Origin of the sequence: Halomonas sp. NPDC076908, from assembly GCF_050269715.1 — a bacterium.
Taxonomy (GTDB): Bacteria; Pseudomonadota; Gammaproteobacteria; order Pseudomonadales; family Halomonadaceae; genus Vreelandella.
Window position 1 is genome coordinate 170,813 of the sequence record NZ_JBNNIW010000002.1, and the last position, 41,182, is coordinate 211,994.

45 protein-coding genes and 1 pseudogene (1 of these 46 only partly in view) are annotated in these 41,182 nt (G+C 53.4%); 19 read left to right on the top strand and 27 right to left on the bottom strand.

All coding sequences use genetic code 11. From position 1 onward, the window contains the following. The 5 genes from ACQKE4_RS01950 to ACQKE4_RS01970 form a co-directional block, all read left to right on the top strand. Positions 1-677: the 3' portion of a CysB family HTH-type transcriptional regulator gene (locus tag ACQKE4_RS01950; RefSeq protein ID WP_427386645.1), read on the top strand. 256 nt of this gene lie to the left of the window's left edge; only the last 677 of its 933 coding nucleotides appear in the window; the start codon falls outside the window, past its left edge; it ends in the stop codon at positions 675-677. Positions 678-926: 249 nt separating this feature from the next. Beyond that, positions 927-1,994 carry a sulfate ABC transporter substrate-binding protein gene (locus tag ACQKE4_RS01955; protein WP_427386646.1) on the top strand — a complete coding sequence of 356 codons (1,068 nt, stop codon included), beginning with the start codon at positions 927-929 and terminating at the stop codon, positions 1,992-1,994. A 60-nt stretch (positions 1,995-2,054) separates the two neighbouring features. Continuing rightward, the gene (gene cysT / locus ACQKE4_RS01960; protein WP_427386647.1) at positions 2,055-2,885 is read left to right on the top strand and encodes a sulfate ABC transporter permease subunit CysT; all 831 of its coding nucleotides are present in this window, start codon (positions 2,055-2,057) and stop codon (positions 2,883-2,885) included. A 12-nt stretch (positions 2,886-2,897) separates the two neighbouring features. Next, positions 2,898-3,785, top strand: coding sequence for a sulfate ABC transporter permease subunit CysW (gene cysW / locus ACQKE4_RS01965; protein WP_427386648.1), 888 nt, complete (start codon positions 2,898-2,900; stop codon positions 3,783-3,785). Between the two features lie 34 nt (positions 3,786-3,819). Further along, positions 3,820-4,899, top strand: a complete 1,080-nt coding sequence (locus ACQKE4_RS01970; RefSeq protein ID WP_427386649.1) for a sulfate/molybdate ABC transporter ATP-binding protein — start codon at positions 3,820-3,822, stop codon at positions 4,897-4,899. A gap of 166 nt (positions 4,900-5,065) precedes the next feature. On the opposite strand, the gene ACQKE4_RS01975 is transcribed toward ACQKE4_RS01970, so the two are convergent. From ACQKE4_RS01975 to ACQKE4_RS01995, 5 genes are read right to left on the bottom strand one after another with little or no spacing between them, the layout of a single operon-like run. Then, positions 5,066-5,896 carry a hypothetical protein gene (locus tag ACQKE4_RS01975; RefSeq protein ID WP_427386650.1) on the bottom strand — a complete coding sequence of 277 codons (831 nt, stop codon included), beginning with the start codon at positions 5,894-5,896 and terminating at the stop codon, positions 5,066-5,068. A gap of 22 nt (positions 5,897-5,918) precedes the next feature. Beyond that, the gene (locus tag ACQKE4_RS01980) at positions 5,919-6,800 is read right to left on the bottom strand and encodes an ABC transporter permease (protein WP_427386651.1); all 882 of its coding nucleotides are present in this window, start codon (positions 6,798-6,800) and stop codon (positions 5,919-5,921) included. Further along, positions 6,787-8,094, bottom strand: a complete 1,308-nt coding sequence (locus ACQKE4_RS01985) for a threonine synthase (RefSeq protein ID WP_427386652.1) — start codon at positions 8,092-8,094, stop codon at positions 6,787-6,789. The genes ACQKE4_RS01980 and ACQKE4_RS01985 overlap by 14 nt, the downstream gene beginning before the upstream one ends. Next, positions 8,091-8,948, bottom strand: coding sequence for an ABC transporter ATP-binding protein (locus tag ACQKE4_RS01990; RefSeq protein WP_427386653.1), 858 nt, complete (start codon positions 8,946-8,948; stop codon positions 8,091-8,093). The genes ACQKE4_RS01985 and ACQKE4_RS01990 overlap by 4 nt, the downstream gene beginning before the upstream one ends. Further along, positions 8,948-9,982 (bottom strand): ABC transporter substrate-binding protein, encoded by a 1,035-nt coding sequence (locus ACQKE4_RS01995; RefSeq protein WP_427386655.1) that lies wholly within the window; start codon positions 9,980-9,982, stop codon positions 8,948-8,950. Before ACQKE4_RS01995 ends, ACQKE4_RS01990 begins: the two co-directional genes overlap by 1 nt. A gap of 218 nt (positions 9,983-10,200) precedes the next feature. Here ACQKE4_RS01995 and ACQKE4_RS02000 point away from each other — a divergent pair, with 218 nt between their 5' ends. Next, positions 10,201-11,136, top strand: a complete 936-nt coding sequence (locus tag ACQKE4_RS02000; protein WP_427386656.1) for a TauD/TfdA dioxygenase family protein — start codon at positions 10,201-10,203, stop codon at positions 11,134-11,136. Positions 11,137-11,250: 114 nt separating this feature from the next. On the opposite strand, the gene ACQKE4_RS02005 is transcribed toward ACQKE4_RS02000, so the two are convergent. The 3 genes from ACQKE4_RS02005 to ACQKE4_RS02015 are packed head-to-tail and all read right to left on the bottom strand — an operon-like array spanning position 11,251 to position 13,196. Beyond that, positions 11,251-12,024 carry a hypothetical protein gene (locus ACQKE4_RS02005; protein WP_427386657.1) on the bottom strand — a complete coding sequence of 258 codons (774 nt, stop codon included), beginning with the start codon at positions 12,022-12,024 and terminating at the stop codon, positions 11,251-11,253. A gap of 16 nt (positions 12,025-12,040) precedes the next feature. Beyond that, positions 12,041-12,775, bottom strand: coding sequence for a HupE/UreJ family protein (locus ACQKE4_RS02010; RefSeq protein ID WP_290840243.1), 735 nt, complete (start codon positions 12,773-12,775; stop codon positions 12,041-12,043). A gap of 52 nt (positions 12,776-12,827) precedes the next feature. Further along, the gene (locus ACQKE4_RS02015; RefSeq protein WP_139790094.1) at positions 12,828-13,196 is read right to left on the bottom strand and encodes a hypothetical protein; all 369 of its coding nucleotides are present in this window, start codon (positions 13,194-13,196) and stop codon (positions 12,828-12,830) included. Positions 13,197-13,326: 130 nt separating this feature from the next. Here ACQKE4_RS02015 and ACQKE4_RS02020 point away from each other — a divergent pair, with 130 nt between their 5' ends. Continuing rightward, entirely contained in the window at positions 13,327-13,602 is a 276-nt protein-coding gene (locus ACQKE4_RS02020) for a metal-sensing transcriptional repressor (RefSeq protein WP_427386658.1), read from the top strand. Positions 13,603-13,635: 33 nt separating this feature from the next. Continuing rightward, positions 13,636-15,006: an MFS transporter gene (locus ACQKE4_RS02025; protein WP_427386659.1), complete on the top strand. Its 1,371-nt coding sequence runs from the start codon at positions 13,636-13,638 to the stop codon at positions 15,004-15,006. 67 nt (positions 15,007-15,073) lie between these two features. Here the strand turns inward: ACQKE4_RS02025 and chrA are convergent, their stop codons facing one another. Continuing rightward, positions 15,074-16,450, bottom strand: a complete 1,377-nt coding sequence (gene chrA / locus ACQKE4_RS02030; protein WP_081195074.1) for a chromate efflux transporter — start codon at positions 16,448-16,450, stop codon at positions 15,074-15,076. Positions 16,451-16,531: 81 nt separating this feature from the next. Between chrA and ACQKE4_RS02035 the strand changes: the two genes are divergently transcribed. Next, positions 16,532-17,500, top strand: a complete 969-nt coding sequence (locus ACQKE4_RS02035) for a chromate resistance protein ChrB domain-containing protein (RefSeq protein WP_427386660.1) — start codon at positions 16,532-16,534, stop codon at positions 17,498-17,500. A gap of 101 nt (positions 17,501-17,601) precedes the next feature. Here ACQKE4_RS02035 and ACQKE4_RS02040 read toward each other — a convergent pair whose 3' ends face one another. Then, positions 17,602-18,582, bottom strand: coding sequence for a LysR family transcriptional regulator (locus ACQKE4_RS02040; RefSeq protein ID WP_427386662.1), 981 nt, complete (start codon positions 18,580-18,582; stop codon positions 17,602-17,604). 145 nt (positions 18,583-18,727) lie between these two features. On the opposite strand from ACQKE4_RS02040, the gene ACQKE4_RS02045 reads away from it, so the two are divergent. Next, the gene (locus ACQKE4_RS02045) at positions 18,728-19,687 is read left to right on the top strand and encodes a sodium-dependent bicarbonate transport family permease (protein WP_427386663.1); all 960 of its coding nucleotides are present in this window, start codon (positions 18,728-18,730) and stop codon (positions 19,685-19,687) included. Here ACQKE4_RS02045 and ACQKE4_RS02050 read toward each other — a convergent pair. Both ACQKE4_RS02050 and ACQKE4_RS02055 read right to left on the bottom strand, forming a co-directional pair. Then, positions 19,660-22,842: an efflux RND transporter permease subunit gene (locus ACQKE4_RS02050; protein WP_427386664.1), complete on the bottom strand. Its 3,183-nt coding sequence runs from the start codon at positions 22,840-22,842 to the stop codon at positions 19,660-19,662. The two genes, ACQKE4_RS02045 and ACQKE4_RS02050, sit on opposite strands and share 28 nt — an antisense overlap. A 6-nt stretch (positions 22,843-22,848) precedes the next feature. Beyond that, positions 22,849-24,051 carry an efflux RND transporter periplasmic adaptor subunit gene (locus tag ACQKE4_RS02055; RefSeq protein ID WP_427386665.1) on the bottom strand — a complete coding sequence of 401 codons (1,203 nt, stop codon included), beginning with the start codon at positions 24,049-24,051 and terminating at the stop codon, positions 22,849-22,851. 397 nt (positions 24,052-24,448) lie between these two features. Here ACQKE4_RS02055 and ACQKE4_RS02060 point away from each other — a divergent pair, with 397 nt between their 5' ends. After that, positions 24,449-25,408: an AraC family transcriptional regulator gene (locus tag ACQKE4_RS02060; protein WP_427386666.1), complete on the top strand. Its 960-nt coding sequence runs from the start codon at positions 24,449-24,451 to the stop codon at positions 25,406-25,408. Between the two features lie 64 nt (positions 25,409-25,472). On the opposite strand, the gene ACQKE4_RS02065 is transcribed toward ACQKE4_RS02060, so the two are convergent. Beyond that, entirely contained in the window at positions 25,473-26,819 is a 1,347-nt protein-coding gene (locus tag ACQKE4_RS02065) for a diguanylate cyclase domain-containing protein (protein ID WP_427386667.1), read from the bottom strand. A gap of 595 nt (positions 26,820-27,414) precedes the next feature. Here ACQKE4_RS02065 and ACQKE4_RS02070 point away from each other — a divergent pair. Further along, positions 27,415-27,975, top strand: a complete 561-nt coding sequence (locus ACQKE4_RS02070; protein WP_427386668.1) for a manganese efflux pump MntP family protein — start codon at positions 27,415-27,417, stop codon at positions 27,973-27,975. Between the two features lie 22 nt (positions 27,976-27,997). Here ACQKE4_RS02070 and ACQKE4_RS02075 read toward each other — a convergent pair whose 3' ends face one another. Then, positions 27,998-28,597 carry an SIS domain-containing protein gene (locus ACQKE4_RS02075; protein WP_427386669.1) on the bottom strand — a complete coding sequence of 200 codons (600 nt, stop codon included), beginning with the start codon at positions 28,595-28,597 and terminating at the stop codon, positions 27,998-28,000. Positions 28,598-28,649: 52 nt separating this feature from the next. Then, positions 28,650-29,498, bottom strand: a complete 849-nt coding sequence (locus tag ACQKE4_RS02080) for a LysR family transcriptional regulator (protein ID WP_427386670.1) — start codon at positions 29,496-29,498, stop codon at positions 28,650-28,652. Positions 29,499-29,640: 142 nt separating this feature from the next. Between ACQKE4_RS02080 and ACQKE4_RS02085 the strand changes: the two genes are divergently transcribed. Then, positions 29,641-30,339, top strand: coding sequence for an FMN-dependent NADH-azoreductase (locus ACQKE4_RS02085; protein WP_427386671.1), 699 nt, complete (start codon positions 29,641-29,643; stop codon positions 30,337-30,339). A 190-nt stretch (positions 30,340-30,529) separates the two neighbouring features. Here ACQKE4_RS02085 and ACQKE4_RS02090 read toward each other — a convergent pair whose 3' ends face one another. From ACQKE4_RS02090 to ACQKE4_RS02110, 5 genes are all read right to left on the bottom strand, one after another. Beyond that, on the bottom strand, positions 30,530-30,853 hold the full coding sequence (locus ACQKE4_RS02090) for a DUF899 family protein (RefSeq protein WP_427386672.1): 324 nt from the start codon (positions 30,851-30,853) through the stop codon (positions 30,530-30,532). A gap of 387 nt (positions 30,854-31,240) precedes the next feature. Beyond that, positions 31,241-32,017 (bottom strand): aminoglycoside adenylyltransferase family protein, encoded by a 777-nt coding sequence (locus ACQKE4_RS02095; RefSeq protein ID WP_427386673.1) that lies wholly within the window; start codon positions 32,015-32,017, stop codon positions 31,241-31,243. A 97-nt stretch (positions 32,018-32,114) separates the two neighbouring features. After that, positions 32,115-32,519, bottom strand: a complete 405-nt coding sequence (locus ACQKE4_RS02100) for a VOC family protein (protein WP_427386674.1) — start codon at positions 32,517-32,519, stop codon at positions 32,115-32,117. A gap of 258 nt (positions 32,520-32,777) precedes the next feature. After that, the gene (locus tag ACQKE4_RS02105; protein ID WP_427386675.1) at positions 32,778-33,410 is read right to left on the bottom strand and encodes a hypothetical protein; all 633 of its coding nucleotides are present in this window, start codon (positions 33,408-33,410) and stop codon (positions 32,778-32,780) included. Between the two features lie 226 nt (positions 33,411-33,636). Then, complete coding sequence (locus ACQKE4_RS02110; protein ID WP_427386676.1) at positions 33,637-34,074, bottom strand: GFA family protein; 438 nt, start codon at positions 34,072-34,074, stop codon at positions 33,637-33,639. A 169-nt stretch (positions 34,075-34,243) separates the two neighbouring features. Here ACQKE4_RS02110 and ACQKE4_RS02115 point away from each other — a divergent pair, with 169 nt between their 5' ends. From ACQKE4_RS02115 to ACQKE4_RS02130, 4 genes are read left to right on the top strand one after another with little or no spacing between them, the layout of a single operon-like run. Next, complete coding sequence (locus ACQKE4_RS02115; RefSeq protein ID WP_427386677.1) at positions 34,244-35,065, top strand: aldo/keto reductase; 822 nt, start codon at positions 34,244-34,246, stop codon at positions 35,063-35,065. Between the two features lie 37 nt (positions 35,066-35,102). Then, the gene (locus tag ACQKE4_RS02120; protein ID WP_427386678.1) at positions 35,103-35,516 is read left to right on the top strand and encodes a hypothetical protein; all 414 of its coding nucleotides are present in this window, start codon (positions 35,103-35,105) and stop codon (positions 35,514-35,516) included. Beyond that, positions 35,513-36,472 (top strand): aldo/keto reductase, encoded by a 960-nt coding sequence (locus ACQKE4_RS02125; protein WP_427386679.1) that lies wholly within the window; start codon positions 35,513-35,515, stop codon positions 36,470-36,472. Before ACQKE4_RS02120 ends, ACQKE4_RS02125 begins: the two co-directional genes overlap by 4 nt. Continuing rightward, on the top strand, positions 36,469-37,140 hold the full coding sequence (locus tag ACQKE4_RS02130) for an MFS transporter permease (protein WP_427386680.1): 672 nt from the start codon (positions 36,469-36,471) through the stop codon (positions 37,138-37,140). The genes ACQKE4_RS02125 and ACQKE4_RS02130 overlap by 4 nt, the downstream gene beginning before the upstream one ends. Before the next feature lie 27 nt (positions 37,141-37,167). Here the strand turns inward: ACQKE4_RS02130 and ACQKE4_RS02135 are convergent, their stop codons facing one another. From ACQKE4_RS02135 to ACQKE4_RS02145, 3 genes and pseudogenes are all read right to left on the bottom strand, one after another. After that, positions 37,168-37,482: a CcdB family protein gene (locus ACQKE4_RS02135; RefSeq protein WP_427386681.1), complete on the bottom strand. Its 315-nt coding sequence runs from the start codon at positions 37,480-37,482 to the stop codon at positions 37,168-37,170. Then, positions 37,482-37,727, bottom strand: a complete 246-nt coding sequence (locus tag ACQKE4_RS02140) for a type II toxin-antitoxin system CcdA family antitoxin (protein ID WP_427386682.1) — start codon at positions 37,725-37,727, stop codon at positions 37,482-37,484. Before ACQKE4_RS02140 ends, ACQKE4_RS02135 begins: the two co-directional genes overlap by 1 nt. 78 nt (positions 37,728-37,805) lie before the next feature. Then, positions 37,806-38,174, bottom strand: a pseudogene (locus ACQKE4_RS02145) (transposase); the annotation flags it as partial. Between the two features lie 204 nt (positions 38,175-38,378). Here ACQKE4_RS02145 and ACQKE4_RS02150 point away from each other — a divergent pair. Then, a complete protein-coding gene (locus ACQKE4_RS02150; RefSeq protein WP_427386683.1) occupies positions 38,379-38,663 on the top strand; it encodes a type II toxin-antitoxin system RelB/DinJ family antitoxin in 285 nt (94 codons plus the stop codon). Positions 38,664-38,696: 33 nt separating this feature from the next. After that, positions 38,697-38,918: a type II toxin-antitoxin system YafQ family toxin gene (locus ACQKE4_RS02155; RefSeq protein WP_427386691.1), complete on the top strand. Its 222-nt coding sequence runs from the start codon at positions 38,697-38,699 to the stop codon at positions 38,916-38,918. 333 nt (positions 38,919-39,251) lie between these two features. Here the strand turns inward: ACQKE4_RS02155 and ACQKE4_RS02160 are convergent, their stop codons facing one another. The 4 genes from ACQKE4_RS02160 to ACQKE4_RS02175 all read right to left on the bottom strand — a co-directional run. Next, positions 39,252-40,166 (bottom strand): nucleotide disphospho-sugar-binding domain-containing protein, encoded by a 915-nt coding sequence (locus ACQKE4_RS02160; RefSeq protein WP_427386684.1) that lies wholly within the window; start codon positions 40,164-40,166, stop codon positions 39,252-39,254. After that, complete coding sequence (locus ACQKE4_RS02165) at positions 40,076-40,495, bottom strand: hypothetical protein (protein ID WP_427386685.1); 420 nt, start codon at positions 40,493-40,495, stop codon at positions 40,076-40,078. Before ACQKE4_RS02165 ends, ACQKE4_RS02160 begins: the two co-directional genes overlap by 91 nt. Next, a complete protein-coding gene (locus ACQKE4_RS02170) occupies positions 40,443-40,814 on the bottom strand; it encodes an addiction module antidote protein (protein ID WP_427386686.1) in 372 nt (123 codons plus the stop codon). Before ACQKE4_RS02170 ends, ACQKE4_RS02165 begins: the two co-directional genes overlap by 53 nt. Before the next feature lie 3 nt (positions 40,815-40,817). Next, the coding region (locus ACQKE4_RS02175) for a type II toxin-antitoxin system RelE/ParE family toxin (RefSeq protein WP_427386687.1) at positions 40,818-41,182 on the bottom strand (365 nt) is incomplete at its 5' end.

Sequence of the window (41,182 nt, forward strand, 5' to 3'; positions counted from 1 at the left end):
AGTTGACCCATGAAGATCAAGGCAGTTTAGCGATTGCCACTACCCATACCCAGGCACGCTATGCCCTACCGCCGATTATTGCGAGCTTTAAGCAGGCTTTTCCCAAGGTTCATTTAGAGCTTCATCAGTGCAGCCCTGAAGAAATTGTCTCAATGCTGAAAGCAGGCAAAGTGGATATCGGCATTGCCACCGAAGCGCTGAATGAAGAGGGGCAGCTATTTGCCTGCTTCCCTTTTTACCACTGGTACCACGGCGTGGTGGTTCCAGAGGAGCATCCACTGAATGATGGTTCACCACTGTCGCTGGAGCGCATCACTCAGCACCCTATCGTGACTTATCACGAAGGGTTCACCGGCCGTGCTCGCATCGACACAGCGTTTTCTGCTGCCGATGTCTACCCCGATATAGTGCTTACCGCCCTTGATGCGGATGTCATCAAAACCTATGTCGAGCTGGGCATGGGCGTTGGCTTGATCGCCTCAATGGCTTATCACGAGCAGCGTGACCAAGGGCTTAAGCTACTAGATGCCAGCAGCCTATTTCCCCGCAACACCACTTATCTTGCGCTACGACGCGGTCACTTTCTGCGTGGCTATGCCTACCAGTTTTTAAAACTTTGCCGTGAAAACCTGGATGAAGACACCGTTCAGCGTGTGTTAGCAGGTCGCCCAGACTAGCGTCTTACCAAGTCCCCTTCTTGCTAACCTCTTTTTGCTAATTTCTTTTTCTCAGTTTTTTTCGATTTATCCAATACATAGCTGACGGGCAGGTGGCCTTCACCTGTCCGTTATTGTTCTGTTTGGCAGGAAAACACTAATCATAAAAAGATATAAGCAATCCGTTTTTTATTCGTTAATTAGAATAAAAACAGTCATTAGGCTGTGTCCATCTACCCAACAAGCGATTATTTGACTGGAGCAGCCCCTATGCAAACTATTCACTCTTCCAATACTTGGCAGCTTTCCAAACTCACCGCCGCCATTCTTCTCGGCGGTGCCTTACTCACTGGTGCGCTTACACTTAGCACACCCGCGCAAGCTCAAAGCGATCGCGTTGAGTTACTCAACGTCTCTTACGACCCCACCCGTGAGTTCTATCGCGAGTACAACGATTTATTCAATACGTATTGGCAAGCCGAGCACGACCAGACTGTCACGGTTCGCCAATCCCACGGCGGCTCAGGCTCACAAGGCCGTGCCATTATTGATGGTATTGATGCAGATGTTGCCACGCTTGCGCTAGCTTACGATATAGACGCCCTTCATGACCGCGCAGACCTGATTCCTCAGGATTGGCAATCCCGTCTACCTAACAACAGTTCTCCCTACACCTCTACCATTGTGTTGCTAGTACGTGATGGCAATCCAAAGAACATTCAAGATTGGGATGATTTAGCGCGTGAAGACGTTGAAGTCATTACCCCTAATCCGAAAACCTCAGGCGGTGCACGCTGGAACTTCCTGGCGCTATGGGGTTATGGATTAGAGCAGTTCGATGGTGATGAAGAACAGACTTATGAGTTCGTTCGCCAAGTTTACGAAAACGTTCCCGTACTGGATCCAGGTGCCCGTGGCGCGACTAACACCTTCGTACAACGTCGTTTGGGTGACGTTTTCATCGCATGGGAAAACGAGGCCATTCTATCTGTAGAGCAGTTGGGCGCAGGTGATTACGAAATTATCGTGCCATCGTTAAGTATTTTGGCAGAACCACCTGTCACCATCATTGATACCAATGTGGACCGAAAGGGCACGCGAGAAGTCGCTGAGGCCTATTTGGAACATCTCTATTCTGATGAAGCGCAGCACTTAGCGGCTAAACATTATTATCGCCCTAGCAATCAGGAAATTTTGGCCGAGTACAGCGAAGAATTCCCAGGGTTAGACCTTTTCACGATTGATGACGTCTTTGGTGGCTGGCAAGAAGCCCAACCACGCTTCTTTAACGATGGCGGTGTCTTCGACGACATTCTTGAAGCGATCAACACCCAGTAATCGAGTTTGACCAACCTGCCAGGGGGTTTACGCCTCCTGGCATTTTAGTGGGAAGCCTATATGTCGATCACCTTAGTCAAACGCCGGGTCATTCCCGGGTTCGGTCTTACCATGGGGTTCACCCTGCTTTACATGGGCCTGGTGTTTCTGATCCCCGTGGGTGCCTTTTTGCTTTACACCACCACCATGAGCTGGGAGACGTTTTGGAATGCAATTAGCCAGCGGCAGGTGGTGGCCTCCTACAAGCTATCGTTTGGTGGTTCGTTAATTGCAGCAACGATCAATCTGGTCTTTGGCGCATTGGTTGCCTGGGTACTGGTTCGCTACCGGTTTCCAGGTAAGCGCTTTGTGGATGCGCTGGTGGATCTACCCTTTGCCCTCCCCACCGCAGTAGCCGGTATCGCACTAGTGACGCTATACGCCAGCACCGGTTGGGTGGGCCAGTACCTAGATATTTTTGGTATACGCGTTGCCTATACACAACTGGGTGCCGTCATTGCCCTAACCTATATCGGGCTACCCTTCGTTGTGCGCACCGTGCAGCCAGTATTGGAAGACTTAGAAGCGGAGCTGGAAGAAGCATCGGCAAGCCTTGGGGCGGATCGGCTTACCACTATTCGCCGCGTTATCTTTCCAGCCCTTTTCCCAGCGCTGCTAACCGGTTACGCACTGGCGTTTGCCCGTGCACTAGGTGAATACGGTTCGGTGGTGTTTATCTCCGGCAACATGCCGTTTCGTACCGAAATTACGCCGCTGTTGATCGTCTCTAAAGCAGAACAGTACGACTACCACGGGGCAGCTGCGATTGGCACCGTAATGCTGGTGGCAGCATTTTTAATGCTGTTAATCATTAACGGACTGCAGTGGTGGGCCAGCCGCCGCCATGGATAACAGGAGAGTACCGTGACAACGCCATTAACGGTTATTGATACCAATGACACCATTGCCAAGCGCTGGCGACGCGCCACCGAAGAGCCCGCTTGGATTCGCATCACTTTAATCACCATTGCCTTAACGTTTTTAACGCTCTTTTTAGTGCTTCCCCTGACGGTGGTGCTTTACGGCGCTTTTGAACGCGGCATCGGGGTTTGGTATGCGGCAGTAAGTGATCCTGATGCGCTATCTGCCATTCGCTTAACGTTACTTATCGTGGCGATTGTAGTGCCGCTTAATACGCTCTTTGGGGTGGCGGCAGCGTGGTCTATCGCCAAATTTGAGTTCCGCGGCAAATCAATTTTGATCTCACTGATCGATATGCCGTTTGCTATCTCACCTGTGGTGGTGGGCTTAATTTTCGTGATTTTGTTCGGTTCACAAGGGTGGCTGGGGCCATGGCTATCTTCCCATGACATGCGAATTATCTTTGCCGTGCCTGGCATCGTCATCGTCATTGCCTTTGGAACGCTACCATTTATTGCCCGAGAGCTGATCCCTCTTATGCAGCAGCAGGGTAAAGAGGAAGAGGAAGCCTCGTTAACGCTCGGTGCCAATGGCTGGAAAACCTTCTGGTACGTCACCCTTCCCAATATTAAGTGGGGACTCATTTACGGCATCATTCTGTGTAATGCCCGTGCCATGGGTGAATTCGGCGCGGTAGCGGTGGTGTCAGGTCGCATTCGCGGTGAAACCAACACCATGCCCCTACACATTGAAGTGCTCTACAACGAATACATGTTTACCGCCGCTTTTGCCGTCTCTTCGCTTTTGACAGGCCTTGCACTAGTCACCATTGCGATTAAGAGCGCCGTTGAGTGGAACGATGAACGCCGCCAACGTATAGCCGCCGCCTGATCCCTCAGCGCATCATAGAGATAAGAGACTATTTATGAGCATCGAAATCGATCACGTTAATAAACACTTTCGCGACTTTGTCGCGGTCGACAATGTCAGCCTAACGTTCCGTGATGGCGAACTCACTGCCCTGCTCGGCCCTTCTGGTTCCGGCAAGACCACGCTTTTACGCATCATAGCCGGACTAGAGCAGCCAGACACCGGCAGAATCCGCTTTCACGGCGAAGACACCACTGACCTGCACGTCAGCGAGCGCGGTGTTGGCTTTGTGTTTCAGCACTATGCCCTGTTCAAGCATATGACCGTGTTTCAAAACGTCGCTTACGGGTTAACCGTCCGGCCACGCAAAACCCGTCCCAGCAAAGATGAAATTAAGCAGAAAGTCATGCGTTTGCTGGAACTCGTACAACTGGACTGGACCGCCCACCGCTACCCACATCAGCTCTCTGGCGGCCAGCGCCAACGAATTGCGCTGGCCCGTGCCCTGGCGGTGGAGCCTAAAGTGCTGTTGCTGGATGAGCCTTTCGGCGCACTGGATGCCAAAGTGCGTGCCGAACTACGCCGCTGGCTGCGCCGATTACACGACGATATTCACGTGACCAGCGTGTTCGTTACCCATGACCAGGAGGAGGCGCTGGAAGTCTCAGACCGGGTTGTGGTGATGAACAAAGGCCGCGTTGAGCAGGATGGTTCACCGGAGGATGTTTATGACCACCCGGCCAACCCTTTTGTGTACCAATTCCTCGGCAATGTGAACCTCTTTCATGCGCGTGTTCATGATGGGATCGCCCGCATTGGCGATGTGCAACTGCCAGCGCCTGAATTTCAAGGCTACAAAAATGAGCAAGGTCAGGCGTATGTAAGGCCACATGAGATTGAGGTATTCGCCGGGCGTGAACACTCAGATGCACTGCATGCCAAAATTGAGGTGGTATCGGTAGTAGGCCCTACCGTTCGTCTTGAACTGCGCACCGACAATAGCGAAGAGCTTGTTCACGCAGAGCTTACCAAGCACCGCTTCCGCGCCTTAGGCTTAGCACAGGGTGGTGATGCCTGGATTCGCCCCACTTACAGCCGCGTGTTCTTGCCGGATGAACGTGTTTCAAACGGCTAAGGGCCTAATGAGAAAGTGGCGTCGCTGGTGCAAGCAGCACCAGCGGCCAGCTTCCCCTCCTGACAAAACCCAACCAGCCTCATGGTATGGGCCGCGTGACATTATTGATTGGGTGGATGGGCCTTGAGTGATATTGAAAGTTAACAAAGGTAAACAAGAGTGGCGTTTATGCCTGCGATAACTCGATACTATTCTCCATTAATAAACCACTCACCAACGTCGGCTCCAACTGGGTCATAATTCCCAAGTCTCCAGGTCGATCAAGCTTTGGCCACCACACATTTAAGCCTGCGCGTCTCGCATCCTTGCTCCACTCCGTTAAGCGGGGGAAGTGTTCGCGACTTTTGCGCGCCAGCGGCAATGCATCCGGCGGTGGCGTTACCCAGCGTATACCGTTCTGCTTCAACCGCTGCCACTCGTTAGCAGTAGTACCCAACGGCACGGCTTGTGCCAACAGTGGATAGCCACGCTGGTGAAAGCTATGGGCTGCGGCCTGAGCATGCTCCTCTTCCAGTACCACTGAGCCATCTAGCCGCAAGACCACTTGGCTAGGATGCAGCCCCAACTGGGTTAACAGGCTTTCAAAAACACTACCATGAGAAACCTCGACGGCCTGGATATGGCGCCAGTGCACATCGACAATCAGCGGCTTTGCATTGGCCCCATTCAGGGCCAAATGATTCAAGGCATGAAGAACCCGTAAAAAACGGTCTAAAAAAACCACATCTTCCTGGTTCCACGAGAGAAAATAGAGCCAGTCTGATGGGTGAGGTACATCGTGTTGGTCACGAATTTCCACCCCGGCTTCCCAGGCAGCAATATCTAACCGATCTAATGAGAAAATAGGCTGTTGCGATGGATACAGTGTCAGATTGGAGAGTTTCGCCCATATCCGCTCACTCTCCCAATAAAACGCCGCATGGTGTCGCAGGCTGGCGTTTGGATTAAAAACGTCGAGGTGCTCATTTAAGTAGTGGGTGACTTGTGTTAACGGCATTAGAAAGTCTCCTTTTTCGGCATCAGCGCACCATCCCCCAGCGCTTCACCGTTAGGCGCTCGACGTTATCGAAGAAGATGTTTTCCACCAGCAGGCCAATCACAATGACGACGACCAAGCCTGCAAAAACGTTATCGGTGTAAAGCTCGTTACGGTTCTGGAAGATGTACCAGCCAAGCCCGCCTTTGCCTGAAGAAGCACCAAACACCAGCTCGGCGGCGATCAGGGTGCGCCAGGCAAACGCCCAGCCAATTTTCAACCCCGCCAGCAGCGCCGGAAGCGCTGCGGGAATCAGAATGAAGGCCACATAGCGCAGCCCCTTGAGCCCGTAGTTACGCCCGGCCATGCGTAGCGTTTCTGAAACGCCTTGAAAGCCTGCGTGAATATTGATCGCCATGGCCCACAGCACCGAGTGCACCAATACAAAGATCAAGCTGGCCTCGCCCAGGCCGAACCACAGCAGCGCCAGCGGCAACAGGGCAATGGCGGGCAGCGGGCTAAACATGGACGTTAACGTGGTGAGCAAATCTCGCCCAATGCGGGTTGAGACCGCCAAGGTCGTTAACGCCAGGGCGAGAAACGCACCCAAGGCAAAGCCTTTTAGCAGCACGCTCAGCGATGCACTTACCCGTGCCAGTAGAACGCCTGACGCCAGCCCATGCCAAAGGGCACTCGCGGTTTCCATGGCACTGGGCAGCATCAGCGGATTGTTCTGTACCCTGGCAACTACCTCCCAGGCGACCACCAACAGCAACAGAATGACGGCTTTACGCATCACGCTTTGTTCCCACAGCCGCTGGCCAACACTGCGAGCGACTTTTAGCTCGCGCACATCAACGGGCGGAAGATCAAAGAAGCGATCAACGCGTGGATCAACGGGGCCACGCAGGTCATGTACGCTCATGGGAATCTCCTAATGCCGTGGTGAAACCTGCAATGGGAATAGCGCTCTGTTTATCCAGCACATCAACATGAAACGATTGGCTATCCGGGTATTTGATGCCTGCGCCGGTATTCAGCGCCACTACACGCTCATGAGTGCCGATTTCGCCGAGTGTGCTTAACTCCCTTGCGGCAGCGAGAACAGCGGCGCCCTCAGGGCATACAAAGGTACCCTCTAGCTGTGCCGCCCGGGTTTGCTCCCAACGAATCGCCGTTTCACTCACTGCAATGGCGCGGCCGCTGGTGGCATATAGGGCGTCTAACACCAGAAAATCCCCCAGTGCTTTGGGTACGTTGATCCCAAACGCATGGGTATGACTGCGCTCCCAGAATTCGGATACTCGAGCGCCCTCTTGCCACGCCTTCACAATGGGCGCGCAACCATTGGCTTGCACGGCAATTAGCCGCGGCAGCTTGCCGGTTACCCATCCCAGCGTCTGAAGCTCCTGCAAGGCTTTGTAAATACCGATCAGCCCCACGCCACCGCCCGTGGGGTACAGAATCACATCCGGCAACTGCCAGCCGAGCTGCTCGGCTAACTCCAGCCCCATGGTCTTTTTGCCCTCAATGCGATACGGCTCTTTGAGGGTGGAAGCATCGTAGTGACCGGTGGCTTTTACCCACTCGCCAATCTGCTTACCTGAATCGCTAATCACCCCATTGACTAGGGTTAGGCTGGCACCTGCAGCGGCACACTCTTGGCGAGTAATAAAGGGGGCATCTACCGGCATACTGATCGTGGCTTTAATGCCTGCCCGGGCGGCATATAACGACCATGCGGCACCGGCATTGCCATTGGTTGGCATGGCTAAATGGGTAACACCCAACTCTTTCGCACGGGATATGCCCACCGCCGCGCCGCGCGCCTTGAATGAACCCGTGGGCAGTAGCCCCTCGTCTTTCATGACTAGGTTATCCAAGCGCATATCGGCACCCAGCGCAGGCAACTCGATCAGCGGTGTGACCACTTCACCTAGGCTGACGATGGCGTCTGGCGAGGTTACCGGTAGCAGTTCGTGGTAACGCCACAGGCTCCAGGGGCGCGAGGCAAGATCCGCCTTCGACCATGACGCTTTAAGCGCCTCCAAGTCATAACGCACCAAGAGTGGCGAGCCACATTGGCAAAGCCGTTGAACGTGCTGGTGGGCATACTTGGTAGCGCAGCGTGGGCAGTAAAGCCCTTCAACATAGCTATAACGCTGACCTGCTAACGGAGTGATTTTTTCATCTACACGCGGGCTGACTAACGCACTCATGGGGCCACCTCATTTTCAAACAGCAGCCGATGAATGGTTTGGGTGCGGGCTTTGGTGGCTTCGCTTCCCAAGCTGTGCAGGCTATCGTCAGCGCAGCCTAGCTCGGCGCGTACCCGGCCTGGGTGGGGTGACAGCAGCAGCACCCGGTTGCCAACCACCTGCGCTTCTTCAATAGAGTGGGTAACAAACAGCAGCGTAAAGCCCTCTTGCTCCCACAACGCCAGCAACTCTTCCTGCATTTTGCGCCGGGTGAGCGCATCGAGTGCAGCAAAGGGTTCATCCATCAGCAATACCCGTGGCCGCATGGCCAGCGCACGGGCGATGGCCACACGCTGTTTCATGCCACCGGAAAGCGTATGCGGATAGGCATCCGCAAAACGCCCCAGACCAACCTTTTCTAGCGTTTCTAACGCCCGCTGCTCCGCCGCTTTGCGCCCCAAGGTGCGCGAAGCCACCAGCGGGAACATGACGTTCTGCTTGACGGTTTTCCAGGGAGGCAGTTGATCAAACTCCTGAAACACCACGATACGGTCAGGCCCTGGGCCATGAATGGTGTTGCCATCCAGGCGAATGCTGCCTTCTGCAGGGGTTAGAAAACCGGCGATGGCTTTGAGCAGCGTGGACTTGCCGCAACCGGATGGGCCCAGCAGGACAAACCGATCCCCCTCCTGCACGTTAAAGCTCACCTGTTGCGTTGCTTTAACGACATGCTGACGGGTTCGGTACTCAAGGGTGACGTTGTTCACTGCCAGCCTGGGAGTTACTGCTGCGGATGATGTATTCGTCGGTGAGTAAGCCTCGCGATCCAGCGAGGCCTCACCCGGCACATGGCGCTTACGTAATGCAATCGACATTAGCTCCCCTCCCAGGCATGAATATCGTCAAAGAAGTAGTCCTGCCATGAGGTAGGCTCATTACGTATTGCGCCGACATCAAACAGAAACTCTGCCAAGGGGAAGGTGTTGTGGGGCACCAGCGAAAAACTCACCTGCTCATCGGTAATGATCGACTCAAGAAAATCGACATCCAGCTGCGTACCACTCAGGCGCTGATAGATATTTGCCGCTTCGCGTGGGTCTTCTTCAATGAAGGTTTTTGCTTCCTCAAGAGCATCTAAGAACGCTGCGTAGACCTCAGGGTTATCAGCACGAAATGCCTCTGTGGCGTAAAGCACGGTGGGAGAGATAGGACCACCCATGATCTCGTAAGAATCGATGATTTTATGCACACCTTCGTGCTGAAGCGCCTGATACTGGAAGGGTATCGCCGAAAAATGGGTATTGATTTCAGTGCCGCCACTGATGAGTGCCGCCGTAGCATCCGGGTTTGGTAGCGCAACAGTGTTACCTTCTAGGCGGTCAAACTGATCTTGCCCAAAGGTATCCGCCACCGCCTTTTGCAGAAAGCGCGACTGAACAGATACACCGACTGCTGGCACGGCAATGCGGTCATTGTCATCAATATCTTCAAGTGTCTGAATATCGGGGTTATTGGTGATCAAAAAGTTAGGAAACTCCCCGAGCGACGCTACCCCTTTTACATTTTGGCTGCCATGAGTCCGGTCCCACACCGTTAACAGCGGCCCCACCCCTGCCCCGGCAATATCGATACTGTTAGAGAGCAGCGCATCATTAACGGCCGCCCCACCTGAAAGCTGCAGCCACTCCACGTCAATATCCACACCACGCTCGGCACCGTGCTTTTCAATCAGTTCCTGGTCACGAGCAACATGGAGCAGTAAATAGGTGATGCCAAACTGTTCGGCGATACGCAATTGTTCTGCGGCTTGAGCGGGGCTTGCACTTGCCAGCGACACCGCCAACAGCGTAGCTAAACCAGAGGTGCTAATAAAAGTACGAATAGAATTATTAATGAGCGTTCGAGTCATGGCGGTGCTCCTGAATATTAAATGTCAGGCCACCTTATGAAGTTCAGATATTACTCAGAAGTGAGTTTTCGAGAAGTCCTTATCAGCGAAGAACTGAACTACTTATTCACTGCCTGCTGATATCTAAATCATAAAAAGCACGGTTATTTAAGTTATTTGGGTTCATGAAGAAGCTCTTCGATAGTGAGTTCACACTCCCTTTTAAGAGAGCATTACACATGCCATCGCTACCACTCACACAAAGTACGCTTCGTGTACGCCCCCTAAGCGGTCATATCGGTGCCGAGATTGAAGGTTTAGATCTCGCCCACCTTGATAACGAAGGTTTTGCCACGCTTAAGTCGTTATTTCTGCAGTACCAAGTGGTGATTTTGCGTAACCAAGCACTCACGCGGGATCAGCATATTGCACTGGGCAAACGCTTTGGCGATCTGCACGTTCACCCTATGGCGAAAGGCCCTGAGGGCTACCCGGAAATTTTCCCCATTGAGGCCGATGCCAACTCCTCTAACGACCCGAAAGCCATTCGCAGCGGCAAGCGGGCGGTTAACGGTGGCCATTGGCACTCGGATGTTTCTTGCGATATAGAGCCACCGCTGGGAAGTTTACTTTACCTACGCGATGTGCCTGAATACGGCGGTGATACCCTGTTCAGTAGTGGTTATGCGGCGTATGAAGCACTTTCCCCCGCCTTGCAATCGCTGCTTGAAGGCTTAACCGCCGTTCACTCAGGCGAAGCTACTTATCGCCTCCATTACGGTCATCAAGCGGCTAAAGATCGCAGTCAATTTGGCTTCAAGAACGGCGCGGATTACCCTGAGGCGGTGCATCCCGTGGTGCGCACTCACCCAGAAACCGGGCGCAAAAGCCTGTTTGTTAACCGCGGCTTTACACGAGAAATTGTTGAGCTTTCCCACACAGAGAGCCAGGCGCTGCTGGAGTTTCTCTATCGCCACCAGGAAACGCCAGAGTTTACCGTGCGCCTAAACTGGACACCCAACAGCCTGGCTATTTGGGATAACCGCTGCACCCAGCACCGGGCTATTTTTGATTACTCTGGGCAGGCACGCAGAGGTGAACGTGTCACGGTGAAAGGCGATCGACCTTACTTCAATGAAACGGCAGATGTCGTTGAATGGGGGTTGGTGGGGTAGCTATCTATGGTTTGTCCCTTTAGCTCGCAATACTATGGCATCAACACCCAGCCTTGTAACAACGCTGGGAGGATAAAGCCCCTAACGCTCAGTAAAGCGTTAGGGGCAACTGCTTTAGAGAGCCTTAATCAACTCTCCGTAGTCTCCCCCAACGCGTAATACAACGGTTACGTCGTTGTCATTGCGATTACGGAAGAACCAACCATGGTTGCCGGTGAAGGCGGCTTCTAATTCGCCTCCATCTTCAGGCACGCCGCGACCCCTTTCGTAGCTGATTGAGTTGCCATTTCCATCGCCGTGGGTGTCGAAATTAAGTGGCCCACCATCAGATACCCAGGCGTATGTTGCGACAGCACCTGCTTCCATTGTCAGCTTGTACTCAGTGCCCTCACCCGGCGTAAGGGTGAAGCTCACTTCATCGCTCCACATGGTCACTTCTTCATTCGCTTGGGAGGATGCCTCTTCAGCGGCCAACGTGTTAACAAGTACTAGGCTAGCCTCGGGCTGCACAACCTCTTGTTCAGCTATATCACCTATAGAGGAGGCTGCTTGATCCGACTCTACGCCGGAAGTCTGCGGAGCAGTAGCGACCGTAGGCTGGTTATCACCTGCTGACTCTTGAGGAGCAGTGGGTTGTGATGCCTGCATGGCGGCGGCTTCGTCGTTGGCCTGGTCAAGCTCGGCCTCTTCGGCCAGTTGGTTCTTGATTTCACCCATTTCGGTCAGCCCCAACAAGCGGCCCGCGCCGGTAGGGTCGATGGCATACTCTGCGGGCAACACCACGGTGACCAATAGGGCAATGGCTATTACCGCAGCCAGCAATGTAGATCGAAGTAATTTACCCGTCGAAGGTAGCTCGGCACGGGTGGGAAGATCGGTATTGTACATTTAGGTCTCTCCTGAATTAGGCGATGAAGTAGCCGGTGAGCTGATAACCGACCAGCATAAAGCCAGCACACATCATGGCGACGTTGGCGGTATAGGCGTGGCGTAAGAAACCGGCAGTGCGTCGCCAAAACCCCATGCCAATGAGGATCGCACCCAAGGCCAATAGCTGGCCTATTTCCACCCCGACATTGAACGCCAGCAGATTGGGAACCAGCCCATCCGAGGAGATATCGTATTCAATGATTTTGCTCGACAATCCAAAGCCATGAAACAGGCCAAAGACCAGCGTTGCCACTTTGGTATTGGGCTGAAAGCCGAACCAGCGCTGATACGCACCAATGTTATCGAGTGCTTTGTAGACAACGGAGAGCCCGATGATGGCATCGATCAGGTAGCTATTGATGCCGATATTAAAGTACACCCCTAGCAGCATGGTCGTCGAGTGACCAATCGCAAAGAGGCTGACGTAGATAGCGATGTGCTGCATTCGATAGAGGAAAAAGATAACCCCTAGCAAAAACAGGATGTGGTCATACCCCGTCACCATGTGCTTGGCACCGAGATAGACGAACGAGATCAGGTGAACGCCATAGATCTCCTGGATGTACCCTTTGTCGCCTTCAGCAACAGCGTGGGCAAGGGCTTCACCGCTGGCTCCCAGGAGCAACACCAGCAATGTGAGAAGGGTCAGTGCGTGGCGCCGGTTCATAGCAGACAAGCCGAACGCACCCCCTATTTGGGATGGAAACATAAAACCTCCACGGGTCTGTCATTAGGAATGGCCGTCAGGCAGACGGCCTCAGTCATCCAGCAATGACAGGCCGTGGAGGACGCTCAAAGCGGTAGACGCGACGCAGCGGTAGACCGCTTCGTTCACCTAGCCGCAGGGCGTTGCGGAAGTTTGGCTCAATGGTAATGCCCGACCCGAGCCGATCCGCTTTTTCGTGAAAGTGGCCGCCACTCTCATTATGGAGGTGGCGGCCGTCCTCATGCTCGTGACCATGGGTATGCCCATGGCCTTTCTGTACATTCTCGTGGAGAGACGGCTCAACGCCCATCATGCTCGCCGCCCCATGCGCACGCGCCTCGCCCACACTGGTGATTACCAGACTAGGCAGGAACACCAACAGCAGGGTCAGATAGCCAAGGCGGTGGCGCAGCCGATTGAGCATGTAAAGCAACCAAGATGAATGTAAAAAAAGAAATCGATAGCCGTCTGCTTTGAACTATAACGTTGGCAGAAAACCAGCAATAGATTAACATCCCCTCCAGGGGGATAGGAATATAATAAGGGAAAAGAAAATGACCATACACACTCACCAGTCACATCCCGATATCATCAAGCGCTTAAACCGCGCTCGGGGACACCTTTCGAGCGTGACGCAGATGATAGAGGACGGTCGCCACTGCCTGGACATTGCACAGCAGCTCCATGCGGTTGAGAAAGCCATTCAACAGGCCAAACGTACCTTGGTTTTAGATCATATCGACCACTGCCTAGACGAAGCCCTGGATACTCACAATCAAAATCATCGGGCGCGGGCTGAAGAATTCAAGGCCATCGCCCGCTACCTGTAAACGCATCTAAGCCCCTCACTTGAGGAACGCTCAATGCTTGATGTACTTGCCCATCGCGTCTATCGCCATCTCTTTTTCGCTCAAGTCATTGCACTGATTGGTACCGGTCTAACCACGGTTGCTCTGGCATTACTGGCTCATGATCTTGCTGGGGGGCAGGCGGGTGTCGTATTAGGCACAGCGCTGGCGATCAAGATGTTCGCCTACGTGGGTATTGCCCCACTGGTGGGTGCCTACGCCTCACGCCTACCTCGACGCACGTTGTTGGTTAGCCTCGACTTGCTGCGTGCAGCCGTGGTTTGCACGCTGCCGTTTGTTACCGAGGTGTGGCAAATCTATGTACTGATCTTTCTGCTCAATGCTGGTTCAGCAGGCTTTACGCCCGTTTTCCAGGCGACCATCCCCGACATTCTCGAAAACGAAGAGCAGTACACGCGAGCATTATCCCTGTCGCGCCTCGCCTATGACTTAGAAAACCTTCTTAGCCCGATGGCGGCGGCGGCATTGCTGATGGTGATGGGTTTTGATGTCCTGTTCGTACTCAACGCATTGGCCTTCTTTATTTCTGCCGCCCTGGTGATATCGGTGACCCTGCCTGCGCCTCTTGCCCTAGAGGATGTTCCCGGCGTTTGGCGTCGCGTTACCCATGGCACGCGAATTTACCTAAAGACGCCCCGGCTGCGCGGGCTGCTGGCGTTGAGCCTGGCGGTATCAGCCGCCGGGGCCATGCAGATCGTCAACACGGTAGTGCTCGTGCGCTCGGTGTTGGGTTTGGGCGAGAAAGAGGTAGCCCTGGCCTTTGCCGCCGCAGGCGGGGGCTCCATGCTAGTGGCCTTACTGTTGCCCAAGGTGCTGGATCGGGTGTCCGAACGGCCGGTCATGCTGCTGGGTGGCGTTATGATGGCTCTCAGCCTCTACCTGGGCTGGCTAGGCCCATCGTTTGCGGGGCTTGTCGGGCTATGGTTACTGCTGGGCGCAGGGGCCTCATTGGTCATGACCCCCACCGGGCGCCTGCTCAAGCGCTCATGCCAGCCCGAGGATCGTCCAGCGCTGTTTGCTGCCCAGTTTTCGTTGTCACACAGCTGTTGGCTGGTCACCTATCCGCTGGCAGGCTGGCTGGGGGTGAACCTTGGGCTGAAGGGGACGTTTGCTTTGCTGGGAGCGGTGGCCCTGGCGGCAACGGCGCTCACAGCTCTTATCTGGCATAGACGTGACCCGATGATTGTTGAGCACGAGCACATCCCCATAAGCCATACCCACCGGCACTACCACGATGAACATCATCAGCACGAGCATGAAGGGTGGGAGGGGCCGGAACCTCATCGCCATTTCCACCATCATTCCCCAGGCTCGCATCGACATGTATTTGTCATTGATAACCACCATACGCGATGGCCATCATGATCTGATAAAGCTGGCGGAGGGATATTGCCCTCAAGTGGGCTCTAGCAAGCTTGACAGTGTGAGGTAATTAGAAGCTAACCAGGGAGGCTAGAACGCCGAGTAACGCACAGCCAAACAGCACCTTGAGCATGCCAACCTTGAAATGAAAAATCGCGATCATGGCGCCTGCCGCCAGTAACAACGCCAGTAAATCGAGGGACGCTAAGTTCGGCGCTAAAAGTCGCGCTCCCATCACGTGCCTTTCGCCTACGTCAGCGAAGATAACGTGAAGTCCAAACCAAATGGCTAAGTTGAGGATAACCCCGACGACCGCAGCGGTAATGGCGGACAGCGCCGCGCTGAGGGCGCGGTTGTCACGTAAACGCTCCACATAGGGAGCCCCTAAAAATATCCAAAGAAAACAAGGTACGAACGTTACCCACGTGGTCAGCAATGCGGCGAGCGTTGCGGCCAACATAGGATCAAGGCCTGTGGCCTCACGATAAGCGCCCATAAACCCAACAAACTGCACGACTTGAATTAACGGGCCCGGTGTCGTCTCCGCCATGCCCAGGCCATCCAGCATCTCGCCCGGTGCCAACCATCCATAATTTTGCACCGCCTCTTGAGTGACGTAACCCAGCACCGCATAGGCACCGCCAAAGGTCACCACCGCCATCTTACTGAAGAAGAAAGCAATCTGACTGAACACATTCTCGCTGCCGAATAGGGCCAATAGCAGCACTACCGGTGTTAGCCACAATAGGAGTAACGTGCCTGACATACGTAGCGACCACTGGCGATTGGGGCGTGCATGGGCAGGCAGCCCTTCGCCCAGTAGGGAGTCTCGGTCGCTAAGCACTGACTCGTCGGCATTTCCATGGCCACCTCCTACCTGAAAGGCCGTCATGCCACGTTTCCCTCCCCAATACCCCAGAAGGGCCGCGCCTAGAATAATCAGCGGAAACGCTACCTCAAAAAAGAAGATGGCGACAAACGCGGCAGCGGCGATGCCAAGCATTATCTGATTTTTCAGTGCCCTTTTACCTATACGGACGACAGCGTTAAGCACCACGGCTAGAACCGCCGCTTTTAGGCCAAAGAAGAGCCCTTCAACGGCTCCCACATTGCCCAAGGCGGCATACAGGTAGCTCAGGGCCAGAATGGCGATGAAACCAGGTAGCACAAAGAGGCTGCCCGCGACCAAGCCACCTTTGGTACGATGCATCAGCCAACCGATATAGATAGCCAACTGTTGCGCTTCTGGCCCCGGCAGCATCATGCAGTAGTTAAGCGCGTGCAGAAAACGGCGCTCGCCAATCCATTTTTTTTCTTCAACGAGTATGCGATGCATCACGGCGATCTGACCGGCGGGGCCGCCGAAGCTTAATAGTGCGATTCGTAACCAGACCCTAACGGCCTCACGGAACGGTACTTGATGGGGCGACTCAATGATGGGCGGCATGGCACACTCTCCAAAGACGTTTGAGAAATTATTTTGTAGAATGTACAACATGAATGTTACGCATACAACGGAAAAAATATCATGACAGATAGCTCACAACACTGGCTGATACTGGTCATGAGCCTCAGCGGACGAGCGGGCACACCCCGCATGAGGATCTGGCGGGCACTGCGCAGCTTGGGCGCAGCGGTAATGCGTGATGGGGTCTACCTATTACCGGCAAACTCATTACGTAAAGAAGCGCTGCAGCAACAGGCTGATGCCGTTCGGGAACTGGGAGGCAAAGCCCTTCTGCTGGAAGTGGACGAATCCACTATGGACACCACCGAACTGCTGCTGCCGCTATTTGACCGAACCTCAGATTTTCAGGATTTAGTGGGGGACGTTAGCGAATGGCAAGAGGCATGCCCTGGACTCGAGGAGCGTGAAGCACAGCGCCGATTAATTCAGCTACAGCGGCGTTTTCAGGCCATCGTAGAGGTTGATTTTTTCCCAGGGTTAGGAAGAGAGCGCGCCATCGCGGCGTTGGCGGAGGCTGAAGCAGTCTACAACCGCTGCTTCGTACCTGATGAACCTCAAGCAATCCAAGCCGACATCCCTGAGCGAGATCGAAGTGCATTTCGCGGAAGAGTGTGGGCCACCCGCCGCCGACTTTGGGTGGATCGCGTGGCATCGGCTTGGTTAATCCAGCGCTTTATCGACTCTGAGGCGCGCTTCCTGTGGCTAGAAAGCCCCGCGCAGTGCCCACCGGAGGCGTTGGGGTTCGATTTCGATGGAGCCACGTTTACCCATGTCGACGACAAGGTCACGTTTGAGGTGCTGCTGGCAAGTTTTAACTTGGAAGGTGACCCGGCGTTGACCAGAGTGGCCGAGCTAGTTCACTACCTGGATGTGGGTGGTCTCTCAGTACCCGAAGCAGTCGGTGTGAAACTCATGTTAGCCGGGGCTAGGGAGCGTTGTGAAAACGATGATGTACTGCTTGAGCACATCGGCGTTTTGCTTGACGATCTCTACCACGCCTACCAGGTGGGTAATTCAGAAAATCAATAATACGCACTCCCTTAACGACGCCGATAGCCCCATCGTCAGCTGACCGAGGGGAACATGAAGAAGGTAAATAGCGGATGCCAAACTGTTCGGCTACCCGCACTTTACTGCGGCTTGGACAGGGGGCGGCGCGCTTGATTTAACGCCTTGAGCAGCTCGGCTACGGCAGCTTCGCCTTCAGGCTCTTCAAACTCACGGGCAAGCGCCCCTTGTACGGAGCTCAAAAAGCGATAGGCAGCTGGCGGCAGGCGCCGCTCACGGCGCACCACAAAGTGCCAACGGCTTTTCAGCGGAAAACCTTGCAAAGGCAACTCCTGAACGCCTTTGGGTGAATCCGTAACGATGTGGCGTGATAACACCGCCAGCCCCATGCCGGACGCCACCGCAAGGCGGATCGCTTCATTACTTGCGATCTGCTGGGTGGAGCGCAGTTCAATGCCCGCGCTATCCAGCCAGGCGTTAAAGGTATGCCGGGTCGCAGAGCCGGGTTCGCGCAGCAGAAAGCGCTCCTCTTTGAGATCATTCATGGTGAGGCCTTCCACCCCTGCCCATCGGCAGTTCTCTGGCCCCACCAAGACCAGCGGGTTACTCAAGAAAGGCGCGGCCGATACGCCATCATCAATAGGCGGGTGGCTAAATACGTAAATATCATCTTCATGGCGCTCAAAGCGGTTAAGCATTTGCTGGCGATTACCCACTTCCACCGTCACATCTACCTGTGGGTTCGCTTGGCTAAATGGCCCTAATAGCCGCGGCAGCACGTACTGCGCGGTGTTCACTAAGCCGATACTAAAGTGGCCGCGCCCGCCGCTGTTGTACTCATCCAGGTACTGGCTAAACACATCGGCGCGGCTAAGCAGATCCTGACTTAACTGATATAGGGCCTGGCCCACTTCGGTGGGCACAATGCGCCCTTCTTCTTGACACACAATAGGCTCACCAACAATTTCTCGCAGCCGTTTAAGCTGCTGAGAAACGGTTGGCTGGGTTAAGTGAAGCCGATTGGCCGTCGCGGTAATAGAGCCCGAGCGCACTACATCGGCGTAAACCTGCAGCAGGCGAAAGGTAAGTTGGCGTATTTTCATATTTTGCTTAGCCAGTTCTCATAGACAGACCATACAGGCAGACAGCATAGATAATCATCTATGACTATATAAATATTATTTGTTTTCATCAATCTTAGCGAATCGTTAAAGTGGCCGCCTCATAACCCCTTTAAGGAGAAAAGCCGTGCCGGATATTGTGGTCATGTTCTTTGTGCTAGGTGTAGTTGCCGGTGTGGTGCGTTCAGACCTCAGTATCCCTAAAGCCGCTTACGATATTTTAAGCCTGCTGCTCATGCTGACGATCGGCCTTAAAGGCGGCATGGCGCTTCATGGTAGTTTGAGCCTATCGTTGCTGATCGAACTGGCTGGCGTCACCTTACTTGGGATCATCATTCCACTGATTATCTTTCCGGTGGTTCACTATTTGGTGCGGCTCTCCATTGCCGACAGCGCCAGCCTTGCGGCCCACTACGGCTCCGTTAGCGCCGGTACGTTCGCCGTGGCCCTGGCGTACACCGAAGCGCATAATCTGGTGACCGGCGGACAGGTGACGCTTTATCTGGTACTGCTTGAGCTCCCGGCCATCATGCTGGGCCTGTTGCTTTACAGGCGCTTCAGCCGTGACAAAACCACCGACCCAACATCAGCACCGATCAAAACATCCGGACTGTGGCACGAGACCCTCACCAATCGTGGCGTGATTCTGCTGGTGGGTGGGGTACTTATTGGTTGGCTATACGGCCCCGATGCGGGTGAGTCGGTGACTGGCCTGTATACCAAAGCCTTCCATGGCATTCTGGCGCTGTTCCTGTTGGAGATGGGCCTGGTCGCAGCAGAAACACTGCGCAGCCTGCGTTGGGGGCATAGCCGCTTGATCATGTTCGCGCTAACGGCGCCTATCTTGCTCTCTTGCTTCGGCCTGGGGATGGCCTACTGGCTGGGGCTACCCGCTGGTTCGGCGGTTATTTTGGCAAGCCTTACCGCCAGCGCCTCTTACATTGCCGCGCCCGTCGCCATTCGCGCCGCCATTCCAGAGGCCAACATTGGGCTTGCCATGCTGGCCTCACTGGGGCTCACCTTCCCCTTCAACGTGCTGATCGGTATTCCGCTCTATCATCAACTCTGGGGTTGGCTGGCGGGTTGAGCGCTAACATCAAGGGTACCGCTGTGATGGCTGACAAGCGGGCCAGCTAGCTTACGCAGCGCCACGTAGAACACCGGTGTGAGGAATAAACCGAACATGGTCACACCAATCATGCCGGCAAACACGGCGGTACCCAGCGCAGCCCTTACTTCAGCCCCCGCTCCTGTGGCAATCACAGAGGGCAGCACGGCAGCCGTGAAGGCAATTGAGGTCATGATGATAGGCCGCAACCTTAAACGGCAGGCTTCCAGGGCCGCATCTACTATGCTCATGCCCTGCAGTTCCAGCTCCCGGGCGAACTCCACGATCAGGATAGCGTTCTTACATGCCAGCCCAATCAGCACGACCAGCCCTACCTGCACGAAGATGTTGTTATCGCCACCACCAAACCAAACGCCGATCAGCGCCGCCAGCATCGACATAGGTACAATCAAAATTACTGCTAACGGCAGCGTCCAGCTCTCGTAAAGCGCGGCCAATACCAGAAATACCAGTAGGATCGACAGCGGGAAGACGATCATCGCCGCATTACCCTGAGTGGATTGCTGGTAGCTCAGGTCGGTCCACTCCAGCACCATGCCTGGAGGTAACACCTCTTCCGCCAGAGCGTTAATAGCATCCATCGCCTGGGCTGAAGAGAGTACACGGGGGTCAAACTCGCCAGCCAGATCCGCCGCCGGGTAGCCGTTGTAACGTAACACCGGGTCTGGGCCGAAGGTTTGCCTGATATCCACCATCGTGCCAATCGGCACCATTTCCCCCTGGTCATTGCGGGTGCGCAGCCGGGCGATATCTTCCACGCTGGTCCGGTAAGGGGCGTCTGCCTGGGCAATCACCTGCCAGGTGCGTCCAAAGCGATTGAAGTCATTGACATAGGTCGAACCAAGATAGGTCTGAAGAGTGTCGAATAGCTCGGTTAGCGGCACGCCTTGGGCTTTGGCTCTCAGTCGATCCACCTCTGCATCCAACTGCGGCACGTTAGACTGATAGCTGCTAATCGGAAAGCCCATGCCCGGCGTTTGCGCAATCGCGCCCTGAAGCTGGTTAAGTGCCTCCTGCAATGCCCCATAGCCAAGATTACCGCGATCCTCGATAAACAGCTGGAAACCGGAACCATTGCCCAGCCCGAGAATCGGCGGCGGCATAAACGAGAATGCAAAGCCCTCTTTCAAACCGCCAATGCCTTGGTTGATTCGAGCGTTTATTTCCGCAGCACTCAGGCTGCGCTCACCAAAAGCGCTGAGAGTCAGGAAGGCCAACCCAGTATTGGAGGTGTTCGTGAACTGCAGCGCATTCAAGCCAGGAAAGGCAATGGCGTGTTCCACACCTTCAGTCTCCATGGCAATATCCACAACATCCTGAAGCATCTGGTCGGTTCGCTCCAGCGAGGCTCCCTCAGGCAGAATGACGCCCGCAATTAGGTAGAGCTTGTCTTGCACGGGAATAAACCCAGGCGGCACCGCCTTGAACATCACGCCGGTGCCCAACAGCAGCAGTGCGTAGACCAAGAATACTGCGCCACGATGCTTCAGCGAGCGGGCCACGCCACTTTGGTACTTAGTAGAGCTGGCGTTAAAAAAGCGATTGAAGGGGCGAAAGATCCAACCGAACAGTTTATCGATCACCCGCGTGAGTCGATCTTTAGGCGCGTTGTGGGGTTTGAGCAACATCGCCGCCAGCGCAGGTGACAGGGTCAGCGAGTTAATCGTGGAGATGACCGTAGATATTGCAATCGTCACCGCGAACTGCCGATAGAACTGACCGGTCACCCCCGACAGGAAGGCCATGGGGATAAACACCGTACACAGCACCAGCCCCACGGCGATAATAGGCCCGGACACTTCCCGCATAGCCTGATGAGCGGCGGCTTGGGGCTTTAGGCCCTCCTCAATGTTCCGCTCGACGTTTTCCACCACCACGATGGCGTCGTCCACCACGATGCCGATGGACAGCACCAAGCCAAACAGGGTCAACGTGTTAATAGAGTATCCCAGCAGGTAGAGTGCTCCAAAGGTGCCGATCACCGATACCGGCACCGCCAGCAATGGGATGATAGAAGCTCGCCAGGTCTGCAGGAATAGCGTGACCACCAACACCACCAGCAGCACGGCTTCCAGTAGAGTGGCTATCACTGACTTTATAGAGTCATTAACAAAGATCGTGGTGTCGTAGACGGCTTCGTACTCAACACCTTCAGGAAACTGCTCGGACAGCTCCTCCATGGTGGCAATCACCTGCTCGCGAATCTCCAGCGCATTGGCACCCGGTGCCTGGAATATTCCCACACCAACCGCGTTGTTGCCGTCCAACTGCGAGCGCAGCGTATAGTCTCCGGCGCCCATTTCCAGCCGAGCTACATCCGCAAGCCTGAGTATCTCGCCACTGTCGCCGCGGCTCAGCACGATGTCACCAAATTCTTCCACCGTTTCCAGCCGCCCACGGGCGTTAATCAGGGTGAGAAAATCGCTATCTGCGATGGGTTCGGCGCCCAACTGCCCAGCGGACACCTGGACGTTCTGCTCTCGCATAGCCCCAACTACATCGCTGGCCGTCAGGCCGCGGGCAGCGATCCGACCGGGATCTAGCCATGCGCGCATGGCGTAGTCACCTCCGCCGAAGATTTGCGCATCCCCTATCCCTTCAAGCCGGGCGAGACGGTCTCGCACATTCAGCCGCACATAGTTGCGCAAATAGAGGGTGTCGTATTCACCGCTGGGCGAGGTTAGGTGAACGACCATCAGAAACGTCGGCGACTGCTTCTGGGTAGTGACACCTTGACGACGCACGGCTTCCGGCAGCCGGGCCTCGGCCTGGCTGACGCGGTTCTGTACCCGAACGGCGGCCTGCTCAGCATCGGTACCAGGACGGAAGGTGATGGTCATTTGCAGCACGCCGTCAGAACCCGCAACGGACTTGAGGTACATCATGTCCTCAACGCCATTAATGGCTTCTTCCAGCGGCGTGGCGACCGTCTCAGCGATCTCCTGCGGGTTGGCGCCGGGATACACCGTACGCACCACCACGGAGGGCGGCACGACATCCGGGTACTCGCTAATCGGCAGATTGGGAATGGAGATTAGCCCCACCGCCAGAATAATGATCGACAGCACCGCCGCAAAAATCGGTCGGTCCACGAAGAAACGGGAGAAGTTCATGACGGTTTACTCTTCCCTGGCAGCAATGGTGGGCTGGTCGTCGGAAATAGGGGCATCAGCCGCCGGGGCGGCCGCTACGCTTTGCGGGCTCACTTCCATTCCTGGGAAGAACACTTTTTGCACGCCATTGACGATCACTCGATTACCCGGTTGTAGCCCATCGGTGATAACCGTTCGTTCTGCCACTTGGCGCCCTGTGGTTACCTGGCGCTGCTCTGTCAGGTTATTCTCATCGACGACATAGACGTAGCGGCGATCCTGGTTGGTCAACACTGCCTTACGATCTAGCAGTAATGCTTGCTCTAAACGAGCGACCGGCATTTCGACCCGTGCAAACTCTCCAGGCCGTATGCGGCCATCCGGGTTGGCCAGCACCGCCCGGAATTGCAGGGTGCCCGTATTGGGGTTTAAGCGATTGTCGATAAAGTCCAGGGTGCCCGTGTACTGCCGCTGCGGGTCGCCGCCCAGTTCGATTATCAGGTTATTCGACTCCCCGTTGCTCAGTAATGCATGGCTGGCAAACGCGGCCTGCTCATCTGCTTCAAAGTAAACGTGTACCGGATCAATGGTGACCAGCGTAGTCAGCAGGCTCTGATCGGCATTGGCCAAATTGCCCCGGGTCACCATTGCCCGACCGGTACGGCCACTCACCGGCGCGGTCATGCGGGTGTACTCAAGGTCTAGCTCAGCGGTATCTAATGCCGTTTGGGCAGCATCCACCATGGCGCGGGTATTATTAAGGGCCGATTGACGTTGGTCATGCACCTCTTGGGAAATGGCCTGACGCCCCAGCAACACCCGGGCGCGCTCGGCTTCGCTACCAGCCTGAGCCAGTTGGCTCCTGGCTTGGACAAGATCTGCCTGGGAGGCGCTAACGCGGGCCTGATATGGCCGCTGATCAATCAGAAACAGCAGGTCTCCCTGCTCTACTAGTTCGCCCTCTTCAAACGCCACCTCCTGGATATAGCCGCTCACCCGGGCTCTTAACTCCACCGTTTCAGCGGCTTCCACCCGACCGGTGAACGATTCGCTCAGCACTACTGGCTGAGCAATTATTTCCGTTACGTCAACTTCCGGTGGCGGAGGGGGCGAAGTCGTAGCCGCCTCCTGACTCTTGGCCTCGCACCCGGCCAATAAGGCCATTACCAGCAGGAACGGGATCACCGCCCGGCTGCTTGCAAAGCGGGCTCTTTGAAACAGACTTCCCATGATGACTTGCTCCCATAGCTACCGTCATCCGGTAGCGGCGTTCGTTATATAGATGGGTATCGCGTTGGTAGTTATATAGTCGGTTAAGCAGCACCAGATTCGACTAGCGACCAAACGCTGGTCAGATATCAGCTAACATAGGTGAAGGAAGAGCTTGGGAGGTATCAGGTTCCTGCGGGAAAATTGCCTAATTCTGTCGTGGCAAGTGGAAGGGGTAACCAGACGTGGGTGGCGAGTTACGCCCCACTTCGGTGCATAGGCATGATGACAACGTGATGACTCTTAGTGCTCCTTGTCGGTTTCTACGCAGTGCTTGCCTAATTCTGCAAAACCAAGTGAAAAGCCTTCGATTCCTTGAACGAAGGCCTATACTGCGAACTGTTAAGGAGGAGAGCCCGTGACCGTTATCGCCCCTGACCAGATCACCCATTTCAGCGGCAGCCTGCCGCAGCAATTGAGCCAAGTCGTTCGTCGTTGGTCGCCCCTGGAAGAACTGCAGGATACGGCGATTGCCGAGGTGCAACTGGTGCGTGCTGATGCCCCTACCAGCTTTCATTGTGCTGTTTATGAGCCTTGCCTGTGCTTTGTCATTCAGGGCAGCAAGACCGTGTTACTGGGAGACAAGGAGATTGTCTACACCGGCCCCAGTTACATGGCGAGCGCCGTTCACCTGCCGGTGGTAGGCAGAATTGACCATGCCACCCCAGAAAAGCCTTACCTCGCAGTCAAGGTCTCGGTGGATCCTCAAGAAGTAGCGGGACTGATACTGGAATTGGACGACAAAGCGCCGTCTACCGGGAATGATGCTATCTGCTCCGAGATGGATTGCGGCTTAAAATCCGCGCCCATGGATGCACGTATGCAGGGCGCGCTCTATCGACTTTTAAGCCTGCTCGACTCACCAGACGATATTAAAGTGCTTTCACCCCTGGCCCGACGAGAGCTGATCTATCGGGCTCTCATGGGCGAAATGGGGCCTCACATGCGCCGCTTTGCTGCCTCGGACTCCCAGGCCAATCGGATTGCGCAGGTCATCTATGCCTTGAAAGAGCATTACACTCAACCGCTTAAGATCCGTGAGCTGGCTGCCGCCGCCAATATGAGCGAATCGACGCTTTATCACAGCTTCCGCCAAGTCACCCGTATGTCGCCTCTGCAGTACCAAAAGAAACTGCGCCTGCACGAAGCACGGCGGTTAATGTTAGCCGAGGGACTCGAAGCGGCCACCGCCAGTTATCGAGTAGGTTATGAAAGCCCTTCGCACTTCAGCCGTGAATACAGCCGCATGTTCGGCGCGCCACCGCGGGCAGACGTTAGCCAGTTGCGCGGCGCAAGGGTAGCGGCCCTGCCTGCTTAGTCAGCAGCAATGTTGGCATCTAATAAAATAGGTAAAGAAGGATGTTCACTGTGCAGGTAGGCAATCATTGTTCAATTAAGGTATCCAACTTTTCAAACGTGTCGTAAAAAAACATCTGATTAGAACCGGCTTTCTTGGCTTTATACATCGCCTGATCAGCCGCTTCTAACAATGCATCTGGGGTGGCAACGTCTCCAGGATAGAACGAGATGCCAATGCTGGCGGAAATCTGAATGCGCTGTTCCCCCAAATAAAATGGCATCGCCAAGGCATCAATGATCGTCTGCGCCACCCGTTCTATATCTTTGCGTTGATTAGCGCCGGTGAGAATCACGGTAAACTCATCCCCACCTAAACGAGCAACCGTATCGTTCGCCCGAACGCAGTCCATTAAGCGTTCTGCGACATCCGCAAGAATACGATCCCCCGCTTCATGGCCAAGCGAATCGTTGACGTCCTTAAAGCCATCTAGATCCATAAAGAGCAACGCGAGCGTCTGGCTACGGCGTTTCGCATGTTTGATTTCCTGTTCCAGTCGGTCCACAAAAAGTCGCCGATTAGGCAGACCTGTTAAAAGATCATAGTGGGCGTTATGCCATACTTTCTCTTCCGCTATGGCCTGCTCCGTAATATCCCGGGAAATACACACGGTTGCTTCAGTGTCTTGCTGTTCATCAAGGACGGGGGCAAGTAGATACTCGAACCGTTCACCCGACCCAGAAGCAAATCTATGTACAAACTTGCCGCGATAAGTCGATTGATCAGCAACGACCTTGTCCAGGTTGCGCTGAAAATCACTGGCAAACGAGAAGCCTAGATCAAACGTCGATTTACCGATGATCGTCTCTGGCTCCATCGCAAATAGATCTGCGGTGGCCTTGTTGACATAGATAAAGCGACCTTCAAGGTCGAGCACATAAATCGGGTCTGGCGATGCAAGCAAAATAGCACCGAACAGCCGGGTTTCCATCTCTTTAACAGTGGCGTACTTCTCTAATGATTCGGCGACGGCTTGATCGATTGCTTCATGGAAACGGGTGAGATCTTCTAGCCTTTGACCAGCCATCGAGGGATGCGCTTTACTCCAATGAGACACGACACTCGCCCGCAGCGCTCGAAACTCAGATACCGTTTCAATAACAGTAAAGCCGCTGGTCTGCCGATCCTCACCGTGCACTTCTGCCCAGGTCTCTTCCCCATCCTTTGGCGCAGGGCCTTTCGATTTAGCCGCCTGCCGAGTCTTGTCTTGCTGAGAATCAAGATCATCAGCAATCTCCAACAGCATTTCTCTAGCATGGTCGCGCAGCTCTTTCTTACCCATATTCTTAGCGTGGTAGAGGGTTTTGGAGAACGCCTCCCAATCTCTAAGAATCGACTCAATTTCAGCCCGAATAAACGCCGCTAATCGCATATTAAACCCTACTTGTTTAGATAAAATTAATAATAGAAGGGAACAAAGGAAACGTCCGTCTCATGCGGCTTTCCTCTTTTTTAGACACTGTTTCAACCATGCCCAACATGCTAGCGAAAACCGGCTGAAATTTAGGGCGCACATACTGTAACACGATCACTCAAGACCGTAACATTAATTCATCTATAGAGTGACTCACTCTAAGCACCTAAATAGTGATGCTTAATTTAATACACTCTTAATTTTTAAACCTTACCCATTATTTTAATATTTAAACTATGCTTATTAACTCAGATAACAACCAACTCCAAACTAAAAAATAAAGTAAAAAACCATCGCTAAAACCAATAAAAATTACACCAACAAGGCAACAAAATCAGCCAACACATACATTGTTAGCCAAGGCTATGTTAGTTCACTAATACAAACTTTATTTTCAACCACCTCACTTGCTTAAGCATTAAAACATGGTAGGATTCAGCGCTATCGAATACCCAATTTTTATACTCAGGTATGGCTTTTTTTCGTCATGCCTGAAGACTTATATGCGCGTTAATTTTTCAACAACAGTTTTCAGCAAGAGAATGGATACTCCATGACGCCCATCACGCTACTATTTCTGGCCGTGTCTATGTCTGCAGACGCCTTCGCCGCTTCTCTTAGTAAAGGCGCTGAGCTGCAAAAACCACGTTTCCGCCATGCTATCGGCATTGGATTGGTATTTGGCGTCATCGAAGCAATAACGCCAGTACTCGGCTGGGTTGCGGGTAAGGCATCACAGCAGTATGTCGAAGCGTGGGATCATTGGGTAGCCTTTACACTGCTGACCATTATTGGCCTACATATGATGTATGCCGCGCTCAAAAAAGAAGAAAAGGTAGAACATAAAAAGCAAACCCTCTGGCTGCTGGTGCTTACCGCCACCGCTACCAGCATTGATGCCATGGCCGTAGGCGCAAGCCTTGCCTTTATCGATGCCAACATTATCGCCACTAGCTTAGCTATTGGTCTCGCCACAACCGTAATGGCCTCTATGGGCACTTTCCTGGGCCACAAACTCGGCAAGTTTGTTGGTCACTGGGCAGAATTAATTGGCGGTGTTGTGCTGATCGGTATTGGCTTAGCGGTATTGGTGGAACATACGGCAGTTTTTTGAACAATTCACATAGACGATAAGGTCACACATCCATTCGATAATTTGACGGAAAGAAATGTCGCTCAACTAGCTCAATGAGGATATGTAGCACCTTGATATGTAGCTCTTGCACGCGATCTGCGTAGCTGCCAGCAGGTGTACAGATATAAACATCACTCAGTGCTTCTAGCTCCGGGCTTTGTCTACCTGATAAAACAATCACCTTTAAGCCCAGTGATTTCGCTGCACGAGCGGCAGCTAAAACATTTTTGCTTGTACCACTGGTGCTAAGCGCCAATAAGCAGTCGCCCTCACGACCATGCGCCTCAATGTAGCGCGAAAACACATACTCATAGCCTAGGTCATTTCCAACGCAGCTCATATGCCCAGGATCGCTGATAGCCGCAGCAGCAAGCGCCGCACGATCGCTGCGATAACGCCCAGTTAGCTCTTCAGCGAAGTGCATTGCATCGCACATTGAGCCTCCATTACCACACGAGTAGACGCGGCCTTTGCGCTCAAAAGTGGTAACTAACAATTCAGATGCGCGCTCAATGCTTTCAAGCGAGTCCTGATTGGATAGAAGGTTCTCAAGGGCATTATGTGCTTCATAGAGGCTGGCTTGTATGTGCTGAATTGACATCGTTTTCTCACTTTTTAGAGTGCTCGTTTAAGCAACCACAACTGACAAATTATTAATTAATACTAGCTCTCAGCCAGTCGACAAAGGTCTGCATTTTGGTGCTGTGCTGCCAGCTTTGTGTAGGGATGTAGTAACACAACCTAGAACCCACGCTTTGATGCGACATCGGCTGCAATGCTTTGGCTTTTACAAAATCAGAAACCAGTGTTTCGGAACAAAACACTAGCCCCCTACCCGCAATAGCTTCATATATGCCATAAAGCTCTTGGTCAAAATATCTTATTTCAGCGTTTTGAAGAGACCCATCATTTGCCAATAGCCATTCAGACCAGGGTGAATCCGGTAATTTGCGATTTTTCCATTTAGTCAGGTAAACAATATAAGGAGCGTGCTGTTGCATTGAGCGGATAAATGAAGAAGTTCCATATAGGTTAAAATACTCTCTTTTTAATAGGCTTGATTGTTCTACCAGACTTGCATCTCCCAAGCGAATAGAGAGGGTGGTGATTTTAGCTACTGCTGTTTCGCCTGTTGATACTTCAACATCAATATTTTGGTGGACATTATTAAAGTCATGCAACAGCGGGATTAGTACCAACGCAGCAAATGACGATGTTGTATCAATATTCAGCCGTGATGCATCTTGCTTTAGATTATCCAGTGCCCTTTGAATTTGCTGGAGGCCTGCGGTTGTTGCCTGCGCAAGCTGATGCCCCTCAACCGTTAAGATGACTTTGCGATTTTTTCGAGTAAATAGCGAAACCCCTAGCCTCTGCTCAAGATTGCTGATGTGGTGAGAAACACCCGCTGAGGTGATCGACAATTCCTCAGCAGCATCTTTAAAACTCCCAAGACGCGCTGCTGCTTCAAAAACTCTAATCGCCTGTAATGAAGCATTCACCACCAGCAACTCCCGATTTTGGTTATTACCAACAAGCTCAATAGATAAGTTTTACTCATCTATCCAGCCATTTTACTCATTTGTTTCCGAACCGGCAAAGATACAGCATAGCCTCTCCACACCGCCACTTTCTGAGGCTAAAATGCATACTTTACTTCACATAGACGCTAGCGTACGTAAGGCAGACAACTCAAATCCTGATCACAACTCAATATCTAAGCGCATTGCTATTCACTTTGTCGAAAAATGGAAATCACTTCGAAATACAGATAAGTATATCTATCGTGATATTGGATTGAACCCACCCGCTTTTATTGACCAAGAGTGGATAGGTGCCGTCTTCACACCCGATGATCGTAAAAGCCCTGAGCAGTGTGAAAAATTGGCTCTATCAAACCAGTTGTTCAGCGAGTTAGCTCAGGCGGATATCATTTTGATCTCCTCCCCCATGTACAACTATGGAATGCCCGCCCCTCTTAAAGCGTGGTTCGATCAGGTCATGCGCATCAATAAAACATTTAGCTTTGACTTAGCGCGGGGAGACTATCCCATTGAGCCTCTGTTATCAGGGAAAACGCTGGTTTTAGTGACCTCATGCGGAGAGTTTGGCTTTGGCCCAGGAGGAGAACGTGAACATATGAATCACCTGGGGCCTCATATCAGAACCTTAAGCCGATACTTGGGCGTAAAATCATTTTATGAAATAAGTTCTGAATACCAGGAGTTTGGGGACGAACGGCACCAAAAATCAGTAACAGATGCGCTTAATAGGGCGGGATTACTAGCGACTAAATTGGTCGGCGCTGACTCACACCCTGCAAACTCGCCATATTTAAAATGAGTGGAATCGCCAAGATAAACAACATTCGCTTTACATGGCGTGATAATCGTGAGGTAGCATAATCACTGGCTAGTAGTGATGTAAGCAGGAAGGCGTCTGGAAGCGGCAAAGGAGTGCCATGTAAGCGGCAACTACGCTTATGAATGTTATGCGCTTTCAGTTTCCCTTTAACTGGTTTATTTAGTTCAGCTTAATTCTTAAAGGTCATATTCGTCATGGCATCGGCCACCCAAGAGCATCCATCACATCCCGCTTTCCAGTCAGGTGCGTACATAAAGTGATAAACAATGAGTTGGCGGCGCCCTCCGAATAATTCGAGAAACGACGTAGTGCCATTGACGCCATGGAAATCGTAGTTCTTTTCTACTTTCACCATGGGCAACTTTCTACGCTCAGCGCTCAAAGCGTCGCGTGCACGGGTCAGTGCTTTCTCTTTTATAAGTAGCTGATTCAGCGCTACTTCCCACTCTTCTGAAGATACGATACTCGGCAGCGGCTGTTTAGTTGTCGCCATTACCTGACTCTCCTATGTATTCCATGAGCGGCGTTGAGCCGCGTCAGCACTGACAATCTTCGCCAAGACAGTGAAGAGCACTTACACTGCCAAGCGGCGGTGGTACGCATCGAGACATTTATGCCACGCTGGCCGATCGTGGCAGCGCATCAAGTAGGAAGTCACATTAGGGAACATATACACAGTAATCATCATCAATTCCCTCTCGAAAGCGGCTGCCCAAAACGGGGCTACGGCCGAATGACCGAACTATTACCTAGTCGTTCGAGAGTGAGCGAAATCGACAAGCTCCGATGTATTTTCTTATTCCCAATGGCCGCCACAAACAGCGTGATGAGTAAGCTTCTTTCAACAATATTCGTCCTTATCGTCAGAACCTTCTCGCTGTTAGATACCAAGACACGCCTCAATAGATTTTCGTAGACAACAGGTGAGCGTATTGAACTCCACCTGCCTCTCTTCCCATCGGTCCTCAATATTTCCGAGGTAACCTTGCTGAGCGTAGTTCAATAAATCAGCGTGTTCCTTTGCCAGTTGCCCTCCCGCCCACTCCGCTGCCGCATCTTTTGAAGCAATTTCGCCCGTTGCTGCCGTCAACCACATGCGAGACAAGGTCAAGACGACATTACGTTCATCACCTGCTATTTCCGCCAGTAGTGTTGGCAAAGAGTCACGAATTGCCCTTCGGACATCCGCTACTGGCACCGGCTCGAAAACCTCTGCAGCATTAGCGCCATAAAGCGGCAGGCTGTTATCGACCACCTTTTTCAGAACAATGGCAAGGTCAGGATCATAGGCTGGATTCGGCACGCTTCCTGCCTCGAACTCTTCGCGCAACCACTCGCCGTATACAAATTCTGCCCGAGGCGGAAACCGCCAGGGTACAACATCAGAGATCGTGATAACCGTCAGCTCTACGGGCCTAACAGAACGAGCATTTCCCATAGCTCCCGAAACCTTCATCAACTGAGCAACCAAAGATTTCCTCTGTTTAAAGGTTGGCGGGGCATCAACTGCCACCAGAATATCGACATCGCTATTACGCTTTAAGCCGCCCACAACAGCAGAGCCGAAAAGATAAATACCCACAACCGACTCGCCAAGCACGTCTTCAACGACGGACTGCGCTTGTTTCGCTTCATCTGGAATCACTGCATTCATCATCTTTTCTGACCTGTGGTCTTTTCGCCCTAACGACAAGGTTCAGTTGACCACATGACACCCAGCAGAATGCGAGGCGTCTGTCGCCATGTGTTGAGCATTACTTCGCATGATCGTAACCTCTATCAGCAAACGCTAGCAGACAGAATCCATTACCAAATGGATCGCTCATTCCCGCAAGTTTGCCCCAGGCGAACGACGTGATTTCCCCTTCCAGGGCAGCGCCCGCCGAAACGGCCTGCGTTACTGCCGCGTTAATATCTTCAACAATAAAATCCAGATGTACTGGTGTCCAATGGCGCTTGTAGTCACGTTGAAGGGAGGTACCGGGAGCAGCAGCGCTCGCATCAGGCTGCTCGATCAGGTAAATAGGGGCAGGCCCTCCGCCCATCTCTGCAACCGTATCGCCAAATAGCCGCCGAATGAGTTGTAAACCGAGGCCACTTTCGTAGAAGGAAATTGCTTTCCCAATCTCCTCCACATCTATATTTACGATGAACTGCATACACATCCTCAACGATCTACTCGACGCTGCGCGCAACAGTGGCTTTGAAGCAGAGACAAAGACATCCAAGCACCGCGCTTGATTAGCTGCTGCTTAGCATGTATGCCGCGAGGATTTAATATCTAGCCCCTGAAAGAGTCGATGCTTAATTTACTTATTGGAGAATTACTCGAACATCAGGGTCAGCGTAATATTGATTATGAATAACGTTACACTGACCCCAACTTTTAACGACTAATTTTTTTAACAACTAGCTCTTTAACGGCTAGCAAGCATCTTTCTGATTTCGTCATTCAGCTCTTTGAACACGTGCCGTGGGCTGACTTCATCAAGCATCTCGACGATTCGCTGGGTTTGCGCTACCGTCAAATCACGATTGCCGGTGATGCTTTCAAGCTTTACTTTCACCACGTGATCGCGAATATCATCTACTGACGCATGATTGGCAATCATGTCGGAGATGGTCTTGCTCGACTTGGCAAACTGAATAAAATCCTTATTTAACAGGTCGTAGGATAATTCGCCTTTACGATTGGTGTAGGTCTTAACTATCGCTTCATACTCAGCGCTATCCACCGTTGCCAATTCCTCAGCACTCTCCTCCTGGGTGCTGGCGTCCTCTTTTTCACCGCTGAGTTTGACTTTCCCGCGCCGTGAATAGGGCATGCCGGCCGTCAGTTCCATGACTTCCTTGAAAGCCTCAAGGGGGAACAGTTTCAGATCGGTATTATGTGAAGGATCGGGTTCTCCCGACTTGCGATTGAGGGTGGCGATCCCCGGTTGGCCGGTATCGTAGCGCATGATAACAATGCCGGAATGACCACCACGAAGTTTCTGGCGATAAGCAGCGGCTTCGATCGTAGATAGCTCAACCATTATGGTTCTGATCATAAAAATGTCCTTATATTTTGAGATTAGTACCAAACATTGGCCTATATAACGCTAAGCGCACCAGAATATTCAGCCCCAGATGCGCACGGCGTCCTTTAACCGTAGCAGAGTTCTCGATGGGGAGCGGGATTGGCTATCCATTTTCATCAACATCGAACTGGGTGGCATCGGGCTGGGGTACTTGCCCCACCTTTCCTTGCAACTGGCGCTCTGCTTGAGCCTAGGGTTAGGTGCCGTGGTAGGGACCGTCGCTGCTCTCCCTGGGGTACTGGCGGATGCTCGCATTGCTCGACTCCCAAGGCACTCTGTGTTCGAGCCACATCTCCCGACTTGGCGGGAACAGTTCTGGACGGTCTAGCGATAGAGTTGTGACGTCCATCATATCGGGATCATCCGCACTCACATAGGTAATGGGACTACCGCATTTGCCACAGAACGTGCGCTCGACGCCTGGAGACGAGGTAAATTGCTGCGGAGGATCGCCCAGCAGCTCGAAGCAGCCTCGGTTGACCGTGAGCCAACCTACGGAAGGCGCCGAGCTCGTTCTTCTGCAGGTATTGCAGTGACATATGATGGACAAAAGCGGAGGTCCAATGATGCGATAGCGCACCGCCGAACAAAAGCAACCACCCTCGGCAGTTTGGGGTCTGGATGGTTCTGTCATGATAGCTCTCCCCGGGGTGCGTTGAACCTGACGTGGTGGTAGCACGCCGCTGATAGTACCTCTCCAGAGTACTAGTAAGTTCTATCACTTCCATTCAACTAACTTATAGGAATGCGTAACGCTTTGCACAGCGGTGCCATTGGAATAGTGACAAAGGAGCTATAGAATTATGCAGACGATCAAGCTAGGCGGCGTAAGCGTACCCCGTATAGGCCAGGGCACCTGGCATATGGGCGAGAATGCCGGGCAGCGGCAGGCTGAGGTCAGGGCGTTGCGTGAAGGTCTCGATCTGGGCATGACGCTGATCGATACCGCGGAGATGTATGCAGAGGGCGGCGCAGAAGAGGTCGTTGGCCAAGCAATCCGCGGTCGGCGCGATGAAGTGTATCTGGTCAGCAAGGTCTACCCACACAACGCCAGCACCGAAGGTGTTCAAGCCGCCTGCGAGCGCAGTCTGCGACGATTGGGCACCGACACTATCGATCTCTACTTGCTGCACTGGCGCGGCCAGTACCCGCTGAGCGAAACAGTGGAAGCTTTTGAGCGGCTGCGTGAACAGGGCAAAATCCTGCGCTGGGGCGTGTCGAACTTTGATATTGACGACTTGTCAGAGCTCGACACGCCCGCTTGCACCACCAATCAGGTGCTCTACAACCCCGAAGCACGGGGCATTGAATACGACCTGCTGCCCTGGCAAGCACAACAAAACATGCCGCTCATGGCCTACTGCCCGATCGGGCAAGGTGGCGCACTATTGAAGGACGCCGCCCTACAACGCATCGCCGACAAACACAGCGCCACCACCGCGCAAGTCGCCCTCGCCTGGGCACTGCGCCATCCCGGCGTGTTTGCTATTCCTAAAGCCGTGAATCTGGATCACCTTAAACAGAACTGTGATGCAGATAATGTCAGACTCGACGACGATGATCTGGCACAAATCGACACCGCCTATCCCCCGCCAACGCGCAAGCACTCATTGAAGATGGTGTGAGGACGAACCATTAACGGCCCAGGAAAGGAGCGATGTCATGTCACTGCCCGCCCCACAACGAAATGCCTGGATCAGCTTTCTCGCCCACCTGCTGTTTATTCTTGCTGCGTGGACGCTGTTCATCAAATACCTGTTCCCCGTTGGCTATGCGCTGGCATACGGGGAACCTTGGCCACGTTATATCTATTGGGATCTCTGGCCAGTGGCCCACATCTGGCTAGGCTGGGCGCTGCTCGAACGGCCTCGCTATACGCGCGCATTGGCGGTGGGCATGTCTGTTATTGAAATCCTCATTATCTGTACCCTGTTCGCCCGTTTTCTCGCCGACCCCGAGTGGTCGATCTGGCGCACCAACTGGTTTGTGAATAAGGTGTTTGTGCTGACATGCTTTGTGCTGGTGTTGGCTGCCACGGTGCCGATTCAAAAAAACCTGAAGGAGCGACCGCTATGAGCTATCACATCAGGTATCGCATCAAGCATCGCATCACGCGCAGACAAATCCTTAAGCTCATGGGTGCCACGCTTGCCGCCATGATGTTGCCAAGCGTACCGCTGTTTGCCAATACCAGGGGGATACACCAGAAGGCCTTTGCGGGCACTGACAAAAAGCTGCCCGTGATTGGTATGGGAACCTGGCGCACCTTCAACGTTGGCAGCGACACGACGTTGCTCGATGCACGTACCGAGGTGGTTAAGGCATTTTTCGAGCATGGCGGTGGCCTGATCGACTCTTCGCCCATGTATGGCTCGGCCCCGGATGTAATGGGCTATGCCTTACAAGAACTCGGCACGCCCGAGAGCCTGTTTTCCGCAGAGAAGGTCTGGAGCCCCGCCGGTGGCTCATCCCGCGAGCAGGTGGCGGAGCTGAAAGAGCGCTGGAAGGTAGAGCACTTCGACCTGGTGCAGGTCCATAACCTGGCCGACTGGCGCGAGCACCTGGCAGCGCTGCAGGAGATAAAAGCCGAAGGCCTCATCTGTCATGTCGGCATTACCACCTCACACGGGCGCCGCCACAACGAAATTGAGCAGATCATGACGTCAGAGGATATCGACTTTGTTCAGCTCACCTACAACATCACCCACCGCGAGGCCGAAAACCGGCTACTGCCCCTAGCAGAAGAACGGGGCATCGGCGTAATCGCCAATCGGCCTTATGATGGCAGCAGCCTTATCCAGAACCTCAAGCGCCGTAACGCGCCATTGCCCGAGTGGGCACAGGAGGAATGTGGCTGCACAACCTGGGCGGACTTTCTGCTGAAGTTTATCGTCAGCCACCCTGCCATCACCTGCGCGATACCCGCCACCACCCAGGTCGAACATATGCACGAGAACATGCGCGCTGGCCACTCCCCCATGCCTTCGGCCGTTGCCCGGCAGCGGATGGCCGCCTATATCGAGTCATTATGAACGAGTGGACGAGCTACCAGCTGCAGGACTTTATTCCCTTCACTGCGGATGTTTACTTTCGTCTGCTGGAGCGCATGGGCGAAACCTTCTGGCCGTTGCATTTGCTAACCCTTGCCCTGGGCACCGCCACCCTTGTTCTGGCACTGAAACACCGCACGCGACTCGCCTGCCTGCTACCCGCCCCGCTGTGGGCCTTCGTCGCCGTCGCGTTTTTCATTCAGCACTATGCAGAGCTCAACTGGGCCGGGGGCTATGTTGGCTACGCTTTCATCGTCCAGGCTGTGCTGCTGGTAGTCATAGCGCTAACAGGGTGGGGAGTGGGTAACGCGCCACACGCAACAAAACCACCAGTTGCTATAGGCACAGCCATCACCCTCTTCGGCCTGATAGTAATGCCGCTGATGGCGCCGCTAAGCGGCGGTTCCTGGTACCAAGCAGAAGTGTTCGGCATACACGCCGACCCCACGGCGGTGACCACGTTGGGTCTGGTGCTTATCTTGCTCCGGGGCTTCGCTCTGTGGATCGCCGTCATCATTCCCGCGCTCTGGCTGATCGTTTCAGGCATGACTCTACAGGTGCTGGATTCCACGGGGGCCGCCGTGCTGTTCGCCGTACTGGTGATTGCGCTGGTTGGGCTAGCCTGGAAAAGCATCAAACCCAAGCGATAACGACACAGCACCGCACGCTACTGAAAATTATGACTTTTGGCATCCAAAGCCCAAAAACAACATGTCCAACGCCACGGAGATTTCATCCTGCTTCTCTGCAAGGCTACCAACGCCAGAGCGCAATTCACCTTCGGGTACAGCAGCCATATACTGAGTGGCCATTACTAGCTCCTGCCCCTCAATGCTAAATACAGGATTAAGCCGCTTGGCAGGGGACGGCGCGGTGGATTTGGGCAGCAGCGGCACAACAACGCGGATGTTCAAACCGCTGAGAAGGCCTGACTGAACGTCCAGCAGGTAGCCAGTCCCACCCTCATTTTCAAAAACGTCGAAACGAGCCATCAGAACTGACGGTGCCGTGCGAGAGGCAAACCGTTAGCTTCAACGTATGCGTTCGAGCTTGCCAGGGCGCTAGCATTTTCTTTCAGCCACTTCTCCTGCTTATGACGTTTCACAGCTTCCGCAATCCCCGCCTCTGCGGATCGTGAGACATTGATTCCCAAGCTTTTTGCCTCTTTGAGAAGAACACTATCTAGCGATAAGTTCGTTGGTTTTCGGGTGGATTTGGTAACTTCAGCAGCGTGCATGGTTCAATCCTCGCGCGGAACTATAAACTTATAATATGCGCATACTATTTGCGCAACAAGTTTGCGCTGCGGCAGACCTTGTTCGAACAGCGCTTCAATCTCATCGGCATGGCGACTGACGAAGCTGGCCAGTGTGGTGAAGTGGGGAACGGTATCGCAGGAAAGGGCTTTGAAAATGATATTGGTCTCACAGCACCACTGCATCTCGCGGCTGGAGGTGATGCCTTTGGAGTAGGCAAACAGGATGATCTTCAGCAGGATGGCTGGATCACAGGCCAGCCGACCTGTCGCGTCGTTGCGATACGTGGGATGGAAAACCGACAAGTCGAGTTTATGCTCGATCAGGTAATGCACTGCGTGCTCAAAGGTGCCGGGTTGGAATTGATCTTGGTAGTTGATCACCACCATGGCATTTTGATCGTGGTTATAAGGCTTGAAGCGCGGCATACTGACCGCTCCTCATCTGTTTTTCCGATTCTACTAAAACTTAGGCGTCAGCGGGGTTTTTCTACAGCCTCAACGCCGCCGCGCATGCGCGCGAACTTATGAGCGTCGCAGGGGCCGAAGGCCCCGAATGACGCGGTTTGTTATATGATATTCCAACTATGTGTTACAATTCCTTACATTGAAACACACTCTGGAATAATTACCATGAAAAGCGAAATGCTTAGCACACGCATAGATCATGACACAAAAGTTGCTTTTACAAACATTTGCGATGGTGTCGGGCTAAGCCCATCTCAGGCACTCAAGCTTTTTGCCCGTGCCGTCATCAATCATGGCGGTATACCTTTTGAGCTTAAAGCGCGTCAACCAAATGGAACAACTGCCGCTGCAATCAAAGAATTGGTTGAAGGTAAAGGCAAACAAAGCCCATCTATCGATGATATGTTCAACGAGTTGACCGAAGGCAAGGTTCGAAATGCTCACTCTTGAATATTCAACTCAATTTAAAAAAGATTTCAAAAAATTGCTAAAACGCCTATTCCTGACATTCTGAAAGTTGGGAATATCATCTCCCAGCACCAGCGCGGTGAATCACTCGCGCCAAAAAATGTTGACCATCCTCTCACTGGAAACTGGCTCGGCTTTAGAGATTGCCACATCAAGCCAGACCTCGGTTTAATCTACAGAATTGCTAATAACACCCTGCAACTTGCTCGAATTGGCTCTCACAGCGAAATTTTCTAGTTACACCAAAGATCACATAACGAGGCTGTAGAAAAACCCAATTTCAAGATACCTCTACTGCCTGCTGTCTTAATCTATTTTCCCGACCATCACGTTGACCGATTTTCTTAATACGGTTACTTCGACATTGATTCATCGTGCCGCCGCTCATAACTAAGGAGACTCTGAAAAAGTCACATGGAAGCTTGCCTGACACGTAACGCCGAACTAAGCCGCTGGCCGTAGCGTAGGTCAATCGGCTTGTGCGGTGTGTTATGCGTGGCCGAATCTTGCTGCCACTGGACTTGAATCGTGCAACTAAGACTTGTCGAAGGGCATAGAGGATATAGCGCCCTAAGCAGGTTGCCTCGACTCGGTGGTGTTGCCGAGAAGACGTTCGATCAGATCGGCAGCCTTCATTGCTCCACCACCCTCGTGCAGAGTCGCCGCAAGAGTGCGGGCCAAAGCTGTGTATGACGAATCGTCCAGCAGTGTCTCGACGGTTGTCCGTAGTTCCCTCGTGCTGATCTTCTGCCCACTAAGGTGTTGCCGCAGCACAAGACCCGCGCCCCGGTCCGCGACAGCCTGGCCGATAAGGAATTGCTCAACCTGCTGGGGGATCACGACCATCGGCACCTCGAAATGGAGCCCCTCCATCACACTGTTCATTCCGCCGTGCGTCACGAACACCGCCGCCTGCCGCAGCACCGCGAGTTGGGGCACGACGGCCCGCACCACTATGTTCGAGGACGCTGACTCAAAATCGCTGGGGTCCATGGCACGGCCGACGACCAGTAGCACGTTCGCAGGCAGCGTTGCGAAAGCATCGATGCAAGACCTGAAAAAGTCTTCGCCCCCACGGTGCAGTGTCCCCAGGGATACCAGCAACAGGGGAGTTTCGTCTTCAAGGAGGCGTTCGAGTTGCCGATCAATCTCCCCGGAGTGTGGCGCGGTATCGATGGAAGGGCCGACGAAGTGGCTACTCGCATCGCACCGGTCATCGGGAGATTGAATCCATGCAGGAATTGGGAAAATCGTTAGATCACCTCGGGCCGGGAATATCGGACTCGATGGCAGGAGGTCACGACCGGGGCTTCGCAGAAGCCGGCGTCGCGCGCCGAGGGTTCCCGGCAGAGAAGTCGCGGTCTCCCACGCTACGGCGAGAGGCTCGCGTACAGTCAAACTGCGGAACGCGGAGCGTTGACGAGGATCGTGGTCATAAGAGAGATCGCTGGACGGCGCAGACGGGTTGCGAGCATTCGCCCCCATAGGGCGTTCGAGTCGAACATGATCGCGTCCGGCGGGTTCTCCCGCAGTTCCGACTCCAGCAGCGGCAACAGCGTCTGCGTCGCCTCCAGTAGTCGCTGTACGACCTTCGCCGATCCGCCGTGAGCGTTGGCATCGGCAATTACTTTGGAGGAGATGGTCCCGTCGGGATAGGCGCGAAAGGTGGCCCCAGCCTGCTCGGCAACGGAGCGGAACTCCTCGGTGACGTAGAAAGTGACGTCGATGCCGCGCCGGACCAGTTCGCGGACTAGCGGTGCGCTAGGGTTGACATGGCCAGCTGCTGGCATGGCGATCATGACGATACGGATCATCGGCACCTCCGTGCGGGATTGTCTTATTAGCAGACGCTTGAATGGTTAACTGCAGACCAAGCGCTTTAGCAACTTTAGCTACGGTAGCAAAGGTAGGGTTACCTTCTGGTGATAATGCCTTATACAGCCCTTCCCGTGTCAGTCCCGCATCCCTCGCAAGTTGACTCATATTTTGCGCGCGAGCGACAACACTTAAAGCATGAACAATAAATGCCGAATCGTCACCGGCCTCTTCAATGCATGCCTCAAGATAAAGTTGGACATCTTCATGGGTTTTAAGATGTTCTGCTGAGTTCCAACGTTTAGTTTTAACGTTCATAGCCTATACCTCTAATTGCTTCGCAATTTCTTTGGCTTTAGCGATATCTGCTTGTTGAGAGCTTTTATCACCACCTGAAAGTAAAATCACAACAACAGGCCCCTTCTGAACAAAATAGACTCGGTAGCCTGGTCCGTAGAAAATACGGAGCTCGCTTATACCATCACCTACTGGCTCTACGTCCCCAAAGTGCCCCATCTCAACGCGATCGATACGCGCCTGGATCCTCGCTTTTGCTCTGCGATCCTTGAGAGAGTTAAACCATTTTGAGAAGTAAGCGTTCATTCCAAGACGTAGTTGACCTACTTCACGTCCCGGAGAGGTCTCAATAACTCCGGCGAGACCTTGTACTGCTTCCTGCCATCCTC

Bases quoted from the DNA above. Each gene is read 5' to 3' on its own strand.
- ACQKE4_RS01955 (WP_427386646.1), top strand. From the start codon at position 927: ATGCAAACTATTCACTCTTCCAATACTTGGCAGCTTTCCAAACTCACC.
- cysT (WP_427386647.1), top strand. From the start codon at position 2,055: ATGTCGATCACCTTAGTCAAACGCCGGGTCATTCCCGGGTTCGGTCTT.
- ACQKE4_RS01970 (WP_427386649.1), top strand. From the start codon at position 3,820: ATGAGCATCGAAATCGATCACGTTAATAAACACTTTCGCGACTTTGTC.
- ACQKE4_RS01975 (WP_427386650.1), bottom strand. From the start codon at position 5,896: ATGCCGTTAACACAAGTCACCCACTACTTAAATGAGCACCTCGACGTT.
- ACQKE4_RS01980 (WP_427386651.1), bottom strand. From the start codon at position 6,800: ATGAGCGTACATGACCTGCGTGGCCCCGTTGATCCACGCGTTGATCGC.
- ACQKE4_RS01985 (WP_427386652.1), bottom strand. From the start codon at position 8,094: ATGAGTGCGTTAGTCAGCCCGCGTGTAGATGAAAAAATCACTCCGTTA.
- ACQKE4_RS01990 (WP_427386653.1), bottom strand. From the start codon at position 8,948: ATGTCGATTGCATTACGTAAGCGCCATGTGCCGGGTGAGGCCTCGCTG.
- ACQKE4_RS01995 (WP_427386655.1), bottom strand. From the start codon at position 9,982: ATGACTCGAACGCTCATTAATAATTCTATTCGTACTTTTATTAGCACC.
- ACQKE4_RS02000 (WP_427386656.1), top strand. From the start codon at position 10,201: ATGCCATCGCTACCACTCACACAAAGTACGCTTCGTGTACGCCCCCTA.
- ACQKE4_RS02005 (WP_427386657.1), bottom strand. From the start codon at position 12,024: ATGTACAATACCGATCTTCCCACCCGTGCCGAGCTACCTTCGACGGGT.
- ACQKE4_RS02010 (WP_290840243.1), bottom strand. From the start codon at position 12,775: ATGTTTCCATCCCAAATAGGGGGTGCGTTCGGCTTGTCTGCTATGAAC.
- ACQKE4_RS02015 (WP_139790094.1), bottom strand. From the start codon at position 13,196: ATGCTCAATCGGCTGCGCCACCGCCTTGGCTATCTGACCCTGCTGTTG.
- ACQKE4_RS02020 (WP_427386658.1), top strand. From the start codon at position 13,327: ATGACCATACACACTCACCAGTCACATCCCGATATCATCAAGCGCTTA.
- ACQKE4_RS02025 (WP_427386659.1), top strand. From the start codon at position 13,636: ATGCTTGATGTACTTGCCCATCGCGTCTATCGCCATCTCTTTTTCGCT.
- chrA (WP_081195074.1), bottom strand. From the start codon at position 16,450: ATGCCGCCCATCATTGAGTCGCCCCATCAAGTACCGTTCCGTGAGGCC.
- ACQKE4_RS02035 (WP_427386660.1), top strand. From the start codon at position 16,532: ATGACAGATAGCTCACAACACTGGCTGATACTGGTCATGAGCCTCAGC.
- ACQKE4_RS02040 (WP_427386662.1), bottom strand. From the start codon at position 18,582: ATGAAAATACGCCAACTTACCTTTCGCCTGCTGCAGGTTTACGCCGAT.
- ACQKE4_RS02050 (WP_427386664.1), bottom strand. From the start codon at position 22,842: ATGAACTTCTCCCGTTTCTTCGTGGACCGACCGATTTTTGCGGCGGTG.
- ACQKE4_RS02055 (WP_427386665.1), bottom strand. From the start codon at position 24,051: ATGGGAAGTCTGTTTCAAAGAGCCCGCTTTGCAAGCAGCCGGGCGGTG.
- ACQKE4_RS02065 (WP_427386667.1), bottom strand. From the start codon at position 26,819: ATGCGATTAGCGGCGTTTATTCGGGCTGAAATTGAGTCGATTCTTAGA.
- ACQKE4_RS02070 (WP_427386668.1), top strand. From the start codon at position 27,415: ATGACGCCCATCACGCTACTATTTCTGGCCGTGTCTATGTCTGCAGAC.
- ACQKE4_RS02075 (WP_427386669.1), bottom strand. From the start codon at position 28,597: ATGTCAATTCAGCACATACAAGCCAGCCTCTATGAAGCACATAATGCC.
- ACQKE4_RS02085 (WP_427386671.1), top strand. From the start codon at position 29,641: ATGCATACTTTACTTCACATAGACGCTAGCGTACGTAAGGCAGACAAC.
- ACQKE4_RS02090 (WP_427386672.1), bottom strand. From the start codon at position 30,853: ATGGCGACAACTAAACAGCCGCTGCCGAGTATCGTATCTTCAGAAGAG.
- ACQKE4_RS02095 (WP_427386673.1), bottom strand. From the start codon at position 32,017: ATGATGAATGCAGTGATTCCAGATGAAGCGAAACAAGCGCAGTCCGTC.
- ACQKE4_RS02100 (WP_427386674.1), bottom strand. From the start codon at position 32,519: ATGCAGTTCATCGTAAATATAGATGTGGAGGAGATTGGGAAAGCAATT.
- ACQKE4_RS02105 (WP_427386675.1), bottom strand. From the start codon at position 33,410: ATGATCAGAACCATAATGGTTGAGCTATCTACGATCGAAGCCGCTGCT.
- ACQKE4_RS02110 (WP_427386676.1), bottom strand. From the start codon at position 34,074: ATGACAGAACCATCCAGACCCCAAACTGCCGAGGGTGGTTGCTTTTGT.
- ACQKE4_RS02115 (WP_427386677.1), top strand. From the start codon at position 34,244: ATGCAGACGATCAAGCTAGGCGGCGTAAGCGTACCCCGTATAGGCCAG.
- ACQKE4_RS02120 (WP_427386678.1), top strand. From the start codon at position 35,103: ATGTCACTGCCCGCCCCACAACGAAATGCCTGGATCAGCTTTCTCGCC.
- ACQKE4_RS02125 (WP_427386679.1), top strand. From the start codon at position 35,513: ATGAGCTATCACATCAGGTATCGCATCAAGCATCGCATCACGCGCAGA.
- ACQKE4_RS02130 (WP_427386680.1), top strand. From the start codon at position 36,469: ATGAACGAGTGGACGAGCTACCAGCTGCAGGACTTTATTCCCTTCACT.
- ACQKE4_RS02135 (WP_427386681.1), bottom strand. From the start codon at position 37,482: ATGGCTCGTTTCGACGTTTTTGAAAATGAGGGTGGGACTGGCTACCTG.
- ACQKE4_RS02140 (WP_427386682.1), bottom strand. From the start codon at position 37,727: ATGCACGCTGCTGAAGTTACCAAATCCACCCGAAAACCAACGAACTTA.
- ACQKE4_RS02150 (WP_427386683.1), top strand. From the start codon at position 38,379: ATGAAAAGCGAAATGCTTAGCACACGCATAGATCATGACACAAAAGTT.
- ACQKE4_RS02160 (WP_427386684.1), bottom strand. From the start codon at position 40,166: ATGGGGGCGAATGCTCGCAACCCGTCTGCGCCGTCCAGCGATCTCTCT.
- ACQKE4_RS02165 (WP_427386685.1), bottom strand. From the start codon at position 40,495: ATGATCCGTATCGTCATGATCGCCATGCCAGCAGCTGGCCATGTCAAC.
- ACQKE4_RS02170 (WP_427386686.1), bottom strand. From the start codon at position 40,814: ATGAACGTTAAAACTAAACGTTGGAACTCAGCAGAACATCTTAAAACC.